Source organism: Planctomycetia bacterium (assembly GCA_016795155.1).
In the GTDB taxonomy this organism is placed as follows: Bacteria; Planctomycetota; Planctomycetia; order Gemmatales; family HRBIN36; genus JAEUIE01.
The window spans coordinates 1-57,671 of the sequence record JAEUIE010000033.1 but is presented as its reverse complement, the minus strand read 5'-3'; the positions used below and the strand labels follow the sequence as shown (position 1 = coordinate 57,671).

General features: G+C 52.5%; 52 protein-coding genes (1 of these 52 running past the window's edge). 25 read left to right on the top strand and 27 right to left on the bottom strand.

What is annotated here, in order from left to right:
- Together JNJ77_13460 and JNJ77_13455 are read left to right on the top strand one after the other, a co-directional pair.
- A protein-coding gene (locus tag JNJ77_13460) for an aminopeptidase P family protein (protein ID MBL8823591.1) crosses the window boundary here: on the top strand, positions 1 to 1,074 show its 3' portion. It extends 63 nt beyond the left edge of the window; the window shows 1,074 of its 1,137 coding nt (coding positions 64–1,137); its start codon lies off the left edge, out of view; the stop codon is at positions 1,072 to 1,074.
- 3 nt (positions 1,075 to 1,077) lie between these two features.
- Entirely contained in the window at positions 1,078 to 1,818 is a 741-nt protein-coding gene (locus tag JNJ77_13455; protein ID MBL8823590.1) for a CAAX prenyl protease-related protein, read from the top strand.
- 44 nt (positions 1,819 to 1,862) lie between these two features.
- Here the strand turns inward: JNJ77_13455 and JNJ77_13450 are convergent, their stop codons facing one another.
- From JNJ77_13450 to rfaE2, 5 genes are all read right to left on the bottom strand, one after another.
- A complete protein-coding gene (locus JNJ77_13450) occupies positions 1,863 to 3,059 on the bottom strand; it encodes a glycosyltransferase family 4 protein (GenBank protein ID MBL8823589.1) in 1,197 nt (398 codons plus the stop codon).
- Between the two features lie 2 nt (positions 3,060 to 3,061).
- Positions 3,062 to 3,931, bottom strand: coding sequence for a lipopolysaccharide kinase (locus JNJ77_13445; GenBank protein MBL8823588.1), 870 nt, complete (start codon positions 3,929 to 3,931; stop codon positions 3,062 to 3,064).
- The gene (locus JNJ77_13440) at positions 3,928 to 4,821 is read right to left on the bottom strand and encodes a phosphotransferase (protein ID MBL8823587.1); all 894 of its coding nucleotides are present in this window, start codon (positions 4,819 to 4,821) and stop codon (positions 3,928 to 3,930) included. Before JNJ77_13440 ends, JNJ77_13445 begins: the two co-directional genes overlap by 4 nt.
- Positions 4,821 to 5,906 (bottom strand): lipopolysaccharide heptosyltransferase II, encoded by a 1,086-nt coding sequence (gene waaF, locus JNJ77_13435; GenBank protein ID MBL8823586.1) that lies wholly within the window; start codon positions 5,904 to 5,906, stop codon positions 4,821 to 4,823. Before waaF ends, JNJ77_13440 begins: the two co-directional genes overlap by 1 nt.
- A gap of 90 nt (positions 5,907 to 5,996) precedes the next feature.
- Complete coding sequence (gene rfaE2, locus JNJ77_13430; protein ID MBL8823585.1) at positions 5,997 to 7,538, bottom strand: D-glycero-beta-D-manno-heptose 1-phosphate adenylyltransferase; 1,542 nt, start codon at positions 7,536 to 7,538, stop codon at positions 5,997 to 5,999.
- A 261-nt stretch (positions 7,539 to 7,799) separates the two neighbouring features.
- On the opposite strand from rfaE2, the gene JNJ77_13425 reads away from it, so the two are divergent.
- Positions 7,800 to 8,342, top strand: a complete 543-nt coding sequence (locus tag JNJ77_13425) for a hypothetical protein (protein ID MBL8823584.1) — start codon at positions 7,800 to 7,802, stop codon at positions 8,340 to 8,342.
- Positions 8,343 to 8,409: 67 nt separating this feature from the next.
- On the opposite strand, the gene JNJ77_13420 is transcribed toward JNJ77_13425, so the two are convergent.
- The 4 genes from JNJ77_13420 to JNJ77_13405 form a co-directional block, all read right to left on the bottom strand.
- Positions 8,410 to 9,174 carry a C1 family peptidase gene (locus JNJ77_13420; protein ID MBL8823583.1) on the bottom strand — a complete coding sequence of 255 codons (765 nt, stop codon included), beginning with the start codon at positions 9,172 to 9,174 and terminating at the stop codon, positions 8,410 to 8,412.
- 1,781 nt (positions 9,175 to 10,955) lie between these two features.
- Positions 10,956 to 11,840: a hypothetical protein gene (locus tag JNJ77_13415; GenBank protein ID MBL8823582.1), complete on the bottom strand. Its 885-nt coding sequence runs from the start codon at positions 11,838 to 11,840 to the stop codon at positions 10,956 to 10,958.
- Positions 11,841 to 11,872: 32 nt separating this feature from the next.
- Positions 11,873 to 12,262 (bottom strand): DUF4397 domain-containing protein, encoded by a 390-nt coding sequence (locus tag JNJ77_13410; protein ID MBL8823581.1) that lies wholly within the window; start codon positions 12,260 to 12,262, stop codon positions 11,873 to 11,875.
- Positions 12,263 to 12,869: 607 nt separating this feature from the next.
- A complete protein-coding gene (locus JNJ77_13405) occupies positions 12,870 to 13,619 on the bottom strand; it encodes a hypothetical protein (GenBank protein ID MBL8823580.1) in 750 nt (249 codons plus the stop codon).
- 304 nt (positions 13,620 to 13,923) lie between these two features.
- Between JNJ77_13405 and ruvX the strand changes: the two genes are divergently transcribed.
- Together ruvX and JNJ77_13395 are read left to right on the top strand one after the other, a co-directional pair.
- A complete protein-coding gene (gene ruvX / locus JNJ77_13400; protein ID MBL8823579.1) occupies positions 13,924 to 14,418 on the top strand; it encodes a Holliday junction resolvase RuvX in 495 nt (164 codons plus the stop codon).
- 114 nt (positions 14,419 to 14,532) lie between these two features.
- The gene (locus tag JNJ77_13395; GenBank protein MBL8823578.1) at positions 14,533 to 15,966 is read left to right on the top strand and encodes a magnesium chelatase; all 1,434 of its coding nucleotides are present in this window, start codon (positions 14,533 to 14,535) and stop codon (positions 15,964 to 15,966) included.
- A gap of 3 nt (positions 15,967 to 15,969) precedes the next feature.
- On the opposite strand, the gene JNJ77_13390 is transcribed toward JNJ77_13395, so the two are convergent.
- Positions 15,970 to 17,592, bottom strand: coding sequence for a Na+/H+ antiporter (locus tag JNJ77_13390; protein MBL8823577.1), 1,623 nt, complete (start codon positions 17,590 to 17,592; stop codon positions 15,970 to 15,972).
- Positions 17,593 to 17,734: 142 nt separating this feature from the next.
- Positions 17,735 to 18,022 carry a hypothetical protein gene (locus JNJ77_13385; protein MBL8823576.1) on the bottom strand — a complete coding sequence of 96 codons (288 nt, stop codon included), beginning with the start codon at positions 18,020 to 18,022 and terminating at the stop codon, positions 17,735 to 17,737.
- Positions 18,023 to 18,214: 192 nt separating this feature from the next.
- On the opposite strand from JNJ77_13385, the gene JNJ77_13380 reads away from it, so the two are divergent.
- From JNJ77_13380 to JNJ77_13360, 5 genes are all read left to right on the top strand, one after another.
- Positions 18,215 to 19,918 carry a hypothetical protein gene (locus JNJ77_13380; GenBank protein MBL8823575.1) on the top strand — a complete coding sequence of 568 codons (1,704 nt, stop codon included), beginning with the start codon at positions 18,215 to 18,217 and terminating at the stop codon, positions 19,916 to 19,918.
- An 85-nt stretch (positions 19,919 to 20,003) separates the two neighbouring features.
- A complete protein-coding gene (locus JNJ77_13375) occupies positions 20,004 to 20,954 on the top strand; it encodes a hypothetical protein (protein MBL8823574.1) in 951 nt (316 codons plus the stop codon).
- A 42-nt stretch (positions 20,955 to 20,996) separates the two neighbouring features.
- Positions 20,997 to 21,329, top strand: a complete 333-nt coding sequence (locus JNJ77_13370; protein ID MBL8823573.1) for a hypothetical protein — start codon at positions 20,997 to 20,999, stop codon at positions 21,327 to 21,329.
- 82 nt (positions 21,330 to 21,411) lie between these two features.
- On the top strand, positions 21,412 to 21,657 hold the full coding sequence (locus JNJ77_13365; GenBank protein ID MBL8823572.1) for a hypothetical protein: 246 nt from the start codon (positions 21,412 to 21,414) through the stop codon (positions 21,655 to 21,657).
- Positions 21,654 to 22,076, top strand: a complete 423-nt coding sequence (locus JNJ77_13360; GenBank protein MBL8823571.1) for a type II toxin-antitoxin system VapC family toxin — start codon at positions 21,654 to 21,656, stop codon at positions 22,074 to 22,076. The genes JNJ77_13365 and JNJ77_13360 overlap by 4 nt, the downstream gene beginning before the upstream one ends.
- Positions 22,077 to 22,136: 60 nt before the next feature.
- Here the strand turns inward: JNJ77_13360 and JNJ77_13355 are convergent, their stop codons facing one another.
- Positions 22,137 to 22,937 carry a PhzF family phenazine biosynthesis protein gene (locus JNJ77_13355; protein ID MBL8823570.1) on the bottom strand — a complete coding sequence of 267 codons (801 nt, stop codon included), beginning with the start codon at positions 22,935 to 22,937 and terminating at the stop codon, positions 22,137 to 22,139.
- A gap of 132 nt (positions 22,938 to 23,069) precedes the next feature.
- Here JNJ77_13355 and JNJ77_13350 point away from each other — a divergent pair, with 132 nt between their 5' ends.
- Both JNJ77_13350 and JNJ77_13345 read left to right on the top strand, forming a co-directional pair.
- Positions 23,070 to 23,912, top strand: a complete 843-nt coding sequence (locus JNJ77_13350; GenBank protein MBL8823569.1) for a carbon-nitrogen hydrolase family protein — start codon at positions 23,070 to 23,072, stop codon at positions 23,910 to 23,912.
- A 191-nt stretch (positions 23,913 to 24,103) separates the two neighbouring features.
- Positions 24,104 to 26,083 carry a redoxin domain-containing protein gene (locus tag JNJ77_13345; protein ID MBL8823568.1) on the top strand — a complete coding sequence of 660 codons (1,980 nt, stop codon included), beginning with the start codon at positions 24,104 to 24,106 and terminating at the stop codon, positions 26,081 to 26,083.
- 79 nt (positions 26,084 to 26,162) lie between these two features.
- Here JNJ77_13345 and JNJ77_13340 read toward each other — a convergent pair whose 3' ends face one another.
- Both JNJ77_13340 and JNJ77_13335 read right to left on the bottom strand, forming a co-directional pair.
- Complete coding sequence (locus tag JNJ77_13340; protein MBL8823567.1) at positions 26,163 to 26,468, bottom strand: RNA-binding protein; 306 nt, start codon at positions 26,466 to 26,468, stop codon at positions 26,163 to 26,165.
- 90 nt (positions 26,469 to 26,558) lie between these two features.
- A complete protein-coding gene (locus JNJ77_13335; protein ID MBL8823566.1) occupies positions 26,559 to 26,918 on the bottom strand; it encodes a hypothetical protein in 360 nt (119 codons plus the stop codon).
- Between the two features lie 361 nt (positions 26,919 to 27,279).
- Between JNJ77_13335 and JNJ77_13330 the strand changes: the two genes are divergently transcribed.
- Entirely contained in the window at positions 27,280 to 27,621 is a 342-nt protein-coding gene (locus tag JNJ77_13330) for a 1-deoxy-D-xylulose-5-phosphate synthase (GenBank protein MBL8823565.1), read from the top strand.
- A gap of 74 nt (positions 27,622 to 27,695) precedes the next feature.
- Here JNJ77_13330 and JNJ77_13325 read toward each other — a convergent pair whose 3' ends face one another.
- The 8 genes from JNJ77_13325 to JNJ77_13290 form a co-directional block, all read right to left on the bottom strand.
- Positions 27,696 to 28,856, bottom strand: a complete 1,161-nt coding sequence (locus JNJ77_13325; protein ID MBL8823564.1) for a Gfo/Idh/MocA family oxidoreductase — start codon at positions 28,854 to 28,856, stop codon at positions 27,696 to 27,698.
- 300 nt (positions 28,857 to 29,156) lie between these two features.
- Complete coding sequence (locus tag JNJ77_13320) at positions 29,157 to 29,480, bottom strand: hypothetical protein (GenBank protein ID MBL8823563.1); 324 nt, start codon at positions 29,478 to 29,480, stop codon at positions 29,157 to 29,159.
- Positions 29,481 to 29,536: 56 nt separating this feature from the next.
- Positions 29,537 to 30,562, bottom strand: a complete 1,026-nt coding sequence (locus tag JNJ77_13315; GenBank protein ID MBL8823562.1) for a type II secretion system F family protein — start codon at positions 30,560 to 30,562, stop codon at positions 29,537 to 29,539.
- A gap of 19 nt (positions 30,563 to 30,581) precedes the next feature.
- Positions 30,582 to 31,514: a type II secretion system F family protein gene (locus JNJ77_13310; protein ID MBL8823561.1), complete on the bottom strand. Its 933-nt coding sequence runs from the start codon at positions 31,512 to 31,514 to the stop codon at positions 30,582 to 30,584.
- Entirely contained in the window at positions 31,511 to 32,872 is a 1,362-nt protein-coding gene (locus JNJ77_13305; protein MBL8823560.1) for a CpaF family protein, read from the bottom strand. The genes JNJ77_13310 and JNJ77_13305 overlap by 4 nt, the downstream gene beginning before the upstream one ends.
- A 165-nt stretch (positions 32,873 to 33,037) precedes the next feature.
- Positions 33,038 to 34,276: a hypothetical protein gene (locus JNJ77_13300; protein ID MBL8823559.1), complete on the bottom strand. Its 1,239-nt coding sequence runs from the start codon at positions 34,274 to 34,276 to the stop codon at positions 33,038 to 33,040.
- A gap of 34 nt (positions 34,277 to 34,310) precedes the next feature.
- Complete coding sequence (locus JNJ77_13295) at positions 34,311 to 35,489, bottom strand: hypothetical protein (protein MBL8823558.1); 1,179 nt, start codon at positions 35,487 to 35,489, stop codon at positions 34,311 to 34,313.
- A 48-nt stretch (positions 35,490 to 35,537) separates the two neighbouring features.
- Positions 35,538 to 35,999 (bottom strand): pilus assembly protein, encoded by a 462-nt coding sequence (locus JNJ77_13290; GenBank protein MBL8823557.1) that lies wholly within the window; start codon positions 35,997 to 35,999, stop codon positions 35,538 to 35,540.
- 402 nt (positions 36,000 to 36,401) lie between these two features.
- Here JNJ77_13290 and JNJ77_13285 point away from each other — a divergent pair, with 402 nt between their 5' ends.
- The 4 genes from JNJ77_13285 to JNJ77_13270 all read left to right on the top strand — a co-directional run bounded on the left by JNJ77_13285 (position 36,402) and on the right by JNJ77_13270 (position 41,638).
- Positions 36,402 to 37,061, top strand: a complete 660-nt coding sequence (locus tag JNJ77_13285) for an ABC transporter ATP-binding protein (protein ID MBL8823556.1) — start codon at positions 36,402 to 36,404, stop codon at positions 37,059 to 37,061.
- Between the two features lie 5 nt (positions 37,062 to 37,066).
- A complete protein-coding gene (locus tag JNJ77_13280; GenBank protein MBL8823555.1) occupies positions 37,067 to 39,430 on the top strand; it encodes an ABC transporter permease in 2,364 nt (787 codons plus the stop codon).
- A gap of 3 nt (positions 39,431 to 39,433) precedes the next feature.
- Positions 39,434 to 40,627, top strand: a complete 1,194-nt coding sequence (locus JNJ77_13275) for an HlyD family efflux transporter periplasmic adaptor subunit (GenBank protein ID MBL8823554.1) — start codon at positions 39,434 to 39,436, stop codon at positions 40,625 to 40,627.
- Positions 40,628 to 40,906: 279 nt separating this feature from the next.
- Complete coding sequence (locus JNJ77_13270; GenBank protein MBL8823553.1) at positions 40,907 to 41,638, top strand: inorganic diphosphatase; 732 nt, start codon at positions 40,907 to 40,909, stop codon at positions 41,636 to 41,638.
- A 105-nt stretch (positions 41,639 to 41,743) separates the two neighbouring features.
- Here the strand turns inward: JNJ77_13270 and JNJ77_13265 are convergent, their stop codons facing one another.
- The 3 genes from JNJ77_13265 to JNJ77_13255 form a co-directional block, all read right to left on the bottom strand.
- Positions 41,744 to 42,454, bottom strand: a complete 711-nt coding sequence (locus tag JNJ77_13265; GenBank protein MBL8823552.1) for a hypothetical protein — start codon at positions 42,452 to 42,454, stop codon at positions 41,744 to 41,746.
- A 143-nt stretch (positions 42,455 to 42,597) separates the two neighbouring features.
- Complete coding sequence (locus JNJ77_13260) at positions 42,598 to 44,004, bottom strand: sigma-54-dependent Fis family transcriptional regulator (GenBank protein MBL8823551.1); 1,407 nt, start codon at positions 44,002 to 44,004, stop codon at positions 42,598 to 42,600.
- 156 nt (positions 44,005 to 44,160) lie between these two features.
- Positions 44,161 to 45,813 carry an HD domain-containing protein gene (locus tag JNJ77_13255; GenBank protein MBL8823550.1) on the bottom strand — a complete coding sequence of 551 codons (1,653 nt, stop codon included), beginning with the start codon at positions 45,811 to 45,813 and terminating at the stop codon, positions 44,161 to 44,163.
- A 116-nt stretch (positions 45,814 to 45,929) separates the two neighbouring features.
- On the opposite strand from JNJ77_13255, the gene JNJ77_13250 reads away from it, so the two are divergent.
- Positions 45,930 to 46,805, top strand: a complete 876-nt coding sequence (locus tag JNJ77_13250; protein ID MBL8823549.1) for a PhnD/SsuA/transferrin family substrate-binding protein — start codon at positions 45,930 to 45,932, stop codon at positions 46,803 to 46,805.
- 80 nt (positions 46,806 to 46,885) lie between these two features.
- Here JNJ77_13250 and JNJ77_13245 read toward each other — a convergent pair whose 3' ends face one another.
- Complete coding sequence (locus tag JNJ77_13245) at positions 46,886 to 48,142, bottom strand: Glu/Leu/Phe/Val dehydrogenase (GenBank protein MBL8823548.1); 1,257 nt, start codon at positions 48,140 to 48,142, stop codon at positions 46,886 to 46,888.
- 1,569 nt (positions 48,143 to 49,711) lie between these two features.
- Between JNJ77_13245 and JNJ77_13240 the strand changes: the two genes are divergently transcribed.
- From JNJ77_13240 to JNJ77_13210, 7 genes are all read left to right on the top strand, one after another.
- Positions 49,712 to 49,942 carry a hypothetical protein gene (locus JNJ77_13240; GenBank protein MBL8823547.1) on the top strand — a complete coding sequence of 77 codons (231 nt, stop codon included), beginning with the start codon at positions 49,712 to 49,714 and terminating at the stop codon, positions 49,940 to 49,942.
- A gap of 126 nt (positions 49,943 to 50,068) precedes the next feature.
- Positions 50,069 to 50,641 carry an Rrf2 family transcriptional regulator gene (locus JNJ77_13235; protein MBL8823546.1) on the top strand — a complete coding sequence of 191 codons (573 nt, stop codon included), beginning with the start codon at positions 50,069 to 50,071 and terminating at the stop codon, positions 50,639 to 50,641.
- 11 nt (positions 50,642 to 50,652) lie between these two features.
- Complete coding sequence (gene sufB, locus JNJ77_13230) at positions 50,653 to 52,092, top strand: Fe-S cluster assembly protein SufB (GenBank protein ID MBL8823545.1); 1,440 nt, start codon at positions 50,653 to 50,655, stop codon at positions 52,090 to 52,092.
- Between the two features lie 155 nt (positions 52,093 to 52,247).
- Positions 52,248 to 52,496 carry a hypothetical protein gene (locus tag JNJ77_13225; protein ID MBL8823544.1) on the top strand — a complete coding sequence of 83 codons (249 nt, stop codon included), beginning with the start codon at positions 52,248 to 52,250 and terminating at the stop codon, positions 52,494 to 52,496.
- 158 nt (positions 52,497 to 52,654) lie between these two features.
- Positions 52,655 to 53,422 (top strand): Fe-S cluster assembly ATPase SufC, encoded by a 768-nt coding sequence (gene sufC / locus JNJ77_13220; protein ID MBL8823543.1) that lies wholly within the window; start codon positions 52,655 to 52,657, stop codon positions 53,420 to 53,422.
- 81 nt (positions 53,423 to 53,503) lie between these two features.
- Positions 53,504 to 54,826 (top strand): Fe-S cluster assembly protein SufD, encoded by a 1,323-nt coding sequence (gene sufD, locus JNJ77_13215; protein MBL8823542.1) that lies wholly within the window; start codon positions 53,504 to 53,506, stop codon positions 54,824 to 54,826.
- Between the two features lie 7 nt (positions 54,827 to 54,833).
- Positions 54,834 to 56,606 (top strand): SufS family cysteine desulfurase, encoded by a 1,773-nt coding sequence (locus JNJ77_13210; protein ID MBL8823541.1) that lies wholly within the window; start codon positions 54,834 to 54,836, stop codon positions 56,604 to 56,606.
- A gap of 25 nt (positions 56,607 to 56,631) precedes the next feature.
- Here JNJ77_13210 and JNJ77_13205 read toward each other — a convergent pair whose 3' ends face one another.
- The gene (locus JNJ77_13205; protein MBL8823540.1) at positions 56,632 to 56,901 is read right to left on the bottom strand and encodes a hypothetical protein; all 270 of its coding nucleotides are present in this window, start codon (positions 56,899 to 56,901) and stop codon (positions 56,632 to 56,634) included.
- Between the last annotated feature and the right edge of the window lie 770 nt (positions 56,902 to 57,671).

Sequence of the window (57,671 nt, the reverse complement as noted above, 5' to 3'; positions counted from 1 at the left end):
GCGGATATTATTCTCATTTACGATCCGCAACATCTCTATTATTTTTGCGGCTACCATCAGTCGCCTTTTGTTTTTCGCAGCAATGATGCTGGTGCGGTGCTGATGCTGCAGCGGGACAGCAAGGCAGTTCTGATTGCAGACAGCATGGTGAAGGGCTTCTGCGATGTGTCGTTTGTCGATGAAGTGGTGGCTCCGCCCTGGTACGATGGGAAGCATTCTGCACCGCATCGGGAAGCCTTGCTGGTCAGTAATGTTCTGGAACGAGTGAAGAAAAGCAAAGCCAGCAGCGTGGCAATCGAGTTTTCCCAGGTGCCTGCCGGTGTGCTGCAGGGTTTGCCAGCCAATAGCAAGGTACAGAATGTGGATGCCATCATTCATGCCATGAAGCGGAGAAAGGATGCTGATGAACTGGAAGTATTGAAAGTATCGATGCGTGCGGGTGAGGCGGGGATGGCTGCTGGCCTGAAAAGCATCAAGCCTGGCATGAGCGAACTGGAGATTTTCTTCCTGGTGCAGAATGCCGCGATGACTGCAACCCGGGGGCAGGCGATTATCTATGGCGATTTTGTCACCGGGCCGCGAACCGAATCGGTAGGCGGGCCGCCTTCGGATCGCAAGGTGCAGTCAGGTGAACTGGTTTTGCTCGATTTCTCGACCATCGTTGGCCAGTACCGTGCTGATTTCGCCAACACGCATATCTGCGATGGCAAAGCCAGTGACCGACAACGGGATATGTATCACGCCTGCATGGAGGCGATACAGGCCGGTGAGAAGAAATTGAAAGCCGGGGCCTTGGCCAAGGATATTGATCGCACCGTTCGCGAGGTGTTTGAGCAAAAGCATCTGAACACCTACTTCCCCCATCATACTGGGCATGGCATAGGCTTGGGACATCCTGAAGCCCCATTTCTGGTGCCTGAAAGTTCTGACACCCTGATGGCAGGCGATGTGCTGACACTGGAGCCGGGGCTTTACATCAAAGGTGTGGGCGGCATGCGGTTCGAACGCAATTATCTGATTACCGATCAGGGCTTTGAACTGCTTTCCAATCATGCGTTGAAGCTGGAGGTTTAACCTGTGTCAGTTCCAGAAACTGCAGAAACATCGTGGAAACCATTCCTGGCGTATGTGTTGCCCTTCCTGTTCTTTGGTGTGTTTACTTCGCTCGAAGGGCTAGAGTCGCTGAAAGGTTATTTCACCCCGATTTATGAGTTCAAGGTTGTCGCGGTGCTGGGTGCCTTGTGGTGGGGGCGCCGATATTATCCAGCCTGGTCGTGGAATGGTGCCGGGCTGGGGCTGCTGGCAGGCATCGTGGGAGGCATCATCTGGATTGTGCTGTGCAAGTGGAACTTTGAACAGTTGGTGTTGCCGGGTATCGTGGCGAAGTTGGCTGAATGGTTCAACATACCTGACCTGGTAGAGTGGATTAAGCCGGCGAGCAGGACAGCTTATCAGCCTTTTGCCGACGGTGCTGATGCAGCAGCGTATGGGTTTCTGCTGATTCGATTGATTGGTATGGTCGTTGCGGTCCCGATCATGGAAGAATTATTCTGGCGTGGGTTTCTTATTCGCATCATTATTGATGAACGCTGGCAACAGGTGCCTCTAGGCAAGTTGACCCGGGCGAGCGTCATCATTGTGACGCTTGCTTTTGTCGCGGTGCATGCTGAATGGACTGCGGCATTAGTCTGGATATTGATGATTCACTGGCTGTACTGGAAGACCAGGAATCTTTGGGCTTGCGTTATCGCCCATGCCGCCAGCAATGCAGTCCTGGCGGGGTACATTCTGGCGTATGAACAATGGCAATTGTGGTAACCCTGTGGGACACGAATGTAACGAAGGAAACGAGTCCCACAAAACTATGAAACTTTACCGGGGCGTGGAAGCAAGACGACCGGACGCTTACGTTTGGATACCTCTTCAAAGATCGCCAGCAAAGCACGGTAGTGATCGGTGAATGTCCAGCGTAACGCGGTTTCGCGTGCTGCACGCGAAAGCACTGAACGATTTTCCGCGTAGCATAGCTTTTCAATATTGCGGGCCATCGCTGCATGATCATGCGGCGTATCAATGGTCAGCGAGGTCATGCAGGCAGGCAATTGTTCCGATCCGCCATTGAGTTTTGTCGTTATCACCGGCAAGCCACATGTCAGCGCTTCCATTGTGACCAGTGCACACGGATCATAAAAGGAAGGATGCACCAGAAAATCTGCTGCAAAGAAGGCTTCACGTACATCAGGCACAAAGCCTAGGAATCTTATTCGCTCGCTGATGCCCAGCCGTGCTGCCATCTTTTCATACCGCTGATACTTCTGGCTACCACAGATGAGCAGCTTGAAGTTGACCGAATCGGGAATGAGTCGGACGGCATGGAGCAGCGGAATCAACCCTTTCAGACGATAGTTGTGCCCGACGAACAAACCGATATGATCTTCCGGATGCAATCGGTTCTGATCGCGTACCTGGGATCGGATGCGGAAGCGATCCTGCGTTGAGAACCGGTCAGCATCGATGGCATTGTGCACGACACGTAGCCGGTCTGTCACTTCGGGATAATACTGGTGTGCATGCTGCTGCACCATGCGACTCGGCACCACGATGGTCGAAGGATAATCATATAGCTGCTTCCGTTCCAGCCTGCGATACGACCAGTGTTTCGGATCGATGGCATGCAACAGGCGGACAAATCCCCGTGCCAGTGGGCTACGATGTTTACGAACATTGTGCTCTGCTGAGGCAATATGAAAGCCACCCTGAGTCATCAGCACATCCTGCCCCCAGGTCTTGATGAAGCCAACCGTGACATCAAAAGTATGTTGCTGCAAGGATTGATAACAGGAACGGGCAAAGGCCCACGGCCTCCAGAATCGCGGACCGGTTGCCACCGGCAACAAGTGATGCATCACCGAATCGGGGAAGGCATCCGTATCGAACTTGCTGGCAAACAGGTGCACTTCGTGATTGTCCTGCGCCAGGCAACGGGCCAGGTCTGCAATGTAAGTTTCACAGCCACCCTGGTGTGGCATCATGCTTTCGTAGCAAAGTGCAATCTTCATGTTTATGCAGCCCTCCCCAATGTGTGTGGGGAAGCAATCTCCAGTTGATTATGCCTGGCGTAGCGGCGTGCCTTGTTCTGAATCAGGTGCCACCAGCTTTTCTCGTGTTCGGTCAGTCGATCAGTCTGCAGATAGTTATGCATGAACTGGCTGCGATCACTCTCCGCAATGCCTGTCACATTCCAGGTAGAGTAGAGAAACTGAGCGAGATCTTTGATCTGCCAGCGCCAGCCTAAGAGCGGATGATGCCCCATGCGATGCAGATCGATGATCGCCAGTGGCCCAGGCACAGATTGGTTCGCAACCGGCATCGTGACATAGAAGTGACACAGGTACAAATCCTTGTGGTATCTGCCGGCCTGATGCAGTTTCCTGCTAATGGCGGCACACTGCTCAAAAACGCTTTGTTTCCAAAGGCTGAAGGTTGCTGCGGGCATGATGGATGAAGCCAGCGGAATAGCCTGGTGCAGTGCCAGCATGCCGGTCAGCTCACGAATGGCCAGATAACTGAGCAATTGGCCTGTTGATGATATCATCTGCCCGGCAGCCAGTGGCTCGGGTACGTGAAATCCATTCTGTATGGCCCACTGCAGGTGATGCCATTCCTGTTGGGCCGGCGACCAGTTGGCCGATGGCTTGATTCTGGCATGTAGTTGTTCACGCCAGGTGAATTTCCAGTGTCGTTTCAGATAGATAGAAAGCTGCGGATGAATGACAATGCGGCCAGTGGAACGTCCCTGCTTGGTGTGAAAATCATCCGAAACAGGCCAATCCATGACTTGTTCAGCATCCGCTTTGTTGACGTGTTGTTTCCACACCGGGCTGGTCTGCTGCCAGACGGATTTAGCGTCGCCCCAGGTTGGCAAACTCATTTGCCCGTCCTGCGGCTGGGCAGTGACATTGCACTGTCAGTCACCCGTGTTGAAATCATATCTGGTACTTTCACCCTGCAATAGGTGACAACCGAAACATCGCCGGAAAGAAGTGAGGTTTCAGCATACATCCGCTGGATGCGTCGTCGCTTGAGCAGCCTGCTGCTTTCTGCAGAAACTACACTGGCAGATTCACGCACCAGGTGCGGATGCACATGGCCATAAGCCCGATGCAGATACGCATGCAGAAACGTCAGCCGTTCTTTAATCGAAACCGCACCCGGATGGAGCGTGGCATCCAGTCGGGCGAGTTCCCGCGAACGCTGCTGCAGGCTCATGGATTTGACACATCGGGTACGCTGAAAATCAACCATCGATACCTGCAGTGTGGGCCGATGAATGAAAATATGCTTGGCATACAAATCGGGATGGGTGAAGCCGGCGTCATGCAGGTCAGCAATCGCGTGCCCCATGTGTCGCAGCACTGCATGTCGTTCTTCCTCCGTTGGCCGGAACGCCAGCCAGGTAGGCAGGTCGAAGGATTCTGCAAAGCCACGAACTACCAGAAATGCCAGGTTCCCCGTTTCGCCCACCGCAATCGGTTCAGGGCATGGTAGGCCCCGTTCACGCAACCGTACAAGAATCTGCCATTCACGCCGAGCTTTGGAGCACCAGCCGAAACCGTTCCACCACGATTCCCACCGGTCGCGTAGTTGCACCGGTTCTTCGCGTTTCAGGAAAATCTGATAGTGATTCAGCGAAATGCGTCGCACCTGTCTGCGTGCATGTCGACCTATGGCAACGCCTTCGCAGCAGGTGAAAAAGTCGCTTTCCCGCCGCAACCCCTGCTGCCAGAAATCTGCTTCATAGCGTGGGTTCAGGTAGAACACTAAGAAGCCCTCCGGCGTTCTGGTTCGGGCAATAGACGCAGTGGCAAAGTTCCGCTCAGCAGTTTCATCGCTGCTGCAAACACCTCTTCAGGCAGCAATTCTTCCATGCAGCGATGATGCTGTTCCCCTTTGAGTGGACACACACGTTGCTGACATGGCCCGCAATCGAGCTCCCGCTGCAGGCAGATTTCTCGTGCATAATAAGTATCCGACCAGGCCTGATGCGTTGGCCCAAACAAGGTCACCACGGGCCGACCGAATGCTGCAGCAAAGTGACGCGGGCCGCTATCGGTCGTGATCAGCAAATCGGCTCGATTGACACATGCCTTGGTCAGCCCCAGCGAGGGCTTCACTTCAGCCAGGCAGTGTACTTCCGACCGGTCGGTAAGCTGAACGATTAACTGAGCAAGATCACGCTCACTGGGGCCGCATAACACTAGCACCTGGGCATCGAGCCGATCCACCATCATGCGGGCCAGACGGGCAAAGTGATGCCCCGGCCAATGCTTCGCTGCGCCAAACGCCGCCCCCGGATTGAGCAGCACGACCGGGCGGTGGATGTTCATATCGAATTTGTTCCAGACCGCATCAGCCTGATGATCATCCGCTGCAGTTACAGTCAGCCGCAAACGATACCCAGGCGGCGGTGTGCCCACATGTTCCGCCAGCCGGTTATATGCTTCGAGCACCGGGCTGGGATGATAGTTGCCATCTTTCCCTAAGAGCGGCTTGATACGATCAGTCAGCATCCATGAACGGCCATCGCGGGCGTAGCCTACCCGACGCTTGCAGCCACCCAGCCAACTGGCTAAACCCGTTCGCCAGGAGTTGGTGAAGAGCAATGCCAGATCGATGGTTTGCCGACGAAGTTGACGTGACAGCCCTGCTATTCCACGGGTCAGCCCCTTGGTTTTGCTGAGTATGGTTTCATCCAGAAATGCAGTGCCGCTCAGTACCTCGGCCACGTAAGGCCGCATGACTCCGATGATGGTATCCTGAGCAAAGTGATTTCTCAGCGCATGAAGGGCGGGCGTGGCCATTACCACATCTCCTATCCAGTTTGGCAAAAACACTGCCAGCTTCATTGCGATTAGTCCTGAGTGCTAAGTGCTGAGTCCTGAGTGCTAAACTCCTTACTCCTGAGCTCACCCCTGTCCCCTGAACCCTCACCCCTTTTAAGCCACCTTCTTCAAATTCTCCTCTTCGCCGCCTTGCCCCACCATGCGAAGGATAGTGCCGGTAGTGCTGCAGCCAGGCCGCAGGCCGGCAAGATGTACCCTGCCACCCCACGATTCCACTTCGCGGGCGCCCACTACTTCTTCCTTGCGATAGTCGGAACCCTTCACCAGCACATCGGGCTTCACCAGTTCGATAAGCGACAGTGGCGTCTGATCATCAAACACGGTGACATAATCAACACTCGAAAGTGCTGCCAGCACCAGTGCCCGTTCCGATTGACAGTTGATCGGTCGCGTCGGGCCTTTCAGTTCCCGCACACTCTGATCGCTGTTCAGCCCCACAACGAGAATATCGCCCTGAGCCTTGGCTTCGCGCAGATACTGCACATGCCCGGCATGCAGAATATCAAAACACCCATTGGTAAAGACGATGCGATGACCGTCGGCTCGTTCCTGCACGAGTTCCTTCTGCAGCACATCGTGCGTGACAACCTTGTTCGACAGGTTGCCTGTCTGCTCCAGTCGCTGCACTTGCTGGATATCTTCAACCATTTCCTCGCGAGTGACCGGTGCCACACCAATCTTTTCCACTTCCAGCCCGCCAGCGATGTTCGCCAGGCGAATAGCGGTGGTGAAATCGGAGCCATGCGCGAGGGCCATGCCCAGCACGCTGAGCACCATGTCGCCTGCACCTGTGATGTCGTATACCTGTCTGGGCCGAGTTGGCAAAATAGCCTGCGTGCCATTAGCCATTACCAGGGCCATGCCATCTTTATCGAGCGTGATGATGCTGCCATCCATTTCATAACGATGCAACAACTGCTTGGCCGCCTGCAAAGCTTCTTCCGAGTTACGCACCGGCAGACCAGTCGCCAGGCTGGCTTCCAGACGGTTCGGCGTCATGGTCGTACAGCCCCGGTATTTGTCGTATGGATGAGGCGTTTCCGCGCCTTTGCAACGAATGGGATCGACCAGCACCGGCTTGTGTGCTGCTCGCGCCAGACGGATCACTGCCTGCGTCAGCTTGGCCGTGCATACACCCTTGTCATAATCGCTCACCAGCACCACATCGATGCTGCTCATCATGTCATCAAGGAGATGTTCCAGCTTCGATTCGAGTTCCGCCGTCAGTTCCTCGCGGCTTTCAAAATCAACGCGAAGCATCTGTTGCGGATGCTTGTGCTGTGCCCGCCCAATGTATCGCTCTTTCACTGTGGTAGGCCGGCTCTCATCGCAGAGCACCGCTGACTGATCAATATCAAGACCATCAATAATCTGCCTGACCCGCTCAGCATCACTGTCGTTGCCTACTACCCCGGCCAGCAACACTTCTGCACCGAGATGGGAAAGCATGGTTGCGACGCTGCTCGCACCGCCCAGCCGCTCTTCCCGCTTGTCAGCACGCAGCAAAATAACGGGCGCTTCCTGGCTGATACGCTCCGCATCACCCCAGACATAACGATCCAGCATTATGTCGCCGAGCACTAAAATCCTCGGCTTGCCCCACTCCTGGAGGCTTTGCAGCAAGTCGGCTGACATCCCTGTCTCCGCCTGATTTTTGTTACATCCCCCAAAAGGGAATCTTCCAGCATGGGAGATGTACCATGAGCCGCAAATTTAGCCAATGGCAATTTGTAGTCATCTCGCTCCGCCGAGATGATACGGCGATGAGCGTCCATGGCAACAGAGACAACCCCCTCCGCACCCCAAGCCACCGAATCTCAATTCACCAGTGGCACTCCCATCTTTCTCGTGATATGATCCTTGCCATCAGACGATCTTCCCAAGTAGCCGGTCTCCATGTCCACAGATCGCAATCTGCTGGTGGGTATCCTTGCTGTTCAGATGAATTTCATCCGAAACGATGAACTTATCCTGGCGATGAACCATTGGGTTCTCGAGAAGCATCTTTCGCTGAGTGCGATACTGACAAAACATCAGATTCTGTCAACAACCCGTGCTGCATTGCTCGGTGCCGTTGTCGATGAGCACCTCAAAGCGCATGGCGAAGATGCTCGCCAGTGCCTGCTCACGCTCTCCCACAACGGCTCACTGCCTGCCGCTCTCGAGCAGATCAAGGATGAAGAAGTCCAGCAATCCGTTCAGGATTTAAGCATTCCCACAAAGCATGAGACGGGTGCCGAGACCGTAGGTCTGGAAATCAGTCAGCCAACAGCATTGTCACCAAAGCCAACTGACACCGATCAGCGGTATCGCATACTGCGGCCACATGCCAAGGGTGGGTTGAGTGAGATATTTGTTGCAGAAGACAAGGAAGTTCACCAGGAGGTGGTACTCAAGGAATTTCAGAAGCAGTATGCTGCTTCGCTAACGTTCATCTAACGTCTGTCCAAAAATCGGCGACTTGAGCATCGTTCCGGTATACCGAAACGATGGCAGCTCCGAGACATCATTTGCCTGTCTTTTTTTCTTTCTGCTTAGTGGGGGCTTCAACCCAGATCACGTCGCCAACCTTCTCCTTCGCAAACTGGTAGGTTATCGTGTTATAAGCTGCAGCCCCAGAGTCTTTGATTAGAAAGACACCCCCTCCAGGTTGTCTCCCATCGTCCACATAACCCACGATGAGACGGCTGTGGCTCGAACCGGCCGCCACAGGATAGCCCTTTGCCAGCACGGTTTTGATCTTACGCAGATGTTCATCGGTCAGTCCTGGTTGAGGCTTCCATGGATTAATCCAGTGCACCTGCAACCCCAGCCCATGAATCTGCTTTGCCTTCTGTTGCGTTTTTTCGGATGGTTTGAGCTTGGGGTCATATTGCTTCTGATACGGCATATCCGCTTCCAGACAGATGCCATGCTGCTCAAACCCCTTCAACAGATCATGGAAGAACCCGCCATCTGTTGGATCGTGGATCGCATCATTGGAAGCCCAGTTCAAATATTCAACGCTCAGCAGCGTCCCACGTCCGAAGTGCTTGGAGACAGCAAATTCCATCGCACCTATGGTCGCGAAGACCGAGCAGGTGTTCCGAGGACCTTGGCCGCGGGGCACAAGTCCCAGGGAATTCAATCGAGGTCGCAGGTCCACCGATTTCGGTAATTTGACACTCTGTTTTGTATCTTGCTTACCAGTAGGTGGATTGTTCGCTTGCAAGACCGGATAAGCCAAAACTAGTATCAGCAAACTCCTCATGGTGGTTGAAATTTGTGCCATTCGTTTTCTCCGATATCACCGATCGCTCACGCAAAGCAGCCGCGACTCGTTTGCCGAGGCTGTCATGTTCAAACACCGCTAGCCACCATGATACCCCAACACGCAGCATAGCAGGCAATAACCGCAACCAGGCCCCACAGAGAGAGCCGCAAACCCATTCGGGCTTCTAGACTCGAGTATCTTCGCATTGCACTGACAGACACGATCATCCCGACCAGGCATATCAATCCGACAGGGATAGAAGCCACTGGAATTAAGAAGAGAAACATGAATGCGGCTTCCATGACATCGCCTGTATGGCCATCACGAATGGAGATAACCCAGACCGTTGTGGCCACAGTGGCGAGTATGATCAACCCACAAAGAATTGCGCTGAAGTAGCCCAGCGTTTGCGCCCAAAGGTCCAGTCTGCCACCATAACTAGGGGTACGGCGCGAAGTCGCAGGATTCTCTAGTGGAGACATTGTTGACTCCCCCTTGTTCCGTAGTTGGCGTGTATCCATGTTAAACATGCCTTCGGGATAGATGCGATTCTCTACCACACCACTTCAAATGTCAAACGTCACTTGGGAAAGTCTGTAGTCTTCCTTCACTGTCGTAATTATGCAGCAGTAAGCGTTCATTACAACAAAACAAAAACGCAGGAGGGTGCAGTAGCATAGGCAAACATGCGGTGTGTATTGACGCTATGTGTTATTGTCGTCGTTCAACTAGGCTTCAATCGCGGTCCATCGTTCTGGCAACATCGTGATTTGGGTCTGTCAGTGCACGATGCAGATGTCTATACACCCGTAGCCACTATGATACCCCAGCACGCAGCGTAGCAGATCACAACTGCAACCGGGCCCCCCAGTGATAACCACAAACCAGTTCGGGCTTCCGGGCTTGAGTTTCTAAAATTCGCTATAGCTGATACGACTGCTCCGTACTGACAAATTATACCAACAGGTATCGAAGACAGGGGAATCAAGATTAGAAACACGAACCCGGCTTCCATGCCGCTGCTTGGTCCGTGAGAGTTACATAGCAGGATGGTAGTGATCACCGTGGCCAGAATGACCAACCCACAAAGTACGCCGCAGAAGTATCCCAGCTTTTGCACCCGTAGTTCCTGTCTACCTGTATAAAGCGGTATGTCGCTCACAGGTACTTGATGCTTGCGCCGAGACATTGTTGACTCTACTCTATGACTTGGTTTGTTTGGACGCGCTGATTGTGTGCACGCAAACCATGCTTTCGACTTAGATGCGATTCTCTACCACGCCACATCGGTTGTCAAACATTTCGTCGTGAGTTTGACAACTCGCTGAGCGCAACAACCGTCCTGAAAGATTGTAGTATTCACTATTCCAGTAAAGAAGCGGAGCTAAGTATAACTTGCAGCGAAAAATAATTCATTTTAAGAGTCCAAACGCTTGAAATGATGCATATTGAGCGTCATGGCTTGTGGGTACTCACGCTGACCGTGCCAATTCACCGCATTATTATTTTTGCGAGTAACCGAAGTTCTCCCGACTATTGTTCAGTTCGGCGATGTCGTGCGATGTGCAGGCCCGTTGCTGCTGCAGTCAGGAAACCGATTCCTGCAGCAATAGCTGAAGCATAAACGCCCCACTTTGCAGGCCCGTGGTGATCCTGATTATCTAACACACCGCATAGCTTGTCAAAGGGTTTGCTATGCAAACATGCACAACGTCTGTGGAACCATTTCAACCCGTTCACAACTGAAAACCTCTCCCCCATTCGGAAGAGAGGGTCTTCAATCAATTGATTACCGTGCATCAGCGAATAATCTTATCCCGCCCGCCGCTGTTGATGACAACATCAGATCCTGAGACCAGGAAGATGATGTTCCTGCCAGTGCCACCATCGAAGGTGTTGATGCTGCCTCGAAGAGCGCGAAGGATATCGTTGTCGGCACCGCCCAGTAACTGGTTCACACCGCGGCCACCGTTGAGATAATCTCGCCCGTTGCCACCTTCGAGGATGTCATCGCCATCCTCACCGTAGAGTTTATCGTTGCCGTTGCCGCCGTTGAGCAGATCGTTGCCTCGGCCACCAAAGATCCTGTCGTTGCCATCATTGCCGAAGAGAAGGTCATCAGCGTTGCCACCCCAGATCTTATCATTGCCGCTTCCACCGTTGATGGTCAGGCTAATGGTATTGACCCGGCTGCCATCAATCTTGTCATTTCCACCAAGACCATTGATAGTGATCGATGGATTGGTCAATGCCAGGAACGTACTGGTGGTGCGGTTGACGGTTACGGTATAAACGCCGTTGCCTTCTTCGATTTTGATTTTGTCATTCTTGCTGGTACCGTTAACCACGTTTTCCAGAACAGGCAAAAGGGCGGTGGTACCGTCTGCGAAAACAGCCAGCAGACCGAAATCATTTCCGGTGGTGCCGGGGTTGACCAGGCCTGTCGCCATCACGACGGCAGCACCACCTGCCAGCCCAGTGAGGTCTGCCCCGAAGCTGCGAACCAGCGTGCGACCATTGGCCAGCGTGATGTCGAGAGAAAAGTTTCCAGGCGGCACGGTCAGGTAATCGCCACCATTGGCAAATTCACGGAAAGAGAAATTATTCACAAGCGTTCCCACGCCACGGGCAACCACATCCACCGTTGGTGCATCGGGCGTGCCATGCAGAATGAGCACATCCACGTCGCTGGCAGAACTGCCTGTCGTTCGCCCTTTTAGGTTACTGCTAAACCAAAGGCTGTTGCGGGGTCTGCCGAAAGCGGATCACCCAGTGCGACAGCTACGTAGTTTTTCCCATCTTCGAGGTTCACTGTCGTGCTGAAAACTGCATCAGCGGAAGAAGCGGAGTTGCCTGGTGCAATGGCTACATTCAGATCGACACCTGAGGGAACATTGAGAAAACCAGTTGCCTGCTGGTAGGCAACATTATCGAGCAGCAGGTCATCATTCACATAGATATCGACCTCTGCAGCTATTTCGTAAGGAGAGTTGTGGATGATTTGAAGCCCGGCAGCGGGTACATCGCGAGCTTCCAATACATCAAACATGGGACGGAATCGAGGAAAATGGAACAGGGAGCGAGACGAAGTCGCATAACGACGCATGATCAACTCCATAGAAAAAGAAGCATAGCCAGGTTGCATGAAGCATTACCGGCTAGAGATGAAGGCATATGCATGCGAAGAAATGATTCGTTTTGGCAATCTGGGTAGATTCACCAGGCTCAATTTTTTATTTCTGATCCACCATGTGCCAAATTAACGAAACTTAATCCATCAGTGGAACCACATTCTCCATTTTTGATATGGTCATTGTCAAGTAACTTTCGACTGTATTGGCAACCATGTCCACAGCTCGCAATCTGCTGGTGGACATCCTTGCTGTTCAAATGAATTTCATCCAGGGTGATGAACTCATCCAGGCAATGAACCATTGGGTTCTCGAGAAACATCTTTAGCTGAGTGCCATTCTGATCAAGCACCACATTCTCTCCACCACCCCCGCTGCATTACTCGATGCCGTGGTGGATGAGCACCTCAAAGCTTATGGCGAAGATGCCCGCCGGTGCCTGCTTACTCTGTCCTATAACGGCTCGCTGTCTGCATCTCTCCAGCAGATCAACGACGAGGAAGTCCAGCAATCTGTCCAGGGTTTAAGCAATGCCACGAAACAACAGACTGGTGATTTGGTTTTGGCACCCGGACTTCCTCACTACCACAAAATATATTCAATGCATCGCTTTGCTTGTTTTTTAACTTCGTCATCCGTGGCTTCCTTGATCAGTTTTTCAATCTTGGGGATATCAGCTTTCGTGCCAAACGAATTCAGACTACTGGCAACATATCGTTGTGTTTCCAGGTCAGCAGTTTTAAACTGACTGAACAGCAACTCATTCAATTCAGTCAGCGTTTTTTGTGGAGTGTGCGAATGGGAAAGGCCTCTCAGCATGGATCGGAACGCTTCGTTATGCTCCTGTTCTGACTGCAACTCTTTCTTGATGGTTTCCACGTAAGCAGGATCTTTGACATCCATGATTCTGCTTTTGTTGCTGGGACCTTTCGGCCTAACTATGGGCAAGTTGGGAAGCGGATATTCCTGCGCGACCTTGGATTGTGGCTTACCCATGAACGCAGGTAACGCCACTGTAATAGTACCAACCATCACAATTAGGGTCATCAGAATGAACAACAGAGGCTTGGCAAACTTGTCACCTAATAGTGTCTGCCAGTTTTTATAAACGGGTGTCTTCTCAATCCATGTCCACCCTTTGATCAATCCAAACAGAAACGTGCCACCTATACCCGCAAAGAAGGCGCCAAAAAACAGCAGGCCCCATTTGAATGCAACTCCTGTAATCAGGTGCAGGCTGATTCCAACCAGCACCAGGATTGTCATCACGATGCCCCACGGGATGACTGCTCGAAGAAAACCATGTAACGATGTTGATGCAGTATTGGACATGTTCCGAACCTTCGAAGACTGGCCGACATTCTGAACGAATCAGCTTCAATTGTCAAAATCTAAATGGATTATGCTCAGGTATGCATGAAGGTCGTCATGATCGATTGGCGATTTCCAGATTTGGTGACAAAGAAAAAGTAGTCCTGACGCTCGGGCGCCATGGTTTGCGTGTAAGCACGCTAACCGTGCCAATTCAGATGTCATACCAGTGTACAGTGTGGTAAATACCCGATGGGCAATAATATCTGCCAGTCGTTCGACTATGGAACTGAATGTTTGCCCACTGAAGAATACACTAATACACATGCATCACACTGGCAAACGACCCATCGGCCCACTTCTCGGCATCGACTTCGGCACGGTACGCGTCGGCTTGGCGATTTGTGATCGGGATCAGAAGATCGCGGTGCCGTTATTGATCTACGAACGGCAGAAGCGTGAGCAGGAGGCGGAGTATTATTTGCAGCTGGTGAAGAAAGAGCGGATCGTGGGGCTGGTGATGGGCTTACCGGTGCACATGAGTGGGGCGGAGAGCAAGAAGTCACTACAAGTGAGAGCCTATGGCGACTGGTTGAAACAGATTACCGGCTTGCCTGTGCTCTATTGTGATGAACGGTTCAGTTCAGCATTCGCTTGGGATGAATTGAAAGCAGGTGGACTCAAGGCCTCGCAGCGGAAGAAGCAACTCGACAAGGTGGCAGCCCAGATCATGCTGCAGGCATATCTGGACAGTCCGAAGGATAAGGTTCAGGAAGTGGATGTTGGACCGCTGGAAGTAATGCCAAGAACCGTTGAATAACCGCGAATGTTGTGAATCCAATTGAATTGAAGAACGAAGCGTATTTTTTACAAAAACTTTGGTCATGCTGCGTAGAATGGCGCATTGTCCCTTTCCTTGATACGAGACACCTCGATGAAGCATCCGGTAGAGAAGCCTGCTCCCAAGATTCATACTCTGGCCCAGCTTAAAGAAAGCGGCTGGAAATCCTGTACGGTGAAACACGAGATACGCCGCAACTTTCTTGCCAAGCTTGCCGCGGGCGATGAGTTGTTCCCAGGCGTGATCGGCTACGAATATACCGTGTTACCTGAGATCAACATTGCGCTGTTGGCTGGGCACGATCTGCTTTTCCTGGGAGAGAAGGGACAGGCCAAGAGCCGCATCATGCGGTCGCTGGTTCGCTTTCTGGATGAGTGGATTCCGTACCTGGATGATCCTGCAATTCCGTTCCATGATGATCCATTTGCACCGATCAGCAAGGCGGGGAAGAAACTGGTAGCGGAGAAGTCTGCTGAGCAGATTCCTGTTGCGTGGTGGAATCGCAGCCAGCGGTATGCCGAGCGACTGGCGCCGGGTACCAAATTTGCAGATTTGATCGGTGAAATCGACCCGGCCAAACTGGCTGGCGGCACCAGCATGGCGGATGAGGAAGCATTGCACTTTGGACTGATCCCACGTATGCACCGGGGCATCTTTGCCATGAACGAAGTGCCTGAGCTGGATGAACTGGTGCAAGTGGGCCTGTTCAACATTCTCGAAGAGCGCGATGTGCAAATCCGAGGCTACCCGGTCTCGTTTGATATTGATGTGCTCGTGTTGTTCTCAGCCAACCCAGCTACATACAACCGTTCGGGTAAAGTGATTCCACAGCTCAAGGATCGCATTGGAGCGATCATTCAGACGCACTATCCGCTGGAACGCTCCGTAGGTGTGGAAATCATGGAACAGGAAGCGAATGTTGAACTGGGTGGTGAGTTCCCGGTACTGGTGCCTCCGTTCATGAAGGCCATCTGCGAACAGATGTCGGTGGCGGCCCGCAAGAGCAAGTATGTCGATCATGCTTCTGGTGTGTCGGCTCGTTTCAGCATCGCCAACTACAAGACCATGATTGCATCGGCACGTCATCGAGGCATTCGCCTTGGCGAGAAACCTGCGGTGCCTCGCATCAGCGACCTGGCACACTGCATGTCGTCGTCCATGGGCAAGCTGGAACTCGACCTGATGGGCAGCAACCAGATGAGCGAAAAGCAGGTGATCGAAGCCATCCAGGCTGATGCAGTCCGCACGGTTTTTGAAGAGATTGTCGATCAGCATAATCTGAACGAAATTGTGGATGTCTTCGCAAAAGGCATTCGCATTGAAGTAGGGGATATGCTGCCATCGAAGGCCTATGCCGATCGGCTGAAGCGTGTGCCCAAGGCTTGGGAAAAAGCGTTTGAGGTCAATGCCAGCGAGAACGAAGCAGTGCGAGCCAGTTGCATGGAGTTCGTGTTGGCCGGGCTTTATGCAAGTGACCGGATCAGCCGGAGCACCAAGCACGGACGGATGGTGTATGAGGTGGAGTAGCCCCTACTTCTTCCGCAACTGCGAAGCGAAGACATGGCGGAAGCGGGATTCGTCCATATCGAGTGAATCGAGCAGGCGCTGATGGGCTTCGCCGTGAATTTCTCCTTCATCGTGCAGGTGTTTCAGTTTTTTCCGCTGGGCTCGGATAGCGCCCAGGAATAGTTCGAGGCTGGGGCGAGCGAAGGCGCGTGCATCTTCTGCAGAAAGACTCATCATCGTCAGTTGGCTTGCAGTGATCTCGCCTTGCCTTTCAAAATGCTCGCGTAGCTTCCTGATCAGGCTCTGATGATCGGGGTGCTCGCCTGCCTTCTGTTCCAGAAACGAAATTGCACTGGCAACCAGGTCGAGTTGTATCTGGATTTCGTGTTCATCTGAACTTGCCTTTGCATCATACAAGCCGAGAAGTCGGAGCAACGGAGCTAACGTCAAACCTTGAATGAAGAGCGTGCCTAAGACCACGCCAAAGGTTATGGCCAGCAACATGCCCCGATAGGGAAACCGTGTACCTTCATTGGTGATTTCAGGAATGGCCAGTGCTGCAGCAAGGGATACCACGCCACGCATACCGCACCAGCCGATGACCACGAGATATTTCACAGGTGGCATGGGATCACGCTTGCGAATCCACTTGAAAAGTGCTCGCGGAATCCAGGCGGAGGGGTAAATCCAGAGTAACCTGACCAGTACGACGGTCAGGTATACTGCCACTGTAGCAAACAGGGTGGTATAGAGTGCACTGTCGTTGGAGAGTTGTTTGAGTACTGCGGGTAACTGCAAACCGATCAGCACAAATGCCAGCCCGTTCAGAACAAAATCAATGGTGCTCCAGACGGCAGTAGCCTGCAATCGCATGCGGGGTGAAAAGTATTCATCCTGCTTGCGGCAAACCATGATGCCCACAGTAACCGTTGCCAACACGCCGGAAACATGGAGGTGTTCAGCCATCAGGTAAGCAGCATATGGTGTAATCAGCGTCAACACGGTTTCAATGGTTACATCGTTCAGCAGGCGATGAGCTTTGCCGACAACCCAGCCAAGCACCAGGCCCACTGCCACACCGCCCAGTGCAGCAATGAGAAACAATTGGACTGCATCTATCAGGACAAAGGTACCTGTCAGCATGGCAGCAATACCCAGCCTGAAAATGACCAGGCCGGTGGCATCGTTGACCAGGCTTTCCCCTTCGAGAATGGTCATGATCCTGCTTGGAACGCCCAGGCCACGAGTTACCGAAGTAGCAGCAATAGCATCAGGCGGTCCAAGAATACCGCCAAGAGCCAAGGCCAATGCCCAAGGCATCTCGGGCACTACCCATTGCATGACTGCCATCACACACAAGGCTGTTAACACTACCAGGCCGATGGCCAATTGCAGAATCGGCCGGATATTGCGTTTGAAACCATGCCAGGGAAGATGCCACGCTGCAGAGTAAAGGAGCGGCGGAAGAAACACCAGGAACACCAGGTTGGGCGGCAATACTACCTGAGGTAAACCGGGAATTAAGCTGATGCACAACCCCCCCAGCACCATGAGCGTAGGCACCGGCACGCGCAACCGGGGAGCCAGCAGTGAGAGCAACATCACTAGCGTCATCAGACCCAAAACAATGGGTACTTCTGTTTCCATGCAATTCAAACCTTCTACACAACGAGAACATGGCAACCGGTCGCAGTCTCCGGATTGCCATGCTGGAGAGACATCATAGTGTTGAGGGTGGTGATGAGGCTAGGCCAACCTGTGATCGGCATGTCGGTATTGAAATCGAAAGTCATTCGGAGCTTCCGCCAGCTTGGCGAATATCTTCAAAGCCAGCACGTATCCAGGGCACGACGAAGGCGGCCATCGCTGCAAGGAACCAGATGAATAACGGTGGCATGATCCCGAAGCTGGCAATGTAGAGCATGGTCCATTGTCCGGCAGTGAGTGGCTCCAACTTGGCTGGACGAGTTGCTTCTTCTTCCTGTAGCAAAGGCCACACACCAAAGAGTATGATGAGTGTGATAACAATCAGCCAGAGTAGCGTGAGAACTATCCCCAGACGTGTCCAACCACCCATGATACTGAATCCTTGAGAGGAATTACGCGTTCTTATCGTAGCCTCTTAGAATGGAGAATACCAATACAAAGGCGAGTACCCTTGATGATACACCAAAGGCGATTGATAGTAATTACGCTGAGCCGCTTGAGATAATCGTGGTTTCATGGAACAATATGGCTTTGCGTTTCACCACTTGTATTGACAGGCACCATGTCCAAACTCCCCCCCGGCGGCGTAATCCATACATACCAGAAGTATGATCCGGTACAGTTCCCAAGCCCGACTGCGGAGCCGCCTGACATGGCTTCCGCTGCGATGGAACACATGCTGAACTATGGCGACATGCGTGAGTTTACTGAAGAGGAACTGGCCAATGCCATAGAAATTGATCCGTCTCAGATTCACGGATTCATATTCGGCATCGATAACATCATGCAGCGTTTGCGGGAACGGAAAGCCAAGATTCTGGCGACGTATGAATCCGAACATGTGCAGAAGTTGGCCAGCCAACAGTTCAAGGACGAGGCCAAAAAAGGTAAACCACCTGCCAAGCTGAGCAAAGATTATCATCAAGCCATTGCTGAAGAACAACTGGCGGCACTGGAAGAACTTTACTTCCCGGCCAGCAAGCAGGACAAGGACTTCGCTCGCCATGTCGTCAAACTATCTGACATTCTCGGACAGAAGTACCTAGTGGAAGACCTGGCAAGTCGATACACATTCACTGGCGAAGAAAAACTGACGGTGCCGGCAGCCATCGAAGTGCGACAGGAATTGCTGGAGATTGACGAGTTGCTGAAGCAACTCGAAGAGGCCCGGAAGAATGCCCGGCTGGCGACCATCAATATGGAAGCACTCGAGCGCTATGCCGAGCAGGAAGATCTGGAACAACTTCGCAACATGACCCGTGCAGTCAATGAGTATCTCAATGACCTGGCGGAACAACAGGGGCTAGAACGGGACACCAACACCGGCGGGTTCAAGCTCACGCCCAAGGCGATCAAGCTTTTTCAGAACAAGGTGCTTACGACGATATTCAGCCAGTTGCAGGAAGGTCGCAGCGGTCGCCATCAGGGGCCAATCATTGGCGAAGGCGCGGTCGAACTGCAGGCGACCAAGCCTTACGAGTTTGGCGACAGTGTCGCGCAGATGGATATTCCGCAAACGCTTATCAACAGTATGCTGCGGCAAGGCAACGAACGCCCACTTCGGCTGCACACCGACGATATTGTGGTGCACAAGACCAAGAACAACCCCAAGGCTGCCACCTGCATGCTGCTTGATATGTCAGGCTCCATGCGTTACGGCGGGTTGTATGTCAGTGTGAAACGGATGGCGTTGGCGCTCGAAGGGTTGATCCGCAAGGAATTCCCCGGCGATTATCTCCAGTTCATCGAGATGTACACACTGGCCAAGCCCCGGCATCCTTCTGAGATTGCATCACTATTGCCCAAGCCAGTAACACTGTTTCAGCCAGTTGTAAGGCTGAAGGCTGATCTGAGTAAGCCGAATATCAGCGAACTCGATTTGCCTCCACACTTTACGAACATTCAGCATGCGTTGCAGCAAGCCCGAATGTTTCTTTCTGGGCGTGATACGCCTAATCGCCAGGTGGTGCTGATTACCGATGGTTTGCCTACAGCTCATATGGAAGGCAGCCAACTGTTCCTTCTCTATCCGCCTGATCGACGCACGGAAGAGGCGACACTGCGCGAAGCCAAGCTGTGCGAACGGGAAGGCATCACGATCAACATTTTTCTCTTGAGTAGTTGGAACCAGTCGGAAGAGGATGTACGGTTTGCGTATCGCTTGGCGGAAAGCACCAAAGGCCGAGTGTTCTTTGTCGCAGGCAAAGATCTGGATCGCTATGTAGTGTGGGATTATCTGCAGCGGAGACGGTCGATTGTGGCGTAAGCCAGAGCAATATCTTTGACTGAGTAATGTGCATCCATTATTGTTAAACATGCTGGTTGCAACGAAATCTCAGTTGGATTAACTCATGCTCAGATACTTCTGGACTTTCTCATGGTGTGTTTTCATTGCTTCTAATTGTTACGGGCAGACTGATGGTTTTGATAAGGAAATAGAACTGTTGCCGAAATGGAAAGTCGGAGACAAAGTCAGTTACGAATATGTAAAGAATGTCGTGGAAAAAAAACCTCCAAGAAATCCAACAAATGTCACGTTTCAATCACAAGTTAATCTTGAAGTATTGGAGAAATCCAAAGATGGTGGTTTTATCGTTCAATGGAAAATGGGAAATCTCTCCGTTGATAATGCTCAATTGGCGAACGATCAATACTTTCATAAGTTTATGAACATTACCAACAGCTTGCCGATCGAGCTCGAACTTGATTCTGATGGTGCGTACTCAGGAGTGAGAAATTGGAAAGATGTTCAGATCAAGTTGCATGAAACAGTTGACCTTACAATCGAAAGGCTTGCACGCACTGAAAAAGACAAGGTCAGACTGGCGTTTATCAAAAAGCAGAGTCTTGCAACGATGCGCACCAGGGAACAGGTTGAAATCCTTGCAACAAAGGAACCTCAAATGTTTTTTATGTTGATGGGTTTCCCACTTAGCCTTGGCGAATCAATTGAGTATTCTGATGTTTTGCCAAATCCCACTGGATCAGAGCCATTTCCATCCAAAGCAGTATTGACTTTGAAGTCTGTCGATAAAAAACAGCAATTGGGGACAGTCAGGTGGAAGCAGACAATTGATCCAGAGAAGGGCGCCAAAGCATTGAAGAAGACCTTGGAATCTCTTGCAGGCAAGACAGCTTCCAAGGATGACTTTCCGAAAAGTGTCTCAATCGAAGATGATGCAGATTTTGTTATTGATCTGAAAAACGGATGGCTTGAAAAGATGACACATACGCGAACCAGCACCATTGGGGAGAGCAGTCGACGAGAAACCATTCGTTTTATGAAAACAACTAGGAAGTAAATTGCACAGCTGGAGAGTACCTATCTGACTCGTTACATCATCATGGTGGTCATACTTGCCACGCTCCTTACGCCACTGGTGTACGCCATTTTTGGCGTACATCCACTGAGCACACTGACTTATTGCCTGTTTACAATAGTGGCTGTCTGCCTGACATGTGGGATTGACTGGATAATTGGCTTTATCTTTTACTACATACTCGTCATTCAGATAGCGTTATGTTTCATCCCGCTCAAGGGGCTGGAAGGTACAGAACGAATTGCAGCACCGGTCTTCATCTGTATTACAGCAGCAGTGGCCTATGTCCTTTGCTTCGGTGTGAGACGGGCATCACAGTTTCTGAGGCAATCAACATCGGCATCAGGAAAGAAATAGTTACCAACTGGCTGTCGAGGTTCAGATTGAGTTCCAAATTTGCCTGGATACATGGTATAATCCAACTTGAGAGGAATTCGTCATGAGTTATGTACTGACTTCAACAAGTGATGCTGAGGGCAAGCTGCACCTCGAAATACCAGTCAGCCAGCCTGATTTGGAATTTGAAGTGGAAGTGTCTGTGCGGCCCAAGCCAGCCGTGAACGGGGCAGTAACAAAACCCATAGATCCTTGGGCCAGAATCAATGCCTTTCGAGAGCGATTGGCAGCAACGGGAATCAAGTTCAGTGACAGTGTTGATCTCATCCGCGAGGATCGTGATCGATGAGTGTCTATGTCGTCGATTCCAGTGTAGCTATCAAGTGGTTCACACAAGAAATAAATACGGCTGAAGCAGTACGACTCCAGGGATGTGGTGTTCCGTTACATGCACCGGACTTCCTGGACGTTGAACTGGCGGCCATCGTCTGGAAGAAGATCCGTCGTGAAGGATTACCACGTGCCGATGGTGATTTCATCTTATCGCTGCTCTCAACCTTGAATATCACCCGTCATGTCACTTTGCCACTGGTGCCCACCGCATTTGATCTTGCTGATCGAAGTGGCAGGACAGTGTACGACTGCCTCTATCTCGCACTTGCTGTTCAACTTGGCGGCATCATGGTGACAGCCGACGATAGGCTCTTCAACGCACTGGCCGATACTTATTGGGCTGGCAGTATCGTCAGTCTCCAAAACGTGCCATGATACTGTGATGTTTAGATTGATGCCACTTCTTGCTTGTCATTCATTCTTCAACCACAACCTCTATTCTCCGCGTAACTCTCCCTTCAAGAATGTAACCGCATTGCCTCGCAGATTGACACGGTCGCTCAGTGTATCAACCTCGACGACACCGCCTCGGGGTGAGGCCTGGTAGCCTACCAGCGAAAGCTTATCCAACCTTTGCGACCAGAATGGCCCCAGGGCACAATGGGCTGAGCCGGTGACCGAATCTTCATTGATGCCACTGGCGGGGGCAAAGAAACGGGATATGAAATCGTATCCCGATGTGCTCGACCGGGCAGTGACAATTACTCCCCTGCACTTCACTTCTGCGAGTGCAGCGTAAATAGGCTGCATGCTCCGAACAGTCGCTTCGTCTTTCACTTCTACCAGGTAATCCATGCCATTGCTGAAGATGTTGGCTTCCAGCAACTGGAGCGCTGCCAGCAGTCCGTAAGGTTCCTTGCAGGGTGTGACTACTTTCGTCGGAAAGTTCATCTGGATTTTGTTTTCTACCCGCGTACAGGTCAGTTGCCCCGACAATGTGTTGAAAACAATCGGATCATCCTTGGCAACTTTGTGCAATCGCCAGAGGATATGGGCTGACGCAAGTGTCGCGTGGCCACACAGTTCCACTTCAACTGTGGGGGTAAACCAGCGAAGCCCGAACTCTTTATTATCTTGTGGAACGATAAAGGCGGTCTCGGCCTGGTTCATTTCGCTGGCAACTTGCTGCATCCAGATGGCATCGGCTTGCTCATCCAGCAGCACAACGCCTGCCGGGTTGCCTCGAAACGCTTCCGATGTAAATGCATCAATGAGGAAAATGGGTATGGTCTTCATACAGCTCTCCTGCTCCCATAATGCATCTTACGCAGTGATGTCGCATCTTCCCATGAATTCTCTGTAGCGAAGACAGTTGGAATGGTCTACTCTACAGCTTGCAAGTGTTCGTGATTGTGAAAGGAACCATCGATGGCTGCACCGTGGAAAGTCGCTGCGATTCAGATGGATTGCCAGATTGGTGATGTGGAAGACAATCTTCGCCGGGTGGAACTGCATATGGAACTGGCTGCGGAAGAAGGGGCCAGGCTGATCGTCTTTCCCGAATGCATCCTGACCGGCTACGGCTTCCAGAGCAAAGAACACGGTTTGCAGAACGCCATCACCCAAGACAGCCAGACCATTCAGTCGCTTATCAGGCATTGTGAAGAACTCGGTGTCTTCATCGTAGTGGGATACCTCGAGCGTGAAGGGGACAAGCTCTACAACAGCGCCATCTGCATCGGCCCGGAGGGAGTAGTAGGCAACTACCGTAAAACCCATCTGCCCTTTCTCGGCGTAGACCGGTTTGTCACGCCAGGCACCGAGCCTTACCAGGTGTACGACCTGGACGGGTTGAAGATCGGCATACTGATCTGCTTCGATGGCAGCTTTCCAGAGCCTTGCCGGATCCTCTCATTACTAGGCGCTGATCTGATCGTGCTGCCTACCAATTGGCCGGAAGGCGCCTGGGGTAGTTCGGCCCACGTCCCTGCCATGCGGGCACTGGAAAATCATGTTTACTTCCTCTCCTGCAATCGGGTAGGCATTGAAAATATGTTCCGGTTCATAGGCCAAAGCCGATTGATCGACTGGACAGGTGAAGACCTGGATTATCTGGATCATGATGAAGAGGGCATGTTGCTGGCGACTATCGATCCCACCCTGGCCCGCAACAAACAAACCGTGTTCATTCCTGGCGAATATGAAGTGAACCGCATAGCAGGGCGGCGACCAGACTTGTATGGCCCGCTGCTGGAAACGATTCGAATATGATTATTTTCACCAAATATTCATCAGCGTAAGTGAATAGGTTATAAGTCACGAGCGAAACTAATCTTGTCGGAGATGGTTGCATAAGTGAAACCATCATCCACAATGAAAAGTATAGATGACAAATGAGAAACCCTACCCGGCCTTCCCTTGTTTAAGGGAGGAGTGTTTGAATTGTCCTGAAGGACTAACTCATGAAACGCCTGCTTTTTACGTCACTGATACTTTATACCTTCATCACTGCTGCTTCATCGCAGGATGATCTGCTGACGCAACGCTTCAAACTGCTGGACACCAATGGCGACGGGAAGCTGTCGCAGGAAGAATTGAAGGCACAGCCTATTGTTTACTCACGCCTCAAAGGTGCTGATGCCAACAAGGATGGCTTCCTGACACTGGAAGAAGTCCGAAACTTCATGCAACCGATGAAGGCGGGCAACGCAGATGTTTCCAAACCTGCCCCGGTGCGTGAAGGGCCTCGCGTTATTTCCGCATCCAATGCTGGCATCGGACTCCGCGTACCCGACATGGAACTGAAGACTTTCGAAGGCAAATCAATATGCTTGAAAAATTTGATTGGTAAAAATGGCCTGTTGATTGCCTTTACCAATACTACCTGTCCGATCTGCAAGAAATATGCACCCACGCTCGTGCAACTGGAAGCCAAACTCGCGAAGCAAGGCGTGAACATGCTGCTGGTGAATCCGACTTCCAACGAAACGAATGCGACCATCAGCAAGCAGATCAGCCAGCATGGGTTAAAAAGCCCCTATGTTCACGATGCCGATAGTTCCATCAGCAAGATGCTAAATGCAAACAGCACTGCCGAAGTATTCCTGCTCGATGCCCGGCAAACGCTGGTCTACCGTGGTGCCATTGATGACCAGTACGGCCTGGGCTATTCCCACAACGAACCGAGGGAGACCTACCTGGCTGATGCAGTTGCAGCCTTGTTATCGAATCAGCCTGTTGAGCCGCAGGCAACCAGCGCTCCGGGTTGCGAACTTGATCTCAGTCACGCCAAGTCCGTGGCAATGCCTGCGGTGACCTATCACAATCGCGTTTCCCGCATCATGCAGACCAACTGTGTGGAATGCCACCGTGAAGGTGGCGTTGCACCATTCAGCCTGGAGAAAATGGAAGATGTGATTGCCAACGCAGGGATGATTCGCAAGGTGGTTGAAAAAGGGACGATGCCTCCCTGGTTTGCAGTTTCCACTACGGAGAAACACATACCCTGGGCCAATGATCGCTCGCTGAACGCTGTTGACAAAGCTGATCTGCTCGGTTGGCTGAGCAGCCAACGGCCTGCAGGCAACCCCAGCGATGCACCCCTGCCCCGTGCATCAGAGAAAGACTGGCAGATTGGCAAGCCTGATGCCGTGTTCAAATTCCCACGAGCGGTTCCAGTGAAAGCAACCGGCGTGATGCCCTACATCCACATCGATGTGGATACCAAGCTGACTGAAGACAAATGGGTGAAGGCTCTTGAAGTGAAACCCTCAGCCCGCGAAGTGGTTCACCATGTACTCGTGTTCGCTCTTCCTCCCGGCACCGAAGACATTCAGGGTATGGACGAAACGACGACTTTCTTTGCCATTTATGTACCTGGGCAAAGCGTGCTGAGTTATCCCGATGGTTTTGCGAAGTTCCTACCCAAGGGTTCGAAGCTCCGTTTCCAGATGCACTATACGCCCAATGGACAGTCAACAACCGATCAGACCAGCATCGGCATGGTCTTTGCGGACAAGCCACCGCAGAATGAAGTGAAGGTAGCGGGAATCGTCAATACTCGGTTCAGAATTCCACCTGAAGCGGATAATTATCCAGTGAATGCACAACTGAAAGTGCCATTCCATGCGACCATTCTAGGGTTTCTGCCCCACATGCACTTGAGAGGCAAGGCTTTCCTGTACGAAATTGAACAACCTGGAAAATCATCTTACAAGGTACTCGATATTCCCCGCTATGATTTCAACTGGCAGCTATACTACCGGCTGGCTGAACCTATTGCAGTGGTTCCTGGCACGCAGATCAAAGGCACCGGCTGGTTTGACAACAGCAAAGGCAACCCCGCCAACCCTGATTCCACGAAGGAAGTGCGCTGGGGGCCACAAACGTATGATGAAATGATGCTGGGATATGTGGAGTATTATGTGCCGGTGAAGAAATAGATGATCATGAAGGGCTTCGCAATAAGTGAAACCCCTCATGCCGGCCCCTCTCCCCCGTGGGGAGAGGAGAGAAGTTTGCCTAGTAACGGCGATCTCTTCCATATCCGCCGCGACCACCGCCGCCACCACCACCGGGCGCCTTGGGACGAGCTTCATTAACAGTCAATGGCCTGCCATTGCTGGATTGGCCATTCAGAGCTGCAATAGCAGTCTGAGCTTCCTGATCCGTGCCCATTTCCACGAAGCCAAAGCCTTTGGAACGGCCGGTATCGCGATCCATGATGATCTGGGCCGATGCTACACTGCCATGCTGTTCAAAAAGCTGGCGCAGATCAGCTTCGGCAAAATCAAACGATAGATTGCCGACATACAATTTCTTACCCATCATCGCACTCCACGAGGTGAGCAGGCGCCCTATTCCACGGAGAATCAGACCTGTTCACCAAAAACTCCTGCGAAAGGTATCGCAGGTAGATCAAGTAGCAGCCTGTTCGGTTTCCGTCACTGGAAACAGTTCTTTCACGAGCTGCATGAAATAGCCTGGTTTTTTTTCCAGATATTCAGCCAGGCGGGCTTTGGCCGCGGCATGCTGGTTATAGTCGAACATTGCCATTGGCTTCATGCCACCATCATAGATGCACCAGCGAACACGCATGCGAGGCGGCAGTTTCACTTTTTTGGCACGCACTTTCTTGACTTTGGGAAGCACAGCAGCCTTGGGATCGACTTCTTTGGTTTTGCGTGTCTTTTTAACCTTGACGTCCTTGGCTTTTGCGGTCGCAACGGCATCAGCCTCGGTGCGCAATTTCTTTCGATCAAGTACTCTGCGTGCCATATTTAGCCTTTCAAACAGTGCGGGCGTGTATTCACGCGATGCTGTTTTTCCAACCAGAGTAAGTGGTTGAGACTGGGAACTATGTGTTGAAAGGTTTAGGGCAATACAACACGATCTAAGTTAATTCAGCGATCGTCACAGTAACAGGCAAGTCAATTGCGTGTAGTAGATGTGCCAAAAGCTTTCTTTTATAAATTTTATGGGAAATTGATGTTTTTTCATCCCTGCGCTACATTCTGTGTCCGTGGTCACGATGGCGACCATTCTGCCAACAAGGCGTACCGCTTTCCATAGGTTGAATGAGCAGGGATTTACAGGCAGCAAGAATACCTTGCTATGTAACATCCCCCAAGGAGGCAGGATGAAAAGCAAGATCATGTATATGGAACCTAAAGGCAACGTAGCCGGTGTCGAAGCTCGTATCGCTCGCATTACGGTGGATTCTTATTCGCAGGTCATCACCTATCGAGGCAAATTATATCAGCCACATAAGGATCGTGATGCCCATGCCAACTACTACGAAGTTGGTAATGGCACCTGGTATTGGATCAGTCATTGCCAGAAGGACGGTATGGATTCTCTTGAACCCCGCCATGTCATCATCGATGATGATGTCCAACAAGAGTATTGGGAAAAAATCAGACGCAGTCCTGAATCGATAGGCACTACTCGTTACCAGTCGCCTGGCAAAGTTCGCCATTAAGAATCTGGATGGTAGGACCGCATGAAGAATCCTCTCTACCTCCCCCATGACAAGGGGGGAGAATCAGAGTGAACTTACTTCCTGCATGCCGGATGTTTGAGACTTTTCCACGCACCACCTTCTTTGGAACTGGCCACGCACTTTTCGATGAAGTTCATTCCATCGACACCATCGCAGACATTGGGGTAGATCGTATTTTGATGTTCCACTTTGCCGCTATTGATGCGTTCGATGATGGCATCGAAGGCAGCAGTATAGATGTTGGCGAACGCTTCTAAATAACCTTCCGGATGTCCGCTGGGCGTGCGACATGCACCCTTGTGCCCTGCAGTGGCAAACGGTGCATTAGGATCGCGGTAATAAATCTTATGTGGCTCGCCATTTTTCCGCACATAGAGTTTGTTCGGATCTTCCTGATGCCATTCGAGAGATGCTTTGGTTCCATCGACCTCAATCCATATGTCGTTTTCTCGGCCATGCGTGATTTGCGATGCTGTCACTGTGCCTAGCCCGCCATTCTGGTAGGTGATCATCGCGGTACCGTAGTCGTCGAGTTCCCTGCCTGATTCAAAAGTTTTCAGTCGGCAGGAAACCTGATCGGGAAGCAAACCGGTGATGTAGCGGCCCAGGTTATAAGCGTGGCTGGCAATGTCGCCAAAGCAACCAGCAGCTCCAGACTTTTTGGGATCGGTCCGCCAGGCAGCCTGTTTCTGATCGCTCAGTTCCAGCCTGGTTCGCAGCCAGCCCTGGATATAGCAAGCTCGAACTGCATTGATCTCGCCCAGATCACCCGCTGCAATCATCTCGCGAGCCTGGCGAACGAGCGGATGCCCGGTGTAATTATGGGTAAGTGCAAAGACACAGCCTGACTTCCTCACAATTTCAAGCAGCGATTCTGACTCCGCCAGCGTGAGTGTCATGGGCTTGTCACAAATAACATTGAACCCTGCTTCGAGCGCCGCTTTGGCTACCGGGAAGTGAACATGGTTGGGTGTGGTGATGCTGATAAAATCAATCCGCTGATCGGCTGGCAGTGCTTTTTCTTTCTGAAGCAATTCATCAAAGGAGCCGTAAGCCCGTTCGGGTTTGATATCGTAATCAGGCGCGCTGGCTTTGGCTTTTGCAGGGTCGGTAGAGAGTGCCCCTGCCACCAGTTCACAGCGATTATCAAGCACAGCGGCGGTAGCATGCACACGGCCGATGAAAGAGCCTTGCCCGCCACCGACGAGGCCCATGCGTAATTTACGGTTCAGTTTTCCATTGGTTGGCATCGTGTTGCTCTCACAAAGAGGTACCTGCAAAAGTTTTATCAGGCAGGAGAAAGGGTTGCCAGCGGAAAATGGGGAGTTAGTATTCTGCCTGTAATTTAACCTGGGAGTTACAGGCTTCGTATTTGAAGTCCCTGCTAAGTTACACGAAAGTGCTTCTTCATGAGTTCGAACTGTTGCTTCAGTAGTTCTTCAAGATAATTAACGCTACACGCTATATTGAACAACTTCACTACTTCTAAGCAGCCATGCAGTGGTATCATTATTTCACTTTTCACCCACTGAGTATTCTTCTCGCATAGTTTCATAAACCAGAATCGGTATGCCTTCCGGTCCTTCCAGTACACAGCGTCGATAGCCTTCTTCACTCTCCTTGATCGGCTTCAGTACACGGCATCCTTTATCTGTCACTTCTGTCTGGAATGCATCCAGGTTTTCCACCTGCCACTGCAATAACACGCCGTGTGGCAACGGTGCGTCGGCACTACCTTTGATGGCAAGATGAATGCTACCTGCATCCAGCAGAACATAACCGTTTGAAGCATCGAGATGGATGACCTGTAACGAAAAGTATTGCTGAAACCACGACATGGCAGCTTGCCAGTCACGAACTGTCAATTCAACGATTGTGAGCCTTGGCGTGATCATCACTCACGTGCTGCCACGGTATTGGATGGAGCATTTCCAGGCGAAGCCGGCATGGTGGCCGGTGACTGGTTAACTTGCCGAACTTTCTGTCGTGATTCTTTCCATTCCTGGAAGATGGTTTGCCGCTGCGTTCGGAATTCCAGGATCGCTGGACCAACCAGAAGAATAGCTGCAGGAATCCAAAGACACAAGATCGTAGGAAACAACATCCAGAACATGGCCTGATTTGCCTTGCTGTCTGCTCTCTGTTTCAAAGTAGTTCGCAGGTGGTTGGCAAATTCGAGCAGCGCCTGGCTCGTTTCACTTCCCAGCTTTTCCGCCTGGGCCAGGATCAATGCCAGATGCCGTACTTCCCCCACGGGTACACGCTCAGCCAGTTGCTTCAGTGCATGTGGCAAACTACTCAGCTCCGCATGTTGCCGGGTAATGGAGAGTTCAGCAGCCATCAGGGGATGGGCCGGTGCCACCTCACGGGAAACACGATCCAGAGATGCCTGCAACGTCTGTCCGCCCGTCATGCAAAGCGTGAGCATATCGACCGTGACAGGCAAGGCATTTTCCAGCTTTCGAATGCGTTCCTTGCCCTTCCAGTGCAGATACAACCGAGGCAAGCTGTACCCCAGCATGGCAGCAATCAATCCGCCAATCAGCACCCTGTTCATCTGGCTGTTCTCTACCATCAATGCCAGAAGGCCAGTCGCAACGAGTGGTATGATCACCAGCACCGCGCGTACTGCTGCATATTCCAGGATAGCTGTCGGACCATATAAACCTGCTGTGCGTAGTTCCTTGTTCACTTCCGGGCGATCAGTGGTGGTCACCGGAATCTGTGCAGCCAGGGCTGGCGTCAGATCGCCCAGCAGCCAGTCACGAGCACGTTCATCAGAATGCAGCAGCAACTCTTCGCCAGGCTGCAGTGCCTTCGGTCTGCTTTCCAGTTGCCGGGCGATCAGCGAATAAAAGCCGGACGCCACGGTGACGAAGATCAAAGCTGGAATGCCCCATTCGAGCAGTTCGGTATACATGCGGTACCTCGTCGATGGATTACATATCCGTCTTGAGAATGCGGTAGAGCCAGAGCACGCCAACGATTTCCAGTATTCCTGCTACACCCAGCATGGCAATTCCACCCGGAGTCTGCACAAACATCTGCACCGTTTCCGGCTGAAACAGAATGTACCAGAGGAAAATGCAAGGCACTGCGGCACCCAGGGCAATCGCACTCACCCGCCCCATAGCTGTTGCAGCGCGGAACTGTCCCTGGTACTGAACGCGGTCACGAATGCCTGCCGCCAGGCGATCCAGAAGCAAAGGCAACTGCCCGCCCGTATGTCGATGGATTGAAAGGATGGCAGAAAACACACTGAAATCGAGCAACCCCACGCGCTCACTCGCTGATTGAAGCGCTGCTGGTACAGCCAACCCGAGTTTCACTTGTTCCGAAACCCGACGCAATTCATCACCCAGCGGCTGCGGGCTTTCTTGTGAGACCAGGTGAAAACTATGTTCAAGCCCCATGCCAGCTCGGAGCGATCGCGAAAGCAGATAAAGAGCATCAGGCATCTGCTGATGCATCTGCCAGCGTCGCCGACCGGCACGAAACAGCAGATAGCCAAACGATAAGGCCAAACCCAGTATGAAACCAAACAGTCCCAGCCAGAGTTCACCACGCCAGAGATAGAAACCAGCACCAGAGCCGACACAACAAAGCAGAATCAGGCCGATCACCTGTTCGACGCTGGCATCCAGTCCGGAATTGTGTACCAGGTCGGCAAAGCGTCGATCCACCCGTTCCGACCAGTCTCTGGCAGGTGGCAGCGGCAGCGCCGATTCCAGTGTTGGATCTTCCATCGATAAGGCTGCTAGTGCAGCCACCCGTCGATTCACCAGGATGCGGTGGCAAATCAGATAACCTGCCATCACGACGGTCGCTGTCACACCACTGACAATCGCTACCAGGATTTGTTCCTGACTCATAGTGTGAACTCCTGGGAAGTTAAGCTATGCGATGGAGTGATTTCTTCATAATCTGCTTCAGGCAGACAGCGTTTGACGAACAGATCATCAGGCAGGTGGATGCCAGCTGCACGAATACGTGCCATGCATTTCGGCAATTTACCTGTAGCATAGTACGTTCCATACGCCATGCCGTTGCGAACACCCTGTTGCTGGTAGCGGAACAGGTCGCGAACCAGATAACGTCCGTCTTTCAAGCCAGTGACTTCACAGAGTCGCATCATCCTTCGCTTACCACCTTTAAGTCTTGACAAATGCACCACGATGGTGATCGCGGAACGGATGTACTGTCGAATCACGGGCACGGGTAATTCAAACCCTGCCATCATCACCATCATTTCCAGGCGGGCTAGAGCATCACGAGCATCGTTCGCATGAATCGTAGTCAGCGAACCCTCATGCCCGGTGTTCATCGCCTGCAGCATATCAAGTGCTTCCGCCCCGCGCACTTCGCCGATGATGATCCGGTCAGGACGCATACGCAGTGAATTTCTCACCAGATCACGCTGCTTGACCTCGCCCGCACCTTCCATGTTGGGGGGTCTGGTTTCCAGCCTCACCACATGTGGTTGTTGCAGGCACAGTTCCGCTGCATCTTCAATGCTGACCAGTCGCTCATCATGGGGAATGGATCGGGACAGGGCATTGAGCAGCGTGGTTTTGCCTGAACCAGCTCCGCCACTGACCAGCACGCTGATGCGGGCTTCAATCGCTGCCTGTAAGAATACCATGGCTTCGGGAGGTACCGAGCCAATCTCCAGCAGTTCTTCCATTCCCAGTCGCACGCCAAACCGGCGAATGGAAAGCATGGGGCCTTCCAGCGCCAGTGGCTGAATCACCGCATTCACACGCGAGCCATCAGGCAAACGGGCATCCACCATCGGCGATTGTTCATCCACCCGTCGCCCTACTTTGCTGGCAATACGTTGAATAATCTGCATCAGATGATGTTCATCAGCAAACACAATGGGCGTGGCGACCAGCTTACCTTGACGTTCGACAAAGACGGACTTCGGCCCATTCACCAGGATATCAGTAATCTGTGGATCAGCGAGAAGCCCTTCCAGCGGCCCCAGGCCGAATGCTTCATCAATTACTTCATCAGCGAGTTTTTCCCGTTCATCTTCTGTCAGCAGTTCGTGTGTCTGGCTCAGCAACCTTGCAGCCAGGCCGCGCAGTTCCCGTCGAAGTCGCTCTTCGGGCCAGTGTCCCAGCTTGCTGACGTCGAGCATTTCGACCATCTGCCGATGAATGTCTGCCTTGAGTCGCTGGTGCCGAACGGCTCGTTCCTGAGTGCTGATGGCTGGCATGTTGAGCATCCTTGTTTGTTGACTCCCGGAAGCAAAGGATCAGGGGAGAGGGCGGGGATCATACTTTCCCTCACCTCCAACCCCTTGATTTCCGGGAGCACTCATACCAGTGTTCCTCACAGGAAGCGTGTCCAGCAACCTGCTCGTTATCGAACCACTGGCTCAAGACCGCGCTTATTTGATCAGCATCACCTTCCCGACATATGGGTTGGCTTCTGCGGATAACTGTGTCAATGCGGTATTGGTAATCAAGACGGTAGGCTGCAACGTCAGTTGCAGCGATTGTTCGTTCACCTGAACCTGGGCAATGCGTGCCGCAACAAAGCCACGGATCATATATCCGGATGGGTTCTCGTCACTATTGCCTGAAACCTGGATGTACAATGGCCAGACGCGGGCGATGCCACGTTCACTCAGTTGCTCCAGCGTATCCATGAGCAAACGCCTGGCTTTTTCTGCAGGCATCGCAGCCTGTTCTACAGGCAGCAAGCCATCCCAGTTCAGGCTGAGTTGTCCCTGGAAATCTACCAGGTCTTCCAGGCCAAGCCCGCGAGTAGCCTGTTCACGCCACTGCTGTGGTGAAACTGGCCCAAACTGCAGCATGATGCCGTTGGCTTCTTCCAAGTTGCCTTCCAGCGGAATGGTCACCTGCATTTCGGGCAGCCCATCACCCATCTGTTGAGAATCGTCAGTTGTTGACCATGTCTGATTTGACTTGTCAAACATCCATTGATCGCGAACTGCACCCGTTGACAATGGCTTGTCAATCTGTGCTTCCCAGGATCGTTCCTCGATTGCCGAGGGATCTGACAGTATGCCAATGGGCATCAAAGGAATGCGGATATCACCCGCTGGCCTGAAGCCAATCACTCGTCGTTCGAGCATCGCCGTGGCGCTGGCTGCAACATTAGCTGATGAAAGGCGGAACAAACGGGTAAAGAACAGCCCAACTGGTGTGCCCCGTTCGCGTGTTCGCCGAGCGGTTATCTGCAGAGCATTGATGTTGGGATTGTCGAAATCTTCCACAACAGGCTGCAGGGGCGAAGAAGGGTCATCAATGAAACCCAGAGTGAAATCCCTTTCCGGCGAGTCAAACGGTTCGAGTCGAAGTGGTACACCTAAAACGTGATGGCGATTAGCCAGTACGACTGACATATCGGCAGCGCGATCCGTCGCCTGCTTTATGCCGCCAGGAAACTGGCGAAGGAGTTGATCATCTGCCAGTTCCAGCATGGCGCCCAGGGCTGATGCATCAGCAGCTACCTGCAGTTCCTGCCTGGCCTGCCAGAGCATCGCGGCATCAACCGCCAGGGCAGATGCAGCCATCACCAGACCGAGGCTGGCCAGCAACAGGGGCCAGGCGGCGCCTCGTCGGCTGTGCTGTCTTCGGTGAGTGGATGTGCTGTTGAGCATGGCAGTATTTCAAAGTGTGTTAACAATCCGTTCCTTACTTCTGGCCACACTTGGCCTTACTGTTCTGGCACGAATTGCAGTTGGAAGAAGCATCAGGCGGACGAAACCGGAATGGACTCGCGGTTGTACCGCCTACCGTGTAAGAACCCGGTTCACCGGTGGAAGGACCACTGCGGCGAGAAATGGCTCCGGCATTACCCTCATCGCTTCCTACATCACTGCTGCCAGGATGCCCACGGTTGTAACCAGCCGTGCTGATGCCCACCACTTTTTCAATCTTGCGTTCCGGGCTGGGTGGCGTTGGAGGCACGTACTTCAACTGAAAGATGCGAACGAGGTCTGATTCACTGATCACATAGTTTCCGTTGAGAAAATCGCCGACACGCTTATCTTCTTCACGATACTCTTTGGACTCAGCCATGTTGTAGGACACTGGGTAGACACCATTGCCGTTGGACATCTGGTTCATTGATTCCTGTCGTCGGGCTTCCAGGACTTTCTTGTCCTGATCGCCTACAGGCAACAGCACCAATGTGCCTTTGTCCTTGGCAAATTCGATCAATGAAGCACGGTAAGGGTTGGTTTCCAGCGTGAAGTTGACTGGACAATCGGGGCCAAGTGGCGTGTTGACGGGCCACAGGCTGTTGCGCTTGGCAATGACGCGTGCTGCGCGGGTGATAATCGCTGCCTGTGCAGTAGTTCCACCCGCTGCAGCCGCGCCGCCAGGGAGTGGCACTGCCGGTGATTCAATCGCCGCCATCAATTGTACATCCACCCAGTCGCCCACGTTGATAAGCCCACCAGCAGCATGGTGCTTGGGAATGGCCAGGTTCACGGCCCGCAGCCCCGGTGCTACTCGTGCTCGTAGTTCCGTCGGTGGTGCCAGGTCTTCCAGGAAATCTATTCGAATTGCTGCATCGGTCGGAATGCTCATCTTGGCAAACCGCTTCGTCGCTGCTGTCACCATGGGTGGGAGCAACTCGCCACGCCGCAGTTGATCCGCTTCCTGAGCCGTGGCAGGGCGTGTCCGCACATCGGCAGACTGAATCATGTTGCCTTCAAAAATGTTCGTGGCAGCGGCCAGCACCATGATGGGTGGTGGTTCCTTCTTCGGCTCAGGCGGATTGAACACGCCGGTGGCCTTGGCAGCAACAGCTGCTCCCAGCCCCACTAACACTGCCACGATCAGGGCAAACATCGTGCTCGCTCGCATGGCCCGCCTCCTTGCTAATCGCTCTGCCGTTCCATCCGTGAACGGTAGTTATTCCCGACGCATCACTGTTCGGGCGATGAGTTCATCTTTTTGAATGCTGTATCCCATGAACCGAAGCAGATCAGGCACCACATGCACCGTAGGCAGCCTGAGCCAGACTGAAATCGGTTCGCCCGTGGGAATGATCTGCTCGGCGGTAATGGGTGTCCCCGCTTCATCGGTGATATCAATCTCGGCATCAGCCAATCGGCCGTTGCCCAGAACCCGCTTGATGGTGTTTTCAATGGCTTCCTGGTTACCACCCAGGGCAGCCACTCGACATCCCTCTCGAGAGGCTGCTACCAGTTGCTGCCGGGCGTGTAACGTCAAACTGAACTGCACCATAGCCAGTATTAACAGTAACAATAATGGCAGGATCAGAAGCAGTTCAAACGCCAGCACCCCCCGCCGCCTCTGGGCAGGTCCACGAGCGCAACGTCTGTTTCGCTGAATAGCTCGGCGACTCGACATGATGCCCTCCTGGCCTGGCCGATGTAACATCATCCATGATGTCACGTAAAGCGCGGCAGTTGCCGCGTGGCAGAAGAATAGCTCAATTCCCCCAACTTGCCTAGCCCACTTTTTATCCTCGATGTACTTAATGTAAATGCTTATCAAATAGATACTTGTATCAAAATCGTGTTGTCGTGAATTCTCTGGATTTGAAAAAAAATACTGGCTGTTGCAATCCTGCTGCTCCAATCATGCTGCACATATGCAAGTTGAATCTCCAACTCAATGGACAATTAGCCTTGATGCTGCTGACGGTGTCAGCGATGATCGATAAGTCATTGATTTACTTGGTGAACATCTTTCGTGCCCGCAGAGTTAGAACCCGTATTCCAGGCTCGTGGCTTGACCAAAATATATCGCATGGGTGAAGTGGAAGTCCATGCGCTGCGAGGCGTGGACCTGGATCTTTACGCACGCGAGTTTGTCGTACTGCTGGGACCTTCGGGCAGTGGCAAATCAACTCTGCTCAATATTCTGGGTGGTCTGGATGTTCCCACTTCGGGTACCGTGCATTATCGCGATCACGACTTGATGGCGAACGATGATACTGCCCTGACTCGATACCGCCGGGAACATGTTGGTTTTGTTTTTCAGTTCTACAACCTGATACCTAGCCTGACAGCAATGGAGAACGTGAAGCTCATTACAGAAATTGCCGAGAGACCCATGTCGCCTGCCGAGGCGTTGAAACTGGTAGGCCTGGAGCATCGCATGCACCATTTTCCGTCGCAGCTTTCCGGTGGCGAGCAGCAGCGGGTAGCCATTGCCAGAGCGGTAGCCAAGCGACCTGATGTGTTGCTCTGTGATGAACCGACCGGAGCGCTCGACGTGAAAACCGGTATCATCGTGCTCGAAGCCATTGAAAAAGTGAACCGTGAACTGGGTACAACCACGGCAATTATTACGCATAATGCAGTGATTGCCGGCATGGCCGATCGGATTGTTTCCCTATCAGATGGCAGGATTGCCAGCATCGTGACGAATCAGAAGAAAATTTCTGCACACGGTCTGGCCTGGTGAGCAATATGTCTGTTCTGGATCGTAAACTGCTGCGCGAACTCTATCACATGCGAGGGCAAGCCCTGGCGATCTGCCTGGTCATGGCCTGTGGCGTTGCCACTTTCGTTATGTCCTTCTGCACGATCGATTCTCTGCACCTGACGGAACAGACATTTTTCGAACGCTTTCGCTTTGCCGATCTGTTCGTCCACCTCAAGCGTGCACCGCAGACTCTGCTGGAACCCTTGCGCGAAATTCCCGGAATCGCTCAGCTCGAGCCACGTATTGTCATGGAAGTTTCGCTCGATGTTCCCGGCATGGCTGAACCAGCCGTGGGACGCATCAATTCGACTCCAGACCGCCGCGAGCCGCTCTTGAACAGACTTTACCTGCGCCGAGGGAGAAACATTGAACCTGATCGTCCCGGAGAAGTGCTGGTACATGAAAGCTTTGCCCAGGCGCATGAACTGGCACCTGGCCATACGCTGGCCGCCGTGATCAACGGCAAGAAAGAGAAACTTACCGTCGTTGGCATTGTGCTTTCGCCCGAATATGTCTACCCCGTTCGCCCGGGTGAATTCGTGCCTGACAGTCGACGATATGGCATCTTCTGGATGGGCTATTCGCAACTGGCCGCTGCATTTGATATGGAAGGTGCGTTCAACGACGTTGCCTTTTCTCTGCTTCCCGGCACCATTGAAGCGGAAGTTATCAAAAAAGTGGATCGCCTCACTTTTGATTACGGAGGCACAGGAGCCTATGGCCGGGCAGACCAGCTTTCCTACCGGTTTATTTCCAATGAAATGAATCAGCTTCGCACCATGGCATCACTGCCACCCATCATTTTCCTCTCAGTAACTGCTTTCCTGCTGCATGTGGTGCTGTCTCGCCTGATCGGCATACAGCGTGAGCAGATCGCCATGCTGAAAGCTTTTGGATATTCTTCGTGGGAAACTGGCTGGCATTACTTCAAACTGGTTCTGCTCCTGGTGGTCATTGGTATGATCCTGGGTGTGAGCATGGGGGCCTGGCTGGGATACTCCCTTACCCAGGTGTATACCCACTTCTTTCGCTTTCCAATCTTTTACTTCCATCTGTCGCCGGGTGTGGTTCTGGCCAGTCTGGGCGTGAGCCTGCTGGCATCGGGTGCTGGAACAGCGCTGGCTGTCTGGAGCGCGATCAGGCTGCCGGTTGCCGAAGCCATGAGACCGGAAGCACCGGCAGTCTACCATGCCACCCTTCTGGAAAAGTTCGGACTCCAGGGATGGCTGTCCCCCGCGCTGCAAATGATTCTCCGGAATCTGGAACGCCAACCTCTCAAGACAGTTCTTGCATGTCTGGGTATTGCGCTCTCCATTGCCATTGTGGTCATGGGGAACTGTGCCCGCGATGCAGTCGGCGAAATGATGGAACTGGCGTTCAAGACAGCACAGCGACAGGATATGACCATTGCATTCATTGAGCCGACCAGCAATCGCGTGATGCACGATCTGATGCACCTGCCGGGCGTCTTGCGGAGTGAAGCGTTCCGGTCTGTCCCGGCCCGGTTGCGTTTTCAACATCGCAGCAGACGCCTGGCGATACTGGGTCTGGGCGATGATCGCCAACTGTATCGTCTGCTCAACCTGCAGGGGCGAGAGGTACCGATTCCGCAAAACGGCCTGGTGATCTCCGCCAAGCTGGCCGAAATCTTCGATTGCCGTGTCGGCGAATGGCTCGAGGTGGATATCCTCGAAGGTGAACGTCCGACACGCAGCTTAAAATTAGTTGCACTGCTCGATGATTTCACTGAGCCTGCCGCCTATATGCATAAAGATGCCTTGCATCGGATGATGCGAGAAGGTGAATCCAGCTCAGGAGCTTTTCTGCAGGTCGACCAGCAACACGTGGATCAACTGTACCGCGAAATGAAATCCATGCCACGCATCGCTGGTATCAATCTGAAACAGAAAATGATTGACACTTTCCAGCAATTGCTGGATGAAAATCTTCTGATGATGATCTTGTTCAATGTTTTCTTTGCCAGTGTTATCGCCTTTGGTGTAGTCTATAACAATGCCCGTATTTCGCTTTCGGAACGGAGTCGGGAACTAGCAACCTTGCGTGTCATGGGATTTACCCGAAGCGAAATCTCCACCATGTTCCTGGGTGAACTCGCTGTCATCACCCTGCTGGCTATCCCTCTGGGTCTGTTGCTGGGTTATCTGCTTGCCTGGCTGATGATGACTGCACTCGATACGGAAACGCAGCGATTTCCCCTGGTGATACATGCATCCACGTATGCCCTGGCCATCACGATTACCGTGATTGCTACCGGTATTTCCGCGTGGTTGGTCAGTTATCGACTGAATCGCCTTGACCTGGTGGCGGTCTTGAAGGCAAGGGAGTAATCCATGCCCGGGTACATGAAAACGATTATCAACTCGGCTCTGGTGCTCGCAATCCTGGCGGCGCTGGTGTATGCCTTCATGCCCGCGCCAATCAGAGTGGATGTGGCTCAGGTGAATCGCGGAACGCTTCTCGTAACAGTAGATGAAGATGGCAGAACTCGCATCAAGGAACGCTATACCGTTTCGGCGCCATTGGCAGGTTTCATGCAGCGTATCGCACTGCATCCCGGTGATGAAGTCAAGCCGGGCAGCACCTTGCTGACCAACATTCTGCCCAACGATCCCTCCCTGCTGGATGCCCGGGCTCTCGCGGAAGCTGAAGCCCGACGCCGAGCCTTTCAGGCTGCTCTGAAACAGGCACAAGCCACCCAGACCCGCTTGAAAGAAGCACATGTGCTGACGAAAAACAATTACGAAAGAGCAAAAAAGCTCTTCGCAACACAGGCTGTGTCCGTCGAAGCCTATGAACAGGCAGAACTCCTGGAACGCATGGCACAGGAAGAACTCCGAGCTGCCGAGTTTCGCGTTACGGTAGCGGAGTTTGAACTCGAACAAGCCACAGCTGCTCTGCTTCGCAGTCGCACTTCCCAGCAGACGGACATCTATGAATTATACTCGCCGATCAATGGTCGAATTCTTCGAGTGTACCAGGAAAGTGCTGGCCCGGTTACGCCAGGCACCAGGCTGGTGGAAGTGGGTGATCCGACCGATTTGGAAGTGGAAGTGGATGTACTCTCCAGTGATGCAGTAAAAATCAAGCCGGGTGCTCGCGTCTTCCTGGAACGTTGGGGCGGTACACAGACGCTCACGGGCCGGGTACGACTCGTTGAGCCTGCGGGATTCCTCAAGCTTTCTGCTCTGGGGGTGGAAGAACAACGCGTTTACATCATCATTGATTTCGATGACCTGAAGAAGTCTGATTCTGCATTGGGTGATGGTTATCGTGTCGATGCCCGCATCGTTATCTGGGAAGGAAAAGATGTGCTGAAAGTTCCTACCGGTGCTTTGTTTCGCTCGCAAGGAGAGTGGGCGGTGTTTCGGGTTGTCAACCAACGTTCGCAACTGACGAAACTGCAACTGGGCAGGAAGAACAGTGCCGAAGCAGAAGTGCTTGGAGGATTGTCCGAAGGAGATCAGGTTATTCTCCATCCGAGCGACCGTATTCAGCATGAAGTCAAGGTGAGAAGTCGCGACTGAGAAAAGTGCATTGATCATAACAGAGTGTAACAGTCATACTTGTATTTAAGTTCCAAGACGATTATCAGGTGCATAGCTGAAAATGCTGTGAATGATTGCGTTTCAATTCGTGTACGTGAAGATTTTGAGCTGATGTTTGTGAAGACATTGTGATCCTTTCATGAAGGAACCGCCAAGTCTATTAACACTTCAGCCTGCCTTCCTTAATTTGAGATTCATCAAGGTTGCACATCTTGCGTTACTCGGACAGATCGAGCCTTTTGCACCGGAGCTGGATACATGCGTTTAAGACTTTGGCTGTTCATGCTGATAACGTGTGGACTGGTCTGCACTCAGGCCGGGGCTGATGATGCATCCAGTAAGCCCAGTACAGCCACTCCCGAATACAAACTCGCCAACGGCCCGGCGCCACTAGCTGAAAACGTGAAACAGGTCGATTTACTGACCATTCGTGGCATCAAGAACCTTTACAACGGCTACCCTACTCGCAATGACGATGCGACTATCAATGCTATCGTCGAAATCCCCTCAGGTACTAATGCCAAGTGGGAAATCAACCATACGGGCAAGATGGAACTCGAAATCCGCGAAGGCGCTCCCCGCATCGTGAAGTATTTGCCTTACCCATGTAATTACGGCGTAGTCCCCAGCACCAAGCTGGCCAAGGAAACTGGTGGCGATGGCGACCCGGTCGATGTACTCATCCTCGGCCCGGCTCTTGCTCGTGGAACTGTCGCCAAAGTGAAAGTGGTCGGCTTGCTGAAACTCGTCGATAAAGGCGAACTCGATCACAAAGTGCTGGCAGTGATGGAACATACACCACTAGCCAAGGTCAAGTCGCTGAAGGAACTCAATGAACAGTTCCCCGGCGTGACCGATATCCTGCAGACCTGGTTCCTCAACTACAAAGGCCCAGGCAAGATGGTCTTCAAAGGCTGGGGCGAAGCTACCGAAGCTAATGAACTCATCGAACGCAACACCATTCCAGTGCAGCAGTCCGCCAGGCGCTGATCATCAACCCTTTTTGGGAGAATGGGTTGCGTTTGCTACCACCCAAAAGTTCAACAGGGTTGCATCTGAGGAATGATGCAACCCTGCTTTATTTTCTGCGAACTATTACACACCAGCCTCAGCCAACGCCAGATACAATTCACTCAGATGATGCCAGCCGGTGTTCTCGTCAAAGCCATCGATGGCTTGCTGCAGGCGGGCTTTACCCTGTTTCGACTCTCCGTGTGCCAGTGCAACTAGAGCCTGGTTGAATGCAATGACGGGATGAACCGCAGGCAGATCGTTCCAGATTGATGCAGCAGTATCCCGGTCACCTTCCAGCCAGTGCTGCGATGCGAGTTCATTCTTCTGCAGCACTTCCCCATCGAGTTGAGCAATCAACTCGCGAGACTTGTCGTGATCCCCCGCCAGCCGGGCAACAGCTAACTGGGAAATCACGGTTTTGGAATCGAGTGTAGGCTCAGCAGTAAACCGTGGCCGCGAGGCAGGTAGGGTTTGCTCGAAAAAGTGTTTACTATTCTCCAGCAATGCCTGTATCCGCTGCAGAAATTGTGGTGCCATGCCGATGCAGCAGGGAAAAGGAGTCAGCAGGTCGACATGCCTGGCTGCACCCCACGCTGCCGGGAAATGGGCAGAAACAGCAACATCGCTGAGCATTGTGGCTGGCAGCATGGCTTCGCACCACGTCAAGGCAAGGTCAATACCCAGAGCTGGCTGGGCTTGATAAGGCTCAACCTCGCTAGCGATTTCAGCAGGAGATTCTTGAGCCAGCATGCGGGTGAACAGATCTTGCCAGCGAGGCATGGAAGCGGTCATGAGTAATTCCTGCATGCAATAACATCTATAGAACGATGAATGTGCAACAACTTGCGCACAGTTTTTTTTTGGAACTGGATTGCTATCCTGTACCAAATCCATGCGGGCTAAATGGGCGGATTAAGAACTTGGAGCAAATCTCTTTAGGTTGTCACTGGGCGGCGTTTGGGCATGTAGCCCGAGTCTTCGTATTCTTTAATTTTGCGGTACAGTGTTCGTTCGCCGATGCCTAGCATCTGGGCGGCTTCTTCGCGGTTGCCGTTGGCCATTTCGAGTGCTTGTAGAATATAATATCGCTCCACTTCGGCGAGCGGTTTGCCCACCAGAGAGGAATCGCCCAGAGGCAATGCTACGGCATCCTGGGCTTTACCTAGTCCTTCGTTTTCGGGTAAATCATCAATGCCCAGAATTCCATCACGGTCAACGACGACCATGCTTTCAATAACATGTCGTAATTCCCGAACGTTGCCTGGCCAATCGTAGCTGCTGAACATGCGTCTTACCTCAGCCGCAATGGTCTTGATCTCCCGGCCATAGCGACTCGCAAACTCTTTCATGAAATGATGTGCCAGCAAAGTGATATCTTCGCGGCGTTCACGAAGTGGTGGGAGTTTGATGGTGACGACTTTGAGCCGATAGTACAAATCCTGCCTGAAAGTACCCTTGGCAACCGCCTGCTCCAGGTCGCGGTGGGTTGCGGAAATCACTCGCACGTTCACTTTGATGGGTTCGTTGCCACCCACACGATAGACCTGGCCATCTTCTAGCACCCGCAACAGTTTTTGTTGAAGTGGGATGGACATTTCACCTAGCTCATCGAGAAACAGCGTGCCACCGTTGGCGTATTCAAACTTACCTTTGCGTTGCCTGTCTGCACCGGTGTAGGCGCCAGCTTCATGGCCGAACAATTCATCTTCGAGCAGGTTTTCGTTCAGCGCGGTACAGTTAAGAGGAACAAACGGTTTGTTTTTTCGCGGGCTGTTGAAGTGAAGTGCTTTGGCGACCAGTTCTTTGCCAGTTCCTGTTTCGCCCTGAATGAGAACCCTGCTGTCGGTGGGAGCCAGTTGCTTGAGACGATCCAGTACAGCATGCATCAACGGACTGCTGCCAATGACACCTTCGAAGCCGAATCGCTCATCCAGTTGGCGTTGCAATTCTTTATTGGTTTGAGACAGACGATACCGTTGCGTGTACTTATCCACCACCGCACGCAATTCGCTGATGTCTACCGGTTTGGTAAGGTAGGTAGCAGCTCCACCCTGCATAGCTGCGACTGCGGTTTTGATGTCGCCATGACCTGTGACCAGGACCACTTCCGCATCGGGCAATTCCATTTTAGCCTTACGCAGGATGGCCAGGCCATCGACTTCATCCATACGCAAATCGGTAATGACCACATCGAAGTCTTCGTTTTCGATTTTCTTGAGACCATCCTGGCCACTGGTGGCAATGGCGCAATCGTAGCCGATGCGCGACAGGCTTTCTGCTACGGCCTGGGCATGGACTTCCTGATCATCGACGACGAGAACACGAATCTGATCGCCACTCATGAGCACCTGATTTCAAACGAAGCTGCTCGTTTATTCTACAAGAACGCGATTAGGTGTGCACCGTGGAACAAGCTCTCTGCATTTTGTTATTGTTACTGATGGCATAGACGCTCATCATCGCGTCATTTCAACGGAAACAGATGACCACGTTCCTGTTTATCGATGCTGCCGTGGTAATACGGAAGGATCGATGCAACTGGTATTGGTGCCATGATCGACATCGAGGAAAGATTGGCTAATCGAGGCGGGGTGAATGGCTTCTTCGGGTTCTTCCAGCACAACACGCTGTGAGTAAGACTCTTCGATTTTCTCGCGTTGACGGAGGAAAGCTGCTGCTGCTTCCGGGTCAAACTGTTTGCCTGCCTTGGTGCGGATTTCATCAAAAGCACGCTGCATGGAAAGCCCACTGCGGTAAGGCCTGTCTGAGGTCATGGCATCAAAGGCATCTGCCACGGCAACGATGCGGGCCAGGAGCGGAATCTGCTCGCCTTTGAGTCCATCCGGGTATCCGCCGCCATCCCATTGTTCATGATGGCTGCGAACGATGGGGATCGCTGGTGTCAGTTCGGGTATGGCCATCAGGATTGACGCACCCTTAGTGGTGTGCGACTTCATTATCTCATATTCTTCGTGTGTCAGATTGGTGCGCTTGCGGAGAATGGAGTCATCGATGCCAATCTTGCCGATATCGTGCAGCGGCGTGCCAATCTGCACCCAGCGTGCATCTTCAGCACTTAACTTGAGTTCCTGGGCGATGATCAAAGAGTAATCGGTGACACGCTGCGTATGGTTGCCCGTATAGGCGTCTCGCATTTCGACTGCCTGAGCCAGTGCAGTAACGGTACGCAGAAACAGTTCACGTTGTTGTTCGACTAATTGAGCGACTTCAATGCCTGCTGAAACACTGGCAGCGAGGGCATCAGCCAGTTGCAGATCATCGTTGGTGAAAGGCTCTTTTAGTGGACCACGATCGAGGTGCAAAACGCCCAGCTGTTTGCGAGGGGAGCGGAGCAGAGCACAGATGACGGAACTCATGGTGCCATCGGCAATGCTGTTGGCAACGGCCAGTTCCGGCGAATGAGTGACATCGCGACACAGAACAGATTCTGCCTTGTCAAAACATCGGCGGGCAATGCTCTTGCTGAAGTATACCCGGCCTTTGGATTCCTTGTCCTTGGTTGCAACTGCTTTCAGTACCAAATCGTTGCTGTCTTCATTGGAAAGCACGATGGCGGCACGCTGGGCATCGAGTGCTGAGACAGCATCATCGAGAACGGAGCGAAGCAGGTCGTCGAGGGAATTGGCATGAACCAGATGATGGCCGGCACGCAACAGTGCCATCAGCCTGTCGCCAGAGCGAGGTTTGTTGATGTGCTGGAAAGCAACGCTTTCGAGTGCACGGTGCCAGGAATTGGTGCTGGATGCCTGTATCTGCAGGCCACCGGTCGGTGGTTCTTCGGGTTCACTGGGGCCATCTTCACAGACAGCTACCACCATGACCAGGTTGCCAAACTGGATGACGTCACGGACTTTGATTTTGCGATCAGTGCGACCAACTTTAACACCGTTCAGATAGGTGCCATTGGTGCTGCCCAGATCGCGGACAATCCAACCCTGGTCAGTAGCAGCTAATTCACCATGTCGTCGGCTGATGGAGGCATCGTTCAGAACGATTTCGAGATGTTCATAGCGACCGATGCGCAGCAACGATTCCGATTCCCAGTATTTGCCCTCAACCTGGGGACCTACACCGCGAAGTCGGATGCGCCGCTGGGCCACAAAACGGTTCCCTTCTCTGTCTGAAGCCATACCATGACTTCAAGAACGAATTTTTGACGACAAAGCCTCTCATCGAGTATAATTTGCGTTTTCCTGCTGGGCAAGCGTTCAAGGCCAGACTTCAGGGATTATGAGGAATATACACCATGCTGACAACACGCCGGAATTGGTTACAGGCAATACTCGCCTCCGGAATACTGGTTCCCTGGAGTTCCATCCGGGCGGCCTCCCATGAGCCGGTGAAGGTGGCTTTATTAGAGAGTGTTTTTGCCGGGCAGGATCGTGACAAGGTGGTTGAACAGATCAAGCCTTTTGCTGAGATCATTCAGAAAGACACGAAAACCGACGCAGTTTTTGATGTGGTGACCTTATCGCAGGTCGAATCTGAGTTCAAAACAGGAAAGATACAACTGGTAATTCTAACGGGTCTGGAATACGCCTGGTTGCAAGTTGCTTATCCGGAAGCCAAAGCGCTCCTGGTAGCCAGCATTGATGAAGGCTCGACACGAACGGTAGTGGTTACCAAGGAAAGCGATACAGCCAAGGATTTGAAAGACCTATCAGGCGCCAAAGTTGCCATCCCTGATCGTATACCGTTTGTTTCGCAATATTATCTGCAGGCAACGCTGGGTCAGCCTTTGGATAAGGCATTCCAACAGAAGAAATCTGGCAATGTTGATGAAACGCTGGAAGAAGTTCTCGATGGCAATGCTCGGGCCGCGATTGTTACAGGTGCAGGCATGGAAGTTTTCAAGGAACGCAAGCCAGGCAGATTCAAGAAGCTGAAGGCGATCCATACTTCGATGGATTTCCCCCCTGCTACGGTGATGTACAACGAAAAGCATGCAGACAAGGATGCGTTGGCTAAATTCAAAGATGCATTGCTGAAATCGAACGAGAAGCCTGAAGGCGCCCGCGTGCTGACGCTGTATAAGCTCAAAGGGTTTGAAGAAGTTCCTGCAGGCTTTGAACAGAAGGTGAAGGAGGTAGCGAAGGCATATCCGCGGAAGAGTCAGGGGTGAGGTTTCAGGGGTCGGGGTTGAGGGGCGAAATGAGAAGACAGGAATTAGATGCCTGTCTTCTCACCCTTGACCTCTGACTCTTATGGGTACAAACCGCGGATGTCTTTTTCGCGGGCTACCTTTTCTACGCCGAGTGTCAGTGCTGCGATACGGTTGTTCTTGAAGTCACGTTCTTTGGCCAGTTTCCTGACTCTGGAATACGCATCTTCCATCAGTCGCTGTAATCGTTTCTGCACTTCAGCTTCATCCCAGAAGAGTTGCTGCAGATCCTGCACCCATTCGAAGTAGCTGACGGTGACACCACCAGCGTTGCAAAGGATATCAGGTATGATCACGATGCCTCGTTCTTCGAGGATGTCATCCGCTTCAGGTGTCGTGGGGCCATTGGCACCTTCAGCAATGATCTTGCATTGCAGCTTCCCTGCATTTTCTGCTGTGATCACCCGTTCCAGCGCTGCTGGCACCAACACGGTGCATTTCATGTTGAGCATTTCTTTCGGATCAACTTTTTTCGCCTTGGGGAAATCAGGCAAGCCCTTGGGGTTTTCATTCACATGCTTGATCAATGCTGGAATATCGAGCCCATCTTCATTCATGATCGCACCATAGCGATCAGAGACGGCAAGAATCTTGACGCCACGCTGGACCAGCTCATTGCAAGCGACCGATCCCACGTTGCCAAACCCCTGCACGACGGCAGTAGCCTGCTTGGGATCAATGCTGTATTCCTTGAGAGCACACATGATCGTGTAGACAACACCACGACCCGTCGCTTCACGGCGACCCAGACAGCCACCAATTTCAACCGGTTTGCCGGTGACAATTTCGGGGCAGGCATGGCCAATACTCATGGAGTAGGTATCCATGATCCAGGCCATCGTCTGTTCATCGGTGCCGACATCCGGTGCCATCACGTCGACGCGAGGCCCGATCATCGGCAGCAGTTCTTCGGTGTAGCGCCTGGTGATGCGTTCCAGTTCGCGTTTGCTATGCTTGACTGGGTCAACCGTGATGCCACCTTTGCCACCGCCGAAAGGCAGATTCATCAGGCCACATTTCCACGACATCCACATGGCCAGTGCTGCTACTTCACCAAGATCTACGGCGGTGTGATACCGCAGCCCACCCTTGGCCGGCCCGCTGGTAATGTGATGCTGAACACGGAAGCCGTTGAAGACTCGCGTCGAGCCATCGTCAAGGCGAACGGGAATGCTGACAATGAAACATCGCTTGGGTACGCTGAGTCGATCAAGAATTCCCGGTTCCAGTTCGCTTCGCTCGGCGACTTTGACCATCTGCTGGCGAGCCATGCGGAACACCGGCGACACATCCAGCATGGGATGTTCGGTGAAGACAATGTTCTTGTGTTTGATCGCCTCTTTGGATACTGCCACGTCATATCTCCTGCAAGTAAACAGGGGGAGAGGTTTTGGGAGAAGAACAGACGAAGCTTAATGTAGCAGGGGCATGGGTTGGATGCCACTGGAACCGGGTGGCTTAGCCCCAAAGGGGCGAGAGAGGAGAGCCCAGGGCACCGCCCTGGGAGCATGAAACCATGAGATTTCTCAGCCTCACCGGGGAGGGATAACTGTGAATCGTGAGTGTGTTATCTCGCCCTTTCAGGGCTTTCTCCGACTTTGGCTTCTTTCCCCAGGGCAGTGCCCTGGGCTAAATTGCCCCGGCCCGTTGGGCCTGAGAACCTGTATCTTATTGGATGGATTGACGTGGATGCGACTGTTGCCATAGTCGCGAGGCGTATCACATGCTGAATCGCTATTCTGCTTTTGGTTGGTCTATTGTGCTCGCACCAAGATGGAGTGCGGAGATCATCCAAGAGACTGCATTAGGAGAGCCTGCCAGGTATTTGACTATTGTTCCGGAGACCAACGATGCGTCACTCCGGCTAACACCTGACGAACGCGGCATCATGAGTGCTGCTAAGTGGGTAGAATGGGTTGGTCACACTGATCGGGCCAGGGGGCGGCGGGTTTCAGACAATCGGAGTGGAGATTTCACTGGTAACTTTGTGGACTTTGTTTCAGGTGACGAATGGATTCGGGGGTGGGCGCTGTGTGCCAATTCTATGCCACTCAGTGTATGTTACCGTTGCAAGGTAAGTGCTGCCGGCCGTGACGATCAGGTTGTGGATAGAATGTTGAACACACTTCGATTAGAACAAATAACGAGATGACATCCCAAACAAGCCCACCCAAGGCACCTCCGCTCTGGAGCGATCCCGCATGACCAACTTCGTACACCCTACGCTGTTGACAGACAAGCTTTACGAATACTCCCTGGCAGTTGGGTTGCGGGAGCCGATGGTGTTTCGCACAGTTGCCATCGTTTGCCGGTACTCCGGCTAACGATGCCGGGGTACAGGATGGTTCCGTCCTGGTTAGGTCGAGTACGACCAAACCAGGGCACCCGGCCACGGTTCACAGGCCAAAGTGCCATGCCCGCCCTCAAGGCGGGCATGGTGAATTTGGATACCGTGTCAAATCACACTTACCAAGTTCACCTTGGGGGTGAGCATGGCACCCAAGCTGTTCAAGGTTAGGACTTTTGCCAACCCGGTCCGATGTGCCGGCCCCGGGAAGACACGACCTCGCGCCACTCCGACCTGCTCAGCGGCGGCTCACCGTTATCCGCTCTAGCCGCCAAGTCCTCAAGGCAGTTGCGGAGCCAATCTGGCCAGCCCTCGCTCTCGACCGATTGTGTATGCTCACCGGCCCGCCGCGCCGCCTGATGGAACAGCCGTTGATTCTCGGACGTGAACTCACGCAAGTCCAAGAACCGCTCAACCAATTGCTGGTCGGACTTGCGAAACCAGGGGCCGAACCCGACGTGCTCCTCATCTTCGGGTCCCGGTAACTGGGCCAGCAGCCAGTCACGCAGTTCTCTCGCTGATGTCGAGGCGTCAAGATGCTCCGCCACCACGTGGAGGACAGCATCGTAAGCCGACCACCTACGGGCGAAACACCGACCGTCGGATAGTACCAAAAAGCCCGAAGCCACCCATCGCCTCCGAAGCCAAGCCTATATTGAATAACGCAGTAACTTCGCTGCACAATCACTTCGCCATACTCATTGCTTACTCTATCCAAGTCAAACAATTTCTCCTTGGTATGCCAATGTAATCGCAACCACTTTTATTGAGACTTCGTCTCAATAAAAATTTCCTTATCTAAATGCCCCATAAGCACTTAAATCATTCACTTATCTGTAGACTATTGCAGAGACGAGTCTAGAATGCCAGCAGCATCATGAAAATCACAGCTCAAGAAGAATATGGATTGCGTTGCCTGTTGCAGATTGCCCGGGCGGGGGAAAAGAACAGCCTGAGCATTGCCGAGATTGCTGAGCGCGAAGGGCTTTCCACCCCTTATGCTGCCAAGATGCTCAGCCTGCTTCGACAGGTGGGGTTCATCGACAGCACCCTGGGGCGGTCGGGTGGGTACAAACTCGCCAAGCCTCCTCATGAACTGGGCCTGGGAACCGTGCTGCTGGCGATTGGCGAAAGGCTCTTTGAAGAAAGCGAGTATTGCCAGAAGCATGCAGGTACTGAAACCGAAGGTACTTGTGTCCATCATTCTTCGTGCAACCTGCGTTCGCTCTGGCAAACGCTGGAAAGTTGCATGCAGCATATTCTTGATGGCCTGACGCTGGCCGATCTGCTCGATGACAAGACGCACTGGGCAACGATGGTGCAGCAGCGTTTGGCGATGCCCATAGGTAGCCGAGGCGATGAGAGTCGCCCACGGCCTGCTGTGATGAATCTGAACATCCGTGTACCGATGAAAAATACAGTATCGGTGCATTCATCTGAAACAACTTAGCCAGGATCTGTATGCCTACTGATACGCAGACATTGCAAGAACTCGCGAGCCGCGAATATGCGGAAGGCTTCTATTCCGAAATAGAAGCTGACCAGATTCCACCCGGTTTGACGGAAGACACGATCCGCCTGATCTCGCGGAAGAAGAACGAACCAGCATTCATGCTCGAGTTCCGTCTGAAAGCGTTTCGCAACTGGCTCAAAATGGAAGAGCCTCGCTGGTGGCCTAACCTCAAGATCGGTCCAATCGATTATCAGTCGTTGAGCTACTATTCCGCGCCGAGTTTGAAGGTAGACAAACAGGAACTCGACAAGGTCTTTGAAAAGCTGGGCATCTCGCTCGAAGAAAAAGAAAGGCTGACAGGCAACAGCAATGTCGCGGTCGATGCGGTTTTCGACAGTGTTTCGGTAAAGACCACGTTCCAGAAAGAACTGGCCAGCAAGGGGATTATCTTCTGTTCGTTCAGCGAAGCGATTCAGCATCACCCGGAACTGGTCGAGAAGTACATGGGCTCGGTGGTGCCTGCCAACGACAACTACTTCGCAGCGCTGAACTCCGCGGTCTTTTCCGATGGCAGCTTCGTTTACATCCCCAAGGGTGTCCGCTGCCCGATGGAACTGAGCACCTACTTCCGCATCAATGCGGCAGGCACCGGCCAGTTTGAACGGACGCTCATCATTGCTGAAGAAGGTGCCTACGTCAGCTACCTGGAAGGCTGCACCGCTCCGATGCGTGATGAAAACCAGTTGCATGCTGCGGTGGTGGAACTGATTGCAGTAGGTGACAAAGCACAAATCAAGTACAGCACCGTTCAGAACTGGTACCCCGGCGATGAAGAGGGAAAAGGGGGCATTTACAACTTTGTCACCAAGCGGGGCATCTGCAAAGGGTTCGCTTCCAAGATCAGTTGGACGCAGGTGGAAACCGGCTCAGCTATCACTTGGAAATACCCAAGCGTGATTCTGCAAGGTAACGATTCAGTGGGCGAGTTTTATTCGGTAGCTTTGACCAAAGCGAAACAACAGGCCGATACCGGCACCAAGATGGTACATCTGGGCAAGAACACCAGCAGCACCATTGTCAGTAAAGGCATCTCGGCAGGCAACGGCCAGAATACCTACCGTGGCCTGGTGAAGATCAACAAAGGTGCTGACAATGCCCGCAACTATTCGCAGTGCGATTCAATGCTGCTGGGCGACCGCTGCGGAGCACACACGTTCCCGTATATCGAGGTGAAAAACCCAACAGCCCAGGTGGAACACGAAGCAAGCACCAGCAAGATTGGCGAAGACCAGATCTTCTATTGCAACCAGCGCGGCATCAGCAGCGAAGATGCGGTCAGCATGATCGTGAACGGCTTCTGCAAGGAAGTGTTCAAAGAGCTGCCTATGGAGTTTGCAGTGGAAGCCCAGAAGCTGCTGGGCATCAGCCTGGAAGGAAGCGTGGGGTGATGAGTAGATGACTAGCTCATGCAGCAAATAATGCTGAGGTTCATCTATACATTAGCGAACGATACCTTCATGACTTTGATGACGAACCTCGGAATGATCAGCAAGCCGATCACGAGAAAGGAACCGAACGATTAGCAAGCATTACACAGTATCCGTTGAACCAGTCGGAGTTGCCTCCTCTGCCACCATGGTACCGGCGATGGATATCAGCTCTCTGGCGGCTGTTCCCTTGCACTATCCAGTGGAGTATTACGGGGACGATTCTTGTCGGCCTCCTCGTTCTGCTTGTCCAGTGGGGAGGCGACGTGGAGACTGGAATGCTGGCCGGCCTGATATTCGGAGCAGCACTCGGCCTGTACTTCGACATCCGCTCTGCCATGGACGGCGAGACGATTGATGATTGAAGGTACGACATGAAGGAAAACACCTGGTTCCACATTTGCCATCAATAAGCACAGTGGTGCTAAACAAAACAGCATGAATGTATGCCTGTGAATTTCAACCGGATGATCGCATCGTGCAATCGTCCAATTCATCTCGAAATCTATCTGAAGACAAGACAATGCTCACCATCGAAAACCTCCATGCCCGTGTTGAAGATAAGGAAATCCTGAAAGGCCTGACTCTCGAAGTCAGGCCGGGCGAAGTGCATGCCATCATGGGGCCAAACGGCTCAGGCAAAAGCACTCTTGCCGGCGTGCTCGCAGGCAAAGAAGCCTTCGAAGTCACCGAAGGTTCCGTCACCTTCAACGGCAAAGACCTGCTCGAACTCGACCCAGAAGAACGGGCATGCGAAGGGCTGTTCCTGGCTTTCCAGTACCCGGTGGAAATTCCCGGCGTAGGCAACACCTACTTCCTGCGTGCCGCCCTCAATGCCAAACGCAAGTACCAAGGGTTGCCTGAACTCGATGCATCCCAGTTCATGAAACTGGTGCGTGAGAAGCTCAAGCTCATCCACATGAGCGAAGAACTGCTCAAGCGGCCAGTGAACGAAGGTTTCTCCGGCGGCGAGAAGAAACGCAACGAAATTTTTCAGATGGCAGTGCTCGACCCTAAGCTGGCCATCCTTGATGAAACCGATTCAGGCCTTGATATCGATGCCCTCAAAGTGGTGTCAGAAGGCGTCAATGCCCTTCGCAACGATAATCGTGCCTTCGTGGTCATTACGCACTATCAGCGTTTACTGAACTACATCGTGCCCGATTTTGTGCACGTGCTGGTGGATGGCCGCATCGTCAAATCGGGTGGCAAGGAACTTGCCCTGGAACTCGAATCCAAGGGCTACGATGGCATCAAAGCTGATCTGAAAAAACAACTGGTGAAAGCCTGATTCTCCCCTCTCCCCTGGAGGGAGAGGGGTTGGGGGTGAGGGGGTTCTTCTAGTCAGGCACATTTTGAATACGAGACAATAATGAGCATCGCAAAACAGAAAGCATCAAGTGAACAATTGGCATTGAAAAGCCAGATGCTGAGTGCGTTTGAAACGTTCGAAAAATCCGTCGCCGACACCGATACACCATTCCTGCGTCGGCTGCGAAGCAGTGCGATTGCCCGCTTCGATGAACTCGGCTTTCCGGGCAGCAAAGATGAGGAATGGCGATTCACGCCGTTGAACAAGCTGTACCAGCACACTTTCCCGCTCGCCAAAAATCAATCTGAACCGCTGACTGACCCCTTTGCCATCCCCAACACTATTCGGGTCGTCTGCACCGATGGCTTCTTCCGGCCGGAACTGTCACAGCTAGAGGGGCTGCCCGCTGGTTGCACTATTCTCAGTCTCAATGATGCTCTCACCAGTAAAGCTGAACTGGTTGAAAACCACTTGGCACGTCACGCTACCTTCGATGATCGGGTCTTTGCTGCCCTGGGCACCGCATTTCTGCAGGATGGCGTCTTCATCCACCTCTCGCGAGAGTGTGTTATTGAACAGCCCATCCACCTGATCTTCCAGGAATCAGGCCGGGGCGTGATGGCATTTCCCCGTATCCTGGTGCTGGCTGACAAACACAGCCAGGCGACCATCATCGAAACGCATCATTCCGCTGGTGAAAAACCCGATCTGACAGTTGCAGTCAGCGAATTTGTTCTCTGCGTGGAAGCCCGCATTGATCATTACCGTGTCAACGATGTCGCCACCACCAGTTTCCATTTCCTCACCCAGCAGACCCGGCAATGCCGGGGCAGCAACTTCCGCTCGCATGCCTTCACGCATGGTGGCGACCTGGTGCGAAACGATCTCTTCGCCAACCTCACCGCGGAGAACTGCGAGACCACGCTCAACGGCCTCTATACCGCCGATGCCAGCAGGCTGATCGATAACCACACCACCATCGATCATGCTATGCCCCACTGCAACAGTCATGAAATCTACAAGGGTATCATCGCGGACAAGGGCAAAGGCGTTTTCAACGGAAAGATTTTCGTCAGGCAGGATGCCCAGAAGACTGATGCCAAGCAGACCAACCAGACGCTGCTGCTATCCCCTGATGCCACCATCGATACCAAGCCTCAGCTCGAAATTTTTGCTGATGATGTCAAGTGCACGCACGGTGCCACCGTCGGGCAGCTCGATGCGGACATGCTTTTTTATCTCCGTTCACGAGGCATCAGCGTTCCCGAAGCGGAAACCATGCTGACCTTTGCCTTTGCCAATGAACTGATCAGCCGGGTGAATATCCCGGCACTGCGGGAAGAACTGGAACATCGGTTTCTGAACACCAGCGTTTCGGAGTAACGTTTTCATGTCCGCTTCGCTGAAATCGAAACGCGATACCATAGCAGCGCCGCCAGGCTTGCTGAATGTTCGTGGCGATTTCCCGATTTTTGAGCAACCCATGCGGGGCAGACCGTTGGTCTATCTCGATAGCGGCGCTTCCACCCAGAAGCCGCAAGTGGTGATTGATGCGGTCGGCGATTACTACGAAAAGCACCACGCCAACATTCATCGAGGCAACTACGAACTCAGCGTGGAAGCGACCGCACTCTACGAACAGGCCCGCGAGAAAGTCGCCCGCTTTCTGAACGCCAAAGAATCCTGTGAGATCATCTTCACCCGCGGCACCACCGAAAGCATCAATCTGGTGGCTTCATCCCTGGGTAGGCTTTTGCTCAAGCCTGGCGATGAGATCATTGTTTCCACGCTGGAACATCACTCGAACATTGTCCCCTGGCAGTTGGCCTGCGAACAGTATGGTGCGGTGCTGAAAGTCATCCCCATCAATGATGCGGGCGAGTTGATTCTGGATGAATATCGCAAACTGCTGTCGCCCCGCACTCGCATCGTGGCTGTGACACATCTTTCCAATGCCTTGGGCAGTGTGATTGACATTGCCCACATCACGAAACTGGCTCACGGAGTTGGAGCAGTGGTGCTGGTCGATGGTGCTCAGTGGGTAGCCCATCACCCCACCGATGTGCAGTCGCTCGATGTCGATTTCTATGCCTTCTCAGGCCACAAGCTCTATGGCCCCACCGGTATCGGCGTGCTTTACGGTAAACGTGCCTGGCTGGAGGAGATGCCACCTTATCAGGGTGGTGGCGATATGATCCGCCAGGTCACCTTCGCCAAGACAACCTATGCCGACTTGCCTAACAAGTTTGAAGCGGGCACGCCTCACATTGCCGGTGCAGTGGGGCTGGGTACCGCCATCGATTACCTGCAGAAACAAGGCTTGGACAAGGTCGCCCGACACGAAGAGGTACTGCTGAAGTATCTCGAAAGGCGACTGCACGAAGTGCCCGGCCTGCGGATCATTGGTCAAGCGAAACACCAATCAGGCTGCATCTCCTTCGTGCTGGAAAATCCTTACCAGGCTGCTTACGATGTCGGGCTGCGACTCGATGTCGATGGTATCGCCGTTCGCACTGGCCACCATTGCTGTATGCCTTTGATGGACAGACTCGGCATCAATGCGACTATCCGTGCCAGCCTGGGGGTGTATAACACATCGCACGATATCGATGTACTTGTGGAATCGCTGAAGACACTTCGCCAGGAACGATCCAGTCAACCTGCCATCTCTCTACAAATGGGAAATGACTTCAACTTTCCCGAAGCCAGTGCCACATCCCCCGAAACTGCTGCAGAGCAGTTGATCGATGAATTTTCGTTTCTGGATGACTGGGCCGATCGTTACCAGTACATCATTGACCTGGGAAACAAGCTACCTGCTTTCCCGGAGAGTGAACGCATCGAGGCGAATCGGGTGCATGGCTGCCAAAGCACCGTCTACCTCTCGGCCCGCAAGCGACCAGGCACAATGGATACCCTCGATTTCATCGCGGAAAGCGATGCCGACATCGTCAAAGGATTGATTGCCATCCTGCAACGCCTCTTCGCCGGTCAGAAGGCTTCGGCCATTCTAGTCTTTGACATCGATGGCTTCCTGGAAAAGCTGGGTCTCGACAAACACCTCGCCCTCACCCGCCGCAATGGCCTGGCCAGCATGATCCAACGCATCAAATCCCTCGCCCAGGCCATCGAATCAGCCTGCGTGGGTTGTGTGAAGTGTTAGTTGCATTATTGGGAATTCGTAATCTTCACCGAGTCAGATCAAAATTACTGATCACCTTATCCAGCATCGGTTCGTTGATTTCATCCAGATCGACATTCGCTTCCAGGATGAGATGATCTTCACACGAGTTATACACCATGAGATGCAGTCTGGAACGGGCGGCATCCAGCTCGGCAATGGCATCCTGCGTGCGGCCTGATTTGCTCCAACACAGCGTATCTTCAGGCCAGAATCCATGGGCCCGCAATAACCGGCTGGACATTTCAACATTAGGAGTGGTATGTGGTGCAATCATGTAACGAATGTAACAAGATGCTGGGTACGGCTACAATTGCAGCTGGCGATTGCGACATAGCTATGTCATTTCAATGACAGTAAAGTTCATCAAGATGTCAGTAACATTACTTTCGGAATAATTGCAACTTGGAACAAGCCCACGAACAGAAGGGCTAACGGAAATGCTTTCAAACAAGTAACTGCCGTCGCTGCCAGATCAGCTTAATGCAGAATTTTTTAGTGAACTCACCATTCCAGTTAATTTCAAACCCCTCGGCACGGAGACAATCACAAACCTCATGTGCAATATCAAGCGCCTTCTGTTGGTAAATCGAATTCTCAACTTCTTCATTATCAGGCGAAAACCAACCATATGCAAAACAAATCGATAGGAGTGTGCTTTCTGCTAACGAATCAGGCACATTTTGATCAATAAAGAATGTGTACCCACGCAATCTCTCGCGGAAACCTGGAGAACGACTTTCTATGACGTCAATGCGATCTGAAAGTTCACCTATAGTGCATGTGTCACAACAAGGCGAGGCTTGCCATAGCAGAATTCCACGTTCACGTAATGCCGACTCGACTCTGTCAAGCCGATCACAATCCGTCTCTTTCGGCCAAATTGCCTGTTCTTCTTTAAGCTGATTAGAGCATTTTCAAAAACCATCTTGCGCATTCAGGTAATACATGAAATACTGTGACGTGTCCATGTCATGGAGTCACAGATGAAAGCGTACTCGGTTGATTTACGTGAGCGGGTGTTGGCAGACTTTCAGGGAGGCATGA

What these genes read in the sequence shown, in the direction of transcription:
- JNJ77_13450 (MBL8823589.1), bottom strand. Translation starts at nt 3,059, where the DNA reads ATGAAGATTGCACTTTGCTACGAAAGCATGATGCCACACCAGGGTGGC.
- JNJ77_13445 (MBL8823588.1), bottom strand. Translation starts at nt 3,931, where the DNA reads ATGAGTTTGCCAACCTGGGGCGACGCTAAATCCGTCTGGCAGCAGACC.
- waaF (MBL8823586.1), bottom strand. Translation starts at nt 5,906, where the DNA reads ATGAAGCTGGCAGTGTTTTTGCCAAACTGGATAGGAGATGTGGTAATG.
- rfaE2 (MBL8823585.1), bottom strand. Translation starts at nt 7,538, where the DNA reads ATGTCAGCCGACTTGCTGCAAAGCCTCCAGGAGTGGGGCAAGCCGAGG.
- JNJ77_13425 (MBL8823584.1), top strand. Translation starts at nt 7,800, where the DNA reads ATGTCCACAGATCGCAATCTGCTGGTGGGTATCCTTGCTGTTCAGATG.
- JNJ77_13420 (MBL8823583.1), bottom strand. Translation starts at nt 9,174, where the DNA reads ATGGCACAAATTTCAACCACCATGAGGAGTTTGCTGATACTAGTTTTG.
- JNJ77_13410 (MBL8823581.1), bottom strand. Translation starts at nt 12,262, where the DNA reads ATGCGTCGTTATGCGACTTCGTCTCGCTCCCTGTTCCATTTTCCTCGA.
- JNJ77_13405 (MBL8823580.1), bottom strand. Translation starts at nt 13,619, where the DNA reads ATGTCCAATACTGCATCAACATCGTTACATGGTTTTCTTCGAGCAGTC.
- ruvX (MBL8823579.1), top strand. Translation starts at nt 13,924, where the DNA reads ATGCATCACACTGGCAAACGACCCATCGGCCCACTTCTCGGCATCGAC.
- JNJ77_13395 (MBL8823578.1), top strand. Translation starts at nt 14,533, where the DNA reads ATGAAGCATCCGGTAGAGAAGCCTGCTCCCAAGATTCATACTCTGGCC.
- JNJ77_13390 (MBL8823577.1), bottom strand. Translation starts at nt 17,592, where the DNA reads ATGGAAACAGAAGTACCCATTGTTTTGGGTCTGATGACGCTAGTGATG.
- JNJ77_13385 (MBL8823576.1), bottom strand. Translation starts at nt 18,022, where the DNA reads ATGGGTGGTTGGACACGTCTGGGGATAGTTCTCACGCTACTCTGGCTG.
- JNJ77_13380 (MBL8823575.1), top strand. Translation starts at nt 18,215, where the DNA reads ATGTCCAAACTCCCCCCCGGCGGCGTAATCCATACATACCAGAAGTAT.
- JNJ77_13375 (MBL8823574.1), top strand. Translation starts at nt 20,004, where the DNA reads ATGCTCAGATACTTCTGGACTTTCTCATGGTGTGTTTTCATTGCTTCT.
- JNJ77_13370 (MBL8823573.1), top strand. Translation starts at nt 20,997, where the DNA reads ATGGTGGTCATACTTGCCACGCTCCTTACGCCACTGGTGTACGCCATT.
- JNJ77_13365 (MBL8823572.1), top strand. Translation starts at nt 21,412, where the DNA reads ATGAGTTATGTACTGACTTCAACAAGTGATGCTGAGGGCAAGCTGCAC.
- JNJ77_13360 (MBL8823571.1), top strand. Translation starts at nt 21,654, where the DNA reads ATGAGTGTCTATGTCGTCGATTCCAGTGTAGCTATCAAGTGGTTCACA.
- JNJ77_13355 (MBL8823570.1), bottom strand. Translation starts at nt 22,937, where the DNA reads ATGAAGACCATACCCATTTTCCTCATTGATGCATTTACATCGGAAGCG.
- JNJ77_13350 (MBL8823569.1), top strand. Translation starts at nt 23,070, where the DNA reads ATGGCTGCACCGTGGAAAGTCGCTGCGATTCAGATGGATTGCCAGATT.
- JNJ77_13345 (MBL8823568.1), top strand. Translation starts at nt 24,104, where the DNA reads ATGAAACGCCTGCTTTTTACGTCACTGATACTTTATACCTTCATCACT.
- JNJ77_13340 (MBL8823567.1), bottom strand. Translation starts at nt 26,468, where the DNA reads ATGGGTAAGAAATTGTATGTCGGCAATCTATCGTTTGATTTTGCCGAA.
- JNJ77_13335 (MBL8823566.1), bottom strand. Translation starts at nt 26,918, where the DNA reads ATGGCACGCAGAGTACTTGATCGAAAGAAATTGCGCACCGAGGCTGAT.
- JNJ77_13330 (MBL8823565.1), top strand. Translation starts at nt 27,280, where the DNA reads ATGAAAAGCAAGATCATGTATATGGAACCTAAAGGCAACGTAGCCGGT.
- JNJ77_13325 (MBL8823564.1), bottom strand. Translation starts at nt 28,856, where the DNA reads ATGGGCCTCGTCGGTGGCGGGCAAGGCTCTTTCATCGGCCGTGTGCAT.
- JNJ77_13320 (MBL8823563.1), bottom strand. Translation starts at nt 29,480, where the DNA reads ATGTCGTGGTTTCAGCAATACTTTTCGTTACAGGTCATCCATCTCGAT.
- JNJ77_13315 (MBL8823562.1), bottom strand. Translation starts at nt 30,562, where the DNA reads ATGTATACCGAACTGCTCGAATGGGGCATTCCAGCTTTGATCTTCGTC.
- JNJ77_13310 (MBL8823561.1), bottom strand. Translation starts at nt 31,514, where the DNA reads ATGAGTCAGGAACAAATCCTGGTAGCGATTGTCAGTGGTGTGACAGCG.
- JNJ77_13305 (MBL8823560.1), bottom strand. Translation starts at nt 32,872, where the DNA reads ATGCTCAACATGCCAGCCATCAGCACTCAGGAACGAGCCGTTCGGCAC.
- JNJ77_13300 (MBL8823559.1), bottom strand. Translation starts at nt 34,276, where the DNA reads ATGCTCAACAGCACATCCACTCACCGAAGACAGCACAGCCGACGAGGC.
- JNJ77_13295 (MBL8823558.1), bottom strand. Translation starts at nt 35,489, where the DNA reads ATGCGAGCGAGCACGATGTTTGCCCTGATCGTGGCAGTGTTAGTGGGG.
- JNJ77_13290 (MBL8823557.1), bottom strand. Translation starts at nt 35,999, where the DNA reads ATGTCGAGTCGCCGAGCTATTCAGCGAAACAGACGTTGCGCTCGTGGA.
- JNJ77_13285 (MBL8823556.1), top strand. Translation starts at nt 36,402, where the DNA reads ATGGGTGAAGTGGAAGTCCATGCGCTGCGAGGCGTGGACCTGGATCTT.
- JNJ77_13280 (MBL8823555.1), top strand. Translation starts at nt 37,067, where the DNA reads ATGTCTGTTCTGGATCGTAAACTGCTGCGCGAACTCTATCACATGCGA.
- JNJ77_13275 (MBL8823554.1), top strand. Translation starts at nt 39,434, where the DNA reads ATGCCCGGGTACATGAAAACGATTATCAACTCGGCTCTGGTGCTCGCA.
- JNJ77_13270 (MBL8823553.1), top strand. Translation starts at nt 40,907, where the DNA reads ATGCGTTTAAGACTTTGGCTGTTCATGCTGATAACGTGTGGACTGGTC.
- JNJ77_13265 (MBL8823552.1), bottom strand. Translation starts at nt 42,454, where the DNA reads ATGACCGCTTCCATGCCTCGCTGGCAAGATCTGTTCACCCGCATGCTG.
- JNJ77_13260 (MBL8823551.1), bottom strand. Translation starts at nt 44,004, where the DNA reads ATGAGTGGCGATCAGATTCGTGTTCTCGTCGTCGATGATCAGGAAGTC.
- JNJ77_13255 (MBL8823550.1), bottom strand. Translation starts at nt 45,813, where the DNA reads ATGGCTTCAGACAGAGAAGGGAACCGTTTTGTGGCCCAGCGGCGCATC.
- JNJ77_13250 (MBL8823549.1), top strand. Translation starts at nt 45,930, where the DNA reads ATGCTGACAACACGCCGGAATTGGTTACAGGCAATACTCGCCTCCGGA.
- JNJ77_13245 (MBL8823548.1), bottom strand. Translation starts at nt 48,142, where the DNA reads ATGCTGGATGTGTCGCCGGTGTTCCGCATGGCTCGCCAGCAGATGGTC.
- JNJ77_13240 (MBL8823547.1), top strand. Translation starts at nt 49,712, where the DNA reads ATGTCGAGGCGTCAAGATGCTCCGCCACCACGTGGAGGACAGCATCGT.
- JNJ77_13235 (MBL8823546.1), top strand. Translation starts at nt 50,069, where the DNA reads ATGAAAATCACAGCTCAAGAAGAATATGGATTGCGTTGCCTGTTGCAG.
- sufB (MBL8823545.1), top strand. Translation starts at nt 50,653, where the DNA reads ATGCCTACTGATACGCAGACATTGCAAGAACTCGCGAGCCGCGAATAT.
- sufC (MBL8823543.1), top strand. Translation starts at nt 52,655, where the DNA reads ATGCTCACCATCGAAAACCTCCATGCCCGTGTTGAAGATAAGGAAATC.
- sufD (MBL8823542.1), top strand. Translation starts at nt 53,504, where the DNA reads ATGAGCATCGCAAAACAGAAAGCATCAAGTGAACAATTGGCATTGAAA.
- JNJ77_13210 (MBL8823541.1), top strand. Translation starts at nt 54,834, where the DNA reads ATGTCCGCTTCGCTGAAATCGAAACGCGATACCATAGCAGCGCCGCCA.
- JNJ77_13205 (MBL8823540.1), bottom strand. Translation starts at nt 56,901, where the DNA reads ATGATTGCACCACATACCACTCCTAATGTTGAAATGTCCAGCCGGTTA.